This is a genomic window from Nonomuraea sp. NPDC046570 (assembly GCF_040645915.1).
Lineage (GTDB): Bacteria > Actinomycetota > Actinomycetes > Streptosporangiales > Streptosporangiaceae > Nonomuraea.
In genome coordinates this window covers 1-52,038 of sequence record NZ_JBEYZF010000041.1, presented here as the reverse complement: position 1 = coordinate 52,038, position 52,038 = coordinate 1, and the positions used below count along the sequence as shown (strand labels likewise).

Annotated in this window: 46 protein-coding genes and 2 pseudogenes; 26 read left to right on the top strand and 22 right to left on the bottom strand. The window is 68.6% G+C overall.

Translation table 11 applies throughout. From position 1 onward, the window contains the following. The 4 genes and pseudogenes from ABZ911_RS37470 to ABZ911_RS37455 form a co-directional block, all read left to right on the top strand. Positions 1-222, top strand: a 222-nt coding sequence (locus ABZ911_RS37470; RefSeq protein WP_358067418.1) for a cytochrome P450, incomplete at its 5' end; no start/stop codon positions are given. A gap of 430 nt (positions 223-652) precedes the next feature. Continuing rightward, positions 653-811, top strand: a pseudogene (locus ABZ911_RS37465) (transposase family protein); the annotation flags it as partial. 86 nt (positions 812-897) lie between these two features. Then, entirely contained in the window at positions 898-1,401 is a 504-nt protein-coding gene (locus ABZ911_RS37460; RefSeq protein WP_358067415.1) for a hypothetical protein, read from the top strand. Between the two features lie 199 nt (positions 1,402-1,600). Next, the gene (locus tag ABZ911_RS37455; RefSeq protein WP_358067412.1) at positions 1,601-1,741 is read left to right on the top strand and encodes a hypothetical protein; all 141 of its coding nucleotides are present in this window, start codon (positions 1,601-1,603) and stop codon (positions 1,739-1,741) included. Between the two features lie 305 nt (positions 1,742-2,046). On the opposite strand, the gene ABZ911_RS37450 is transcribed toward ABZ911_RS37455, so the two are convergent. After that, positions 2,047-3,486 carry an ankyrin repeat domain-containing protein gene (locus ABZ911_RS37450; protein WP_358067409.1) on the bottom strand — a complete coding sequence of 480 codons (1,440 nt, stop codon included), beginning with the start codon at positions 3,484-3,486 and terminating at the stop codon, positions 2,047-2,049. A gap of 231 nt (positions 3,487-3,717) precedes the next feature. Next, complete coding sequence (locus ABZ911_RS37445; protein WP_358067406.1) at positions 3,718-4,401, bottom strand: helix-turn-helix domain-containing protein; 684 nt, start codon at positions 4,399-4,401, stop codon at positions 3,718-3,720. Positions 4,402-4,488: 87 nt separating this feature from the next. Between ABZ911_RS37445 and ABZ911_RS37440 the strand changes: the two genes are divergently transcribed. Genes ABZ911_RS37440 through ABZ911_RS37430 form a run of 3 tightly spaced genes read left to right on the top strand, consistent with a single transcriptional unit; the run spans position 4,489 to position 7,687 of the window. Continuing rightward, entirely contained in the window at positions 4,489-5,472 is a 984-nt protein-coding gene (locus ABZ911_RS37440; protein ID WP_358067403.1) for a zinc-binding dehydrogenase, read from the top strand. Then, entirely contained in the window at positions 5,459-7,036 is a 1,578-nt protein-coding gene (locus tag ABZ911_RS37435) for an MFS transporter (RefSeq protein WP_358067400.1), read from the top strand. The genes ABZ911_RS37440 and ABZ911_RS37435 overlap by 14 nt, the downstream gene beginning before the upstream one ends. Before the next feature lie 15 nt (positions 7,037-7,051). Further along, on the top strand, positions 7,052-7,687 hold the full coding sequence (locus ABZ911_RS37430) for a DsbA family oxidoreductase (RefSeq protein WP_358067397.1): 636 nt from the start codon (positions 7,052-7,054) through the stop codon (positions 7,685-7,687). Positions 7,688-7,897: 210 nt separating this feature from the next. Here the strand turns inward: ABZ911_RS37430 and ABZ911_RS37425 are convergent, their stop codons facing one another. The 12 genes from ABZ911_RS37425 to ABZ911_RS37370 form a co-directional block, all read right to left on the bottom strand. Continuing rightward, complete coding sequence (locus tag ABZ911_RS37425) at positions 7,898-9,376, bottom strand: hypothetical protein (protein ID WP_358067395.1); 1,479 nt, start codon at positions 9,374-9,376, stop codon at positions 7,898-7,900. A gap of 207 nt (positions 9,377-9,583) precedes the next feature. Beyond that, positions 9,584-10,507 (bottom strand): carbohydrate ABC transporter permease, encoded by a 924-nt coding sequence (locus tag ABZ911_RS37420; protein ID WP_358067392.1) that lies wholly within the window; start codon positions 10,505-10,507, stop codon positions 9,584-9,586. Continuing rightward, positions 10,504-11,523 carry an ABC transporter permease subunit gene (locus ABZ911_RS37415; protein ID WP_358067389.1) on the bottom strand — a complete coding sequence of 340 codons (1,020 nt, stop codon included), beginning with the start codon at positions 11,521-11,523 and terminating at the stop codon, positions 10,504-10,506. Before ABZ911_RS37415 ends, ABZ911_RS37420 begins: the two co-directional genes overlap by 4 nt. A 324-nt stretch (positions 11,524-11,847) precedes the next feature. After that, positions 11,848-13,002: a substrate-binding domain-containing protein gene (locus ABZ911_RS37410; protein WP_358067386.1), complete on the bottom strand. Its 1,155-nt coding sequence runs from the start codon at positions 13,000-13,002 to the stop codon at positions 11,848-11,850. A gap of 105 nt (positions 13,003-13,107) precedes the next feature. Then, entirely contained in the window at positions 13,108-14,772 is a 1,665-nt protein-coding gene (locus ABZ911_RS37405) for a hypothetical protein (RefSeq protein ID WP_358067383.1), read from the bottom strand. A gap of 17 nt (positions 14,773-14,789) precedes the next feature. After that, entirely contained in the window at positions 14,790-17,900 is a 3,111-nt protein-coding gene (locus ABZ911_RS37400; RefSeq protein WP_358067380.1) for a glycoside hydrolase family 99-like domain-containing protein, read from the bottom strand. Between the two features lie 83 nt (positions 17,901-17,983). After that, complete coding sequence (locus ABZ911_RS37395) at positions 17,984-19,333, bottom strand: BNR repeat-containing protein (protein WP_358067377.1); 1,350 nt, start codon at positions 19,331-19,333, stop codon at positions 17,984-17,986. Positions 19,334-19,335: 2 nt separating this feature from the next. Continuing rightward, positions 19,336-20,292: a mannonate dehydratase gene (locus ABZ911_RS37390; protein WP_358067374.1), complete on the bottom strand. Its 957-nt coding sequence runs from the start codon at positions 20,290-20,292 to the stop codon at positions 19,336-19,338. Next, a complete protein-coding gene (locus ABZ911_RS37385) occupies positions 20,292-20,993 on the bottom strand; it encodes an RraA family protein (protein WP_358067371.1) in 702 nt (233 codons plus the stop codon). Before ABZ911_RS37385 ends, ABZ911_RS37390 begins: the two co-directional genes overlap by 1 nt. Before the next feature lie 31 nt (positions 20,994-21,024). Further along, a complete protein-coding gene (locus ABZ911_RS37380; protein WP_358067368.1) occupies positions 21,025-21,747 on the bottom strand; it encodes an SDR family oxidoreductase in 723 nt (240 codons plus the stop codon). Further along, a complete protein-coding gene (locus ABZ911_RS37375) occupies positions 21,744-24,515 on the bottom strand; it encodes a hypothetical protein (protein ID WP_358067365.1) in 2,772 nt (923 codons plus the stop codon). The genes ABZ911_RS37380 and ABZ911_RS37375 overlap by 4 nt, the downstream gene beginning before the upstream one ends. 552 nt (positions 24,516-25,067) lie before the next feature. Next, on the bottom strand, positions 25,068-27,506 hold the full coding sequence (locus ABZ911_RS37370) for a cellulase family glycosylhydrolase (RefSeq protein ID WP_358067362.1): 2,439 nt from the start codon (positions 27,504-27,506) through the stop codon (positions 25,068-25,070). Between the two features lie 341 nt (positions 27,507-27,847). On the opposite strand from ABZ911_RS37370, the gene ABZ911_RS37365 reads away from it, so the two are divergent. The 4 genes from ABZ911_RS37365 (at position 27,848) to ABZ911_RS37350 (ending at position 31,880) form a co-directional block, all read left to right on the top strand. Then, positions 27,848-29,125, top strand: a complete 1,278-nt coding sequence (locus tag ABZ911_RS37365; protein ID WP_358067359.1) for a sensor histidine kinase — start codon at positions 27,848-27,850, stop codon at positions 29,123-29,125. Between the two features lie 5 nt (positions 29,126-29,130). Further along, the gene (locus tag ABZ911_RS37360; RefSeq protein ID WP_358067427.1) at positions 29,131-29,793 is read left to right on the top strand and encodes a response regulator transcription factor; all 663 of its coding nucleotides are present in this window, start codon (positions 29,131-29,133) and stop codon (positions 29,791-29,793) included. Positions 29,794-29,977: 184 nt separating this feature from the next. Further along, complete coding sequence (locus tag ABZ911_RS37355; RefSeq protein ID WP_358067356.1) at positions 29,978-30,760, top strand: alpha/beta hydrolase; 783 nt, start codon at positions 29,978-29,980, stop codon at positions 30,758-30,760. After that, positions 30,753-31,880 (top strand): acyltransferase, encoded by a 1,128-nt coding sequence (locus ABZ911_RS37350; RefSeq protein WP_358067353.1) that lies wholly within the window; start codon positions 30,753-30,755, stop codon positions 31,878-31,880. Before ABZ911_RS37355 ends, ABZ911_RS37350 begins: the two co-directional genes overlap by 8 nt. A 62-nt stretch (positions 31,881-31,942) precedes the next feature. On the opposite strand, the gene ABZ911_RS37345 is transcribed toward ABZ911_RS37350, so the two are convergent. Together ABZ911_RS37345 and ABZ911_RS37340 are read right to left on the bottom strand one after the other, a co-directional pair. Further along, entirely contained in the window at positions 31,943-32,545 is a 603-nt protein-coding gene (locus tag ABZ911_RS37345) for an RICIN domain-containing protein (protein ID WP_358067350.1), read from the bottom strand. 167 nt (positions 32,546-32,712) lie between these two features. Further along, a complete protein-coding gene (locus ABZ911_RS37340; RefSeq protein ID WP_358067347.1) occupies positions 32,713-33,588 on the bottom strand; it encodes a phosphotransferase in 876 nt (291 codons plus the stop codon). A 425-nt stretch (positions 33,589-34,013) separates the two neighbouring features. Here ABZ911_RS37340 and ABZ911_RS37335 point away from each other — a divergent pair, with 425 nt between their 5' ends. Beyond that, positions 34,014-34,235 (top strand): hypothetical protein, encoded by a 222-nt coding sequence (locus tag ABZ911_RS37335; RefSeq protein WP_358067344.1) that lies wholly within the window; start codon positions 34,014-34,016, stop codon positions 34,233-34,235. Between the two features lie 315 nt (positions 34,236-34,550). Here the strand turns inward: ABZ911_RS37335 and ABZ911_RS37330 are convergent, their stop codons facing one another. After that, the gene (locus ABZ911_RS37330; protein WP_358067341.1) at positions 34,551-34,766 is read right to left on the bottom strand and encodes a hypothetical protein; all 216 of its coding nucleotides are present in this window, start codon (positions 34,764-34,766) and stop codon (positions 34,551-34,553) included. A 150-nt stretch (positions 34,767-34,916) separates the two neighbouring features. Here ABZ911_RS37330 and ABZ911_RS37325 point away from each other — a divergent pair, with 150 nt between their 5' ends. Continuing rightward, the gene (locus tag ABZ911_RS37325; RefSeq protein ID WP_358067338.1) at positions 34,917-35,120 is read left to right on the top strand and encodes a hypothetical protein; all 204 of its coding nucleotides are present in this window, start codon (positions 34,917-34,919) and stop codon (positions 35,118-35,120) included. Between the two features lie 503 nt (positions 35,121-35,623). Here the strand turns inward: ABZ911_RS37325 and ABZ911_RS37320 are convergent. Both ABZ911_RS37320 and ABZ911_RS37315 read right to left on the bottom strand, forming a co-directional pair. After that, positions 35,624-36,094: an SRPBCC domain-containing protein gene (locus ABZ911_RS37320; RefSeq protein ID WP_358067335.1), complete on the bottom strand. Its 471-nt coding sequence runs from the start codon at positions 36,092-36,094 to the stop codon at positions 35,624-35,626. Continuing rightward, positions 36,094-36,372 carry a helix-turn-helix domain-containing protein gene (locus ABZ911_RS37315; RefSeq protein ID WP_358067333.1) on the bottom strand — a complete coding sequence of 93 codons (279 nt, stop codon included), beginning with the start codon at positions 36,370-36,372 and terminating at the stop codon, positions 36,094-36,096. The genes ABZ911_RS37320 and ABZ911_RS37315 overlap by 1 nt, the downstream gene beginning before the upstream one ends. A 400-nt stretch (positions 36,373-36,772) precedes the next feature. On the opposite strand from ABZ911_RS37315, the gene ABZ911_RS37310 reads away from it, so the two are divergent. The 6 genes from ABZ911_RS37310 to ABZ911_RS37285 all read left to right on the top strand — a co-directional run bounded on the left by ABZ911_RS37310 (position 36,773) and on the right by ABZ911_RS37285 (position 43,157). Continuing rightward, positions 36,773-38,476 (top strand): ABC transporter substrate-binding protein, encoded by a 1,704-nt coding sequence (locus ABZ911_RS37310; RefSeq protein WP_358067330.1) that lies wholly within the window; start codon positions 36,773-36,775, stop codon positions 38,474-38,476. Next, positions 38,463-39,392 carry an ABC transporter permease gene (locus ABZ911_RS37305; protein WP_358067327.1) on the top strand — a complete coding sequence of 310 codons (930 nt, stop codon included), beginning with the start codon at positions 38,463-38,465 and terminating at the stop codon, positions 39,390-39,392. Before ABZ911_RS37310 ends, ABZ911_RS37305 begins: the two co-directional genes overlap by 14 nt. Continuing rightward, positions 39,389-40,375, top strand: coding sequence for an ABC transporter permease (locus tag ABZ911_RS37300; RefSeq protein WP_358067324.1), 987 nt, complete (start codon positions 39,389-39,391; stop codon positions 40,373-40,375). The genes ABZ911_RS37305 and ABZ911_RS37300 overlap by 4 nt, the downstream gene beginning before the upstream one ends. After that, entirely contained in the window at positions 40,368-41,402 is a 1,035-nt protein-coding gene (locus tag ABZ911_RS37295) for an ABC transporter ATP-binding protein (protein WP_358067321.1), read from the top strand. The genes ABZ911_RS37300 and ABZ911_RS37295 overlap by 8 nt, the downstream gene beginning before the upstream one ends. Continuing rightward, positions 41,399-42,187: an ATP-binding cassette domain-containing protein gene (locus ABZ911_RS37290; protein ID WP_358067318.1), complete on the top strand. Its 789-nt coding sequence runs from the start codon at positions 41,399-41,401 to the stop codon at positions 42,185-42,187. Before ABZ911_RS37295 ends, ABZ911_RS37290 begins: the two co-directional genes overlap by 4 nt. 121 nt (positions 42,188-42,308) lie before the next feature. Further along, on the top strand, positions 42,309-43,157 hold the full coding sequence (locus ABZ911_RS37285; protein WP_358067315.1) for an alpha/beta fold hydrolase: 849 nt from the start codon (positions 42,309-42,311) through the stop codon (positions 43,155-43,157). Here the strand turns inward: ABZ911_RS37285 and ABZ911_RS37280 are convergent. Next, on the bottom strand, positions 43,144-44,106 hold the full coding sequence (locus ABZ911_RS37280; protein WP_358067312.1) for a LysR family transcriptional regulator: 963 nt from the start codon (positions 44,104-44,106) through the stop codon (positions 43,144-43,146). The genes ABZ911_RS37285 and ABZ911_RS37280 overlap by 14 nt on opposite strands. Before the next feature lie 487 nt (positions 44,107-44,593). Then, on the bottom strand, positions 44,594-47,482 hold the full coding sequence (locus tag ABZ911_RS37275; RefSeq protein WP_358067309.1) for a BTAD domain-containing putative transcriptional regulator: 2,889 nt from the start codon (positions 47,480-47,482) through the stop codon (positions 44,594-44,596). Between the two features lie 212 nt (positions 47,483-47,694). Here ABZ911_RS37275 and ABZ911_RS37270 point away from each other — a divergent pair, with 212 nt between their 5' ends. The 7 genes and pseudogenes from ABZ911_RS37270 (at position 47,695) to ABZ911_RS37240 (ending at position 51,742) form a co-directional block, all read left to right on the top strand. Further along, positions 47,695-48,003, top strand: a complete 309-nt coding sequence (locus ABZ911_RS37270) for a hypothetical protein (protein WP_358067306.1) — start codon at positions 47,695-47,697, stop codon at positions 48,001-48,003. Positions 48,004-48,010: 7 nt separating this feature from the next. After that, positions 48,011-48,229: a hypothetical protein gene (locus ABZ911_RS37265; protein WP_358067303.1), complete on the top strand. Its 219-nt coding sequence runs from the start codon at positions 48,011-48,013 to the stop codon at positions 48,227-48,229. Positions 48,230-48,792: 563 nt separating this feature from the next. Then, positions 48,793-49,530: a VOC family protein gene (locus ABZ911_RS37260; RefSeq protein WP_358067424.1), complete on the top strand. Its 738-nt coding sequence runs from the start codon at positions 48,793-48,795 to the stop codon at positions 49,528-49,530. Positions 49,531-49,624: 94 nt separating this feature from the next. Then, a complete protein-coding gene (locus ABZ911_RS37255; RefSeq protein WP_358067421.1) occupies positions 49,625-49,861 on the top strand; it encodes an integrase core domain-containing protein in 237 nt (78 codons plus the stop codon). A gap of 102 nt (positions 49,862-49,963) precedes the next feature. Further along, positions 49,964-50,142 (top strand): annotated as a pseudogene (locus ABZ911_RS37250) (site-specific integrase); the annotation flags it as partial. Between the two features lie 135 nt (positions 50,143-50,277). Then, entirely contained in the window at positions 50,278-50,796 is a 519-nt protein-coding gene (locus ABZ911_RS37245; RefSeq protein WP_358067300.1) for a hypothetical protein, read from the top strand. A 517-nt stretch (positions 50,797-51,313) separates the two neighbouring features. Further along, a complete protein-coding gene (locus ABZ911_RS37240) occupies positions 51,314-51,742 on the top strand; it encodes a hypothetical protein (RefSeq protein WP_358067298.1) in 429 nt (142 codons plus the stop codon). A 22-nt stretch (positions 51,743-51,764) separates the two neighbouring features. On the opposite strand, the gene ABZ911_RS37235 is transcribed toward ABZ911_RS37240, so the two are convergent. Further along, on the bottom strand, positions 51,765-52,038 hold a 274-nt coding region (locus ABZ911_RS37235; RefSeq protein WP_358067295.1), incomplete at its 5' end, for a hypothetical protein.

Here is a 52,038-nt window from a genome sequence, read left to right as displayed (position 1 = left end):
GACCTGCGCAGGCAGGACGGCGGGCACCTGGCCTTCGGCCACGGCATCCACCAGTGCCTGGGCCAGCAACTGGCCCGCGTCGAAATGCGCGTCGCGCTCCCCGCACTGATCAACCGCTTCCCCACGCTACGGCTGGCCGTACCTGCCGATGAGGTCGCCCTGCGCCCGGAGACCGCGGACATCTACGGGGTCAAGAGCCTCCCGGTCACCTGGGACGCCTGACCGCCAGCCGGTGACGGGCGAGGGCGCGTACGGCCCACCGCTGTGGTCGCTCGCCTGCGACGATCGCGTCCGCGGCCCGTTTCTTCCCGCAGCCGCCCGGACCCACCGGGGCGTGCCCAGTTCCCCTGGTGGACATGATCCGCAAGATCACTGCAGCCCTCGACGCCGCTTGACGGCAAGCCGACCCGCAGTTACCGCTTGTCAGGCAGAGCGCGAACCAGGCCACACCGAGCGGACGAGCAGGGAACCGGCCAGAGCAGGCCGAGCTCACCCCCGACCCCCGTGCGTCGCTCATCAAGCCATGAGCGCCACGTCGGAGCGGGGAACCACGCTCTACCAGGTAGTCGACGACTGACAGCGAACCGAACCGTCTTGGCCCTGTTCGCCTGAGTGACCCAGATACCCAGGGCACCAACGAGACCGCATTCCAGATCCGGCCCGGCAAGCGCTGCTGGCCCACCTGCGCAATGGCGATGCCTACGCGCGACTGGCCACTGGCTTCGCCATCGGCACCACCACCGCCTGTCGCTATGTCCGTGAAAGCGTTGACCTTCTGGCTGTCCTGGCCGACGACGTGCATGCCGCCGTGGCCTGCTTTTCGACGCGATCATGAAGTGTCAGCGAAGATCTCTATGATCGCGACTCATGACGCACCCGAATGCTGCCATGGCAACCATGACCATCACCCTCGGTGTCGACTACGGCCAGGCCTATCTCTTCGATGACTCCGGCGAAGCCGTGATTCCCGATCACCTGGCCGATGACGACCCGGCGTGCCCTCTTGGGATCATTCACGTGGCAGACGGCGTCGCCCTGCTGACCATCGGCACGCACTACGGCAAGGTCCCCTTCGACGTTCAGGTGGCGCAGTCCGAGCCTGCCCCGGACCTCGGCGCGTACGAAGACATCGTGGAGATCAGCTTCGCGTCGGAGGCGGGGAGCGTTTCCCTGCACGAGTGGGGAGACGAGAACATCCATGTACTACCGCCACTTCCGGCCGGACCGGGTTGGTACCGCCTGCGACACCACGCTCACGGCTTGGACGAGGGTCACGCAGACCATTACGAGGAGCATGCGCCGGATCGATACCTTCTGCAGATCTGGCCGGCGCACGAGAGCGGCCCGCGTGTCGTGAAGAGCACGAGCTGCCGACACCGGTCATGGACACAAGCCGACTGAGGAGGGCTCCCACTCAGGTTTCGGATTTTGGCGGACCACCGTCTACCCGGCAGCCCTGCGCCATCTTGACCGGGCATCTCATACACACCGTGACCAGGGCCAGCAGGTTGAAATGCACTCAGTATTACGGCCTGCTGGGGCTGGGCGCGCTGCTCGTGCACTGTTTCGTTCGAGATCAGATCCGGGCAGGATGGGCGACATGCAGGACTGGATGCTTGATTTCGCCGAGTACGTTCGGGAGCTGTTACCCGAGGAGTTCGCTGAGCCGTTCGTTGCCCTGGTTCGTCCTGCCATCCGGCTGCTGAGTCGCCGAGGCGGGTTCCCGGCTCAGTGGTTTTGATGTTTGCCAGGTCACCAGGGCATGTCGGCATCAGAATCGCTCGGTCAGGACAGTTCGCGTCTCGACGAGTGGCGGAGGCCCCACAGCGCCGATCGCCCCCAGCCACTGCCCTGCACAACCACCGCCAGGCGATCGTGAGGCTGCGGCCGTCCCGCATCCCTGCCTGTAGTGATTCGTAACTCATCGCGCGGTGCTTGATCCGCGGTTTTGACCTGGCCACTGCCAATGGCGGGACGCAGCCCGACATGGCGCTCGTCCGGGTGGCCCCGCGCTCACCGTTGCTTGCTCGTGAGTAAGTCGGCGCGCTACTGGCTCAAGAACTCCGCCACCTCGGCCTGGCCGGCGAACTGTGCCCACTCCAGCGGCGTGGCATCGTAATCGAACTCCCGTAGTGACCGGTCAGCTCCCAGCTCCAACAGCGCTCGCACCATCGGCAGGTCGCCTGCCCGCGCCGCCTTGTGCAACGCCGTCGACGGGAGGCGTGCGTTCACGTCGAAGCCCAGCGCGCAGGCCAGCCGTACGGCCGGCACGCGTCCGTACTCGGCGGCCTTGATGAGCAGGTCCCGACGTTTTGTCAGCAGGCGCCGGGCCAGTGCGCGGTCGCCGCCAATCAGGCGTTCGAGCTCCCCGCGATCCCCTCGCATGATCGCCGCTTCCACGGACTCCAGCCCGCGTAGCGTGCTGGAGGTGCCAGCGTCGGCAAGGAGCCGCGCGACCTGCGTATGCCCGCCGAGCAGAGCCAGCTCCAGCGCCGTGTGCTCGCCGAAGAACGGATGCCCGTCGCCCTTGGCATCTGCGGGCGCGCCGTGTGCCAGCAGGCACCGCATCCGGCGTGCCTGGCCACGCAACGCAGCTGTCAGCACCGTGTTCGCCAGCATGCGGGCCGGCGGGTCCTGCACGCGTCCCAGCCTGGCTTTCCATGGCCCGCCGTCCCCGCGGCCGAGGCCGAACTCCAGTAGCAACTCCAGGTAGCCGGTGTCGTCACCCCCGACTCCGCGGTTGTACAGGGCCTGGCCGTCGTTGGCGTCCGCCCCGGCCTCCAGGAGCACTCGGGCCAGCTCCAGCTCCCGCGGGTGCGGCGGTTGCCTCAGTTCTCCCCCGCCCAGTGCCCCGGTCAATGCGGTGAGCGGCGGCCCCAGCCCTTCAGGCAGGTAGCCGGCGTTCGGATCGGCTCCCGCCGCCAGCAGCACCCGCGCCGCCCCCACCGCGTCGGCCTGCGCCACTCGTGAATAGGCCAGATACAGCAGAGGCTCCCAGCCGAGGGGGCCGCCGTATGCCCGGGCCGATGCGGGGTCGACCGCGACAGTGCGGGCTATCCCCGCGGCGTCGCCGACCGCCGCCATCGTCCACACCGACGCGTCGGCTATCTCGGGATGGGTGACCAGCAGCCGCGCCGCGGCCTCGGTGCTCGCGGGTCCGCAATAGGTCAGGCAGGCCAGCCGTAGGAACTCGGTTGCGGGGTCGGCCGACGGGCCTACCTCTTGTGGTCGGCGCGCGAACGTGCTCACCATCTTCAGGTGGGCCCGCAGCTGCGGCCAGCTCGTGAAGCCGTACTTGCGAGCCACGACCAGTTGCGCGTCGGCCAACCGCAGGTCCGACGGCGATTCCGGCAGCGGTACCGGACGCAGCCACCCTCCGGCCGTCGCGAGCGCGCGGATCTCGCCCGCACGCACGCCGCGCAGCAGTTGCTTGGCCTCGTTCTTCAGGTGGTCAAGGCTGGGGTTTTCGGGCAGACGGTTCGCCACGAAAGCCTCCCTTTCGGATACTGCCCGACGTCCGCATCTTCGGGCCGAAAAGGAGGAATGGCACCATGACTAACATGTTGAGGCTCGGGTGGGCTGAGCCCTTTCCGCGGACCGGTTGCGTCCCGAGACGCTAATCGGGAGCGTACCCCATCATCCTGTTCCGGGATGTGAGGCTGGGTGTTCTCATAAATGTGATTGCGGGCCCCTTTTGCGTCGGCTTGCTTCCTTGGTCTACGACCGCCCTGGCGACCTCGTCGAGTTTGTGGGGGCGGGCTCCCAGCGTTCGGCGAGGAGGGCGGGAGTGGGCGCGGTCCCGGGCAGTTGGGGGTGGCCGGAGCGCAGGCCGTCGAGAGCGATGGCGACCGTACGCTTTCGGGCGTTGTGGGCTGCGTCGGTCAGGTCGGTGCGACCCTGCCGGTCGAGTTGTTCGATCAGGGGGGACTTGCCGAGTTGTTCGATCAGTAGCGAGATGTCCATGGCCGTGGCGTCCGGTCTGAGCACTCCGGCGGCGTGGGCGTGGGCCACCAGGTCTCGCATCAGCTCATCGGACCTGGTGAACTTGGCCGCCATCTCGTCGGTGATGGCGATCGTGCCGGCCAGCGGCCCGAGGGAGCCGCCGCTGAACTCGATGCAGGCGCTGATGTAGTGAGTGAGTCCTTCCCAGGGGTCGTCGTGCTGCAGGCCGCGTTCGGCGGCCTCGATCCACTGGTCGAGTGACAGCGCGCACAGGTGCTGGAAGAGCTCGTCCTTGGAGCGGTAGCGGCGGTAGAGGCTGGCGATGCCGACTCCGGCGCGTGCGGCGATCGTCGCCACCGATGCATGCGCTCCGTCCACGGCCAGGACCTTCTTGGCGGCCTCCAGGAGGGCCTGGTCGTTGCGTTCGGCTTCTGCGTGCCGGGGAGCTCTGCGGGCCATGCGCTCACTGTAGCCGCTTTGCGAAGCGATTCACTCCGTTATAGGTTGCCTTCAAACGAAGCGAATTTATCCGTTTGAAGGAGTGTCATGCGGGCCGTGGTGATGGAAGAGTTCGGAGGGCCGGAGGTCCTGCGGATACGGCAGGTCGAAGATCCCGTGCCGGGGCCGGGGCAGGTGCTCGTCGCGGTGGCGTACGCGAGTATCACGTTCGTCGAGACGCAGGTGCGCTCGGGCGACGGGCCGTTCGGCAGGCCCGCGCTACCCCGCATACCCGGCAATGGCGTGGGCGGTCGCATCGTCGCCGTCGGAGCAGACGCGGACCCGGCCTTGATGGGAACAGTCGTGGTCACCACCACCGGTGGCGAGGGCGGCTATGCCGAGCTGGCGCTGGCTCGGGCACAGGACGTGGTTCCGGTTCCCGCGGGTCTGGAGCTCAAGGACGCGGTCGCGCTGCTGGCCGATGGGCGTACGGCGCTGCTGCTGTACCGGCAGGCGGAGATCAAGCCGTCGGAGCGGGTCCTCGTGGAGGCCGCAGGAGGGGGTGTCGGCAGCCTGCTGGTGCAACTCGCCGCCGCGGCGGATGCCCACGTGATCGGCGCCGCCCGAGGCGTCGGCAAGGCCGAACTGGTCACCTCGCTGGGCGCGGCCACCTATGTCGACTACTCCCGGCCTGACTGGCTGGATCAGTTGGCGGAGGCGACCGGCGGCGCCGGACTCGATCTCGTCTTCGACGGGGTCGGCGGCCGGATCGGCACCGAGGCGATCGGGGCGCTACGCGAAGGCGGACGCGTGAGCGTCTACGGAATGGCCAGCGGCGCTGACGCCGAACTCGACGAAGGCGAACTCCGGGCACGCTCCATCGGCGTCATCGGCCTCACCGCCGCACCGAACCCCGCCCAGACCCGCGCTCTCATCGTCGATGCGCTGAACCTCGCGGCCGACGGGAAGCTGCGGCCGGTCATCGGCCAGACCTTCCCGCTCGAGGCGGCAGCCGCCGCGCACCGAGCGATCGAGTCCCGGACCACCACCGGCAAGACCCTGCTCATCCCCGCCGGCCATGTCCGCGGCTGAGATCAGAGCCCACAAGCCCCCTGCCAGAGCCGGAGTCCGGGAGTGGACCGCCTTGGCGATCCTGGGTGTTCCCGCCGTACTGGTCATGATGAACATGTCCGTGCTCTATCTGGCACTACCAAGTCTGAGCGCCGGTCTGGAGCCCGACGGCCCCCAACTGCTGTGGATCACCGACATCTACGGCTTCATGGTCGCCGGATCACTGGTCACGATGGGTACGCTCGGCGACCGTTTCGGGCACCGCCGGATCCTGCTGGTCGGCGCCGTCGCGTTCACCGGCGCATCCGTTATCGCCGCATACGCTCCCAGCGCCGGCATGCTCATCGCAGCACGGGCGGTCCAGGGAGTCGCCGCCGCCGCGCTGGCGCCGTCCTCGCTGGCGCTGATCCGCGCCCTGTTCGTCGACGTCCGGCAGCGCACCCTGGCCATCACGATCTGGATGATGGCTTTCATGAGTGGCGGTGCGCTCGGCCCGCTGGTCGGCGGTGTGCTGCTGCAGTACTTCTGGTGGGGGGCGGTGTTCCTGCTCGCCATTCCGACCATGGCCCTGCTGCTGGTCACCGGCCCCTTCCTGATCCCTCAATCCCGCGCTTCGGCTTCCGGTCGGCTGGACGCGGTCAGTGTGGTCCTGTCGCTGCTGACTCCTGTGACGATCGTGTTCGGCATCAAGGATCTCGCCGTCCACGGCTTTGCCCTGCCGTCCGTCGGTGTCCTGGTCGCGGGCCTGGTGATCGGCGCGGTCTTCGTACGCCGCCAGCGATGGCTGTCCAACCCGCTCTTGGACCTGGGATTGTTCCGTATCCCCGCCTTCGCCGTACCCGTCACAGGCATGGTGCTGGTCGGGATCGTGCTGTTCGGGACCAGTCTGCTCACCTCGCAATACCTGCAACTGGTACTCGGCCTCTCTCCGCTGGAGGCCGGCCTGTGGCAGCTGCCCACCGCGGTCACCGGTACCGTCGTGGCCCTGGTGGTCTCCAGCCTCACCGGCCGAATCCGCCCAGTCGTCCTCATGAGTGCCGGAGCCGCGTTCGCCGTCATCGGTCCCATCCTGCTCACACAGGTGGACAGAAACCCCGTCATCCTGGTGTCCGGCTCCGTTCTTCTCTTCGCCGGGCTGACCCCGTTCATGGCGCTGGGAACCAACCTGGTCGTCGGCGCGGCACCGCCCGAACGCGCTGGGGCCGCCTCAGCGATCTCCGAGACCGGCGCCGAACTCGGCGGCGCGCTCGGCATCGCCGTGCTCGGCAGCATCGCCACCGGTGTCTACGGCAGCTACATGATCAGCCATACACCAGACGGCGTCCCTGCCAAGGTCGCCGAGGCCGCCCGCGAGACGTTGCCCGCCGCACTCCAGGCAGCCCAGCGACTCCCCGAAAGCCTCGGCACCCCGTTGGCCCAGACCGCCCGGGACGCGTTCGCCCACAGCCTTCACGTGCACGCGCTCATCACGATCCCCCTGCTCATCGCGCTCGCTCTGCTGACCCTGACCCTGCGGCGCGCAACCCCGCCACAACCACCGAGCCGGCCCGAACAGGCCACGACGCCCACCCCGGCGTTTGACTGAAAGGACCGACCGATCATGCAAGTCGAGGTCTACTTCGACGTCCTGTGCCCCTGGTGCTACATCGGCAAGAGACGACTGGCCGCCGCCCTGAAGGGCCGAAACGATGTGCACGTCGTCTGGCGCAGTTTCGAACTCGATCCGGACGGAAGCCCCATCCCCGGCCAGACGGCGGCGCAGGTGATCGCCACCTACCAGAACGACCCAGCCCGAGCGAGCGCCCGGGTGGCCCACATCCAAGCGCTTGGCGCAGCCGAGGGAGTGGAACTCAACCTGCACCAGGCCCGGCCCGTCAACTCCTTCGATGCTCACCGCCTGATCCACCTGGCCGCCACCCGCGGCCTGGCCGACGCCGTTCTGGAACGTCTCCTTCACGGCTACCACGCCAAAGGCCGCAACATCGCCGACCCGGACGTTCTCCAAGCGCTCAGCGTCGAGGCCGGACTTGATCTCGCCCAGGTAGGTGAACTCTTGACCGGCGACGCGTTCACCGCTGAAGTCCGAGCCGACGAACGCCGCGCCACCCAGAGGGGAATCCGGGGCGTACCTGCACTCGTCATTGACGGAGCCCCTCCAGTCTCGGCCGTTCAGGAACCTGCCGCTCTGGCAAGCCTCCTCGAACGCGCGCGCAGCCTGCCGTCTTCGCCACTTTGACCGGGCCACCTCCAGACCATCGAGATCCGCGTCTGGTTCATCGAGGCCCGCGACGACGCCCTCGATCGTTGTCTTGGGTTCTTGGCCTCTTCTCGCAGGTCAGAGCGAGATGATCTTTTCAGGCAAGTACGGCACGTTGACCGACCTTCAAGGAAGGCCAGCCCATTCCGGAGGCACGAACTGACTCTTCCTCACGACTGGAATCCCGGCTCAGGAACCACTCGTCCTGTGGTTCGCGTCCGCGGCCTTCTGCAGTTCCGCGGCGATGGCCTTGCCGCCGTTGTTCAGATACGTCTGGACGCCGGCCTCCCAGGCCGAGACCGGCTTACGGCCCAGCACGATGTCCAGCTCCAGGTTCTTGATCGCGGTGTCGAGGGCGACGCCACGCCGCGACTGGGTATTGGAGTAGAGACCGGTCGCCGCATTGCCGACCGCATTCGCGGTGACCGCGAACTCGAACTTCTGATTGGCCAGCAGCACTTCCTTGAGCGGGGCGAAGTTCACCCGCGGCGGCGCACTCAGATAGGCGAGTCCCAACGAACGCTCCGGGCTCTTCTCCGCGATCGGCGTCGGGGTGCCGTCGGCCATCGTGTAGTGCACGCCTTCCACGCCGTAGTTGCGGAACAGGTACTCCTCGGTGCCGAAAGGGGTGGCCAGCCAGTCGGCCATCTTCAAGATCGTTTTCACCCGGTCCTTGTTGGCCTTGGCGATCCCGACGATGCTGTGGTTCGGATCGCCGAGCCAGGCGCGGCCGACATCGCCATCAGCGAAGCCGGGCACCGTCGTGCCGCGGGCGTCGTACGCACCGGAACCCTCGGTCTTGAGCGTCGGCCAGGCGCTGAGGGTGAACCAGCCGAAGGCCGACGAACCGGCCAGCAGCCAGGTCTTCTGACGCTCGTTCGGTGAGGTGGCGGCATCGGGATTGATGTAGCCGGCCTCGACGATCTTGCGTGTCGCCTCCAGGGCCTCCTGCTGCGCGGCATGGGACAGCGCGCTGGTCAGCGTGCCGCCCTCGGCGCTCCACCGGTTCGGGATGCCGAGCATCTGCCGGACGTAGTCGAGCGGAATCGAGGCCAGCGCCCACCGGTTACGGCTCGGGTCCGTGAGCGCCTTCAGCTGGGCCTCGAAGTCGGCGAAATCCTTCGGATCGGCGGTGATACCGGCGGCCGCCAGCAGGTCCTTGCGGCCGTACATCACCCAGGTGTTCTGGATGCCGCGAGTGATCGGCAGGGCATAGATGCGGCCGTTGAAAACCGTGCCCCGCCAGGATTCCGTCGGGATGTTCGCCAGCGACGGATAGTCCTTGATCGCATCGCCTGCCAGGTACTCGGACAGGTCGAGCGCGGTCGCGGCGAACAGCTCGGTCTGCGACGGGGTGTCCGGCAGCACGGTGAAGAAGTCGGGCATCGCTCCACCGGCCGAGACGGTGGCGAACTTGGCCGGATAGTCCGCGCCAGGGGCGAAGCTCGGCTGGTACGGCGAACCGATCCGCTCGTTGACCTGCTGCCAGAACTGATTCGCCCCCAGTGCGGGCGGCGCGACGTCGGCGATGGTCAGCGCGGTGAACGGCTTGCCGTCGCCCGGGATCGCCGAGATCGCGCGGGCCGGGGAGGCCGGGTAGCGGAAGAAGACGTCGGAGGCGCGTCCCGCAGCGCCGGGGCTGTCCGGGGCGACCCCGTTGAACGGCACGTACGTCGGCAGGGTGCCCGCGCCGGGGGGCGTCGGACCGGTCGGGCCGCCGCCAGGACTGCAGGCGGCGAGGGTCGACGTACCGGCGACGGCGAGGACCGCGGCGGAAGCGGTGCCGCCGAGGAATGAGCGGCGGGAGAGGGCAGCGTCCACGAAGGGCTCCTGGTGTTCGGTGAGGGGTGAGGAGCGAGGGGTGAGCGGAGGGGGTCAGCCTTTGACAGCCCCGGTGAGCACACCCTTGGCGAAGTGCTTTTGCAGGAAGGGATAGACGCAGACGATCGGGATGATCGAAATGACCAGGATGGCCATCTGCAGCGCCGGTTGCGGCGGCAGTACCTCGGGGTTGCCGAGCTCGGCCGGACTGAGCTGGCTGCCGCCGACGACGTAGGAGCGGACCACCATCTGTAGCGGCCACAGGCTCGAGTCGTCGAGGTAGAGCAGCGAGGTGAAGAACGAGTTCCAGTAGCCGACGCCGTAGAACAGACCGACCACGGCGAAGATCGCCTTCGACAACGGCAGCACGATCTTGATCATGATCTGCCACTCTGAGGCGCCGTCGATCTTGGCGCTGTTGAACAGCTCCTGGGGCAGGCTCTTGAAGAACGAATGCATGACGATCACGTTGAAGGCATTCACCATGGTCGGGATGATCAAGGCCCACAGGCTGTTCAGCAGGCCGAGCTGCTTGACCGCGAGATAGGTCGGCAGCATGCCGGGTGTGAACAGCAGGCTGAACAGCACCAGCATCATCACCAGCCGGCGGCCGACCAGGGTCGGCCGGGACAGTGCGTACGCCAGCGGCGCGGTGGTGATCAAGGACAAGGCGGTGCCGACCGTGGTGACGAAGACGGAGATGCCGAGCGCCCGGCTGACCACACCGCCGGTGAACACCGCGGTGTAGGCGTCGAAGGTGGACTGCTCCGGCCACAGCACCAGGCCGCCGGCCCGGGTGATCTGGTCGTTGTCGGCGAGCGAGGTGGAGACGATGGCGACGAACGGCATCACGACCAGGGCGCAGGCGATCAACAGGGTCAGGCCCTTGATCACCCGCATCACCGGATGGGCCGGCGACTGCCCGTTGCGGAGCTGGGTCCGGCGGGCGGGAGCGGGCCGGCGAGTGAGCGCGGTCATTTCTGGTAAACCCCCGACTCGCCGAAGAGATGGGCGACCTTGTTGGCGCCGAGCACCAAGACGACGCTGATCACACCCTTGACCAGCCCGACCGCGGCGGCGACGCCCCAATTGCCGCCGACGATGCCGTTGTTGTAGACGTAGGTGTCGATCACCTCCGACGCGTCGATGCCGACCGCGTCCTGCTGCAGAATGATCTGTTCGAAGCCGACGGTCAGCGAGTCGCCGAGCTTCAAGATCAACAGCAGGATGATGATGCCGCGCATGCTGGGCAGGGTGACGTGCCAGAGCTGGCGCCAGCGGGAGGCGCCATCGACGTTGGATGCTTCGTACAGGTCGGTGTTGATCTGGGACAGCACGGCCAGGAACAAGATCGTCGCCCAGCCGGTGTCTTTCCACATCACCTGCGAGGTGAGCAAGGCGATGAAGTCGTCTGGATTGCCGATGATCTGGAGCGCATCGCCGCCGTGCTGGCGGATCCAGTTGTTGAGCAGGCCGCTGCCGCCCAGCAGTTGCTGGAACACCGACACCACGATCACCCAGGAGAGGAAGTGCGGCAGATACATGATCGATTGCACGGTCCGCTTGATCCGCTCCGAAACCAGGCCGTTCAGCACCAGCGCGAGCACGATCGGTGCCGGGAACACGAAGACGGTCTGCACCAAGGTGATCACCAGCGTGTTCCGGACCGCGGCGATGAAGGCCGGATCGCCATTGAACAAGATCGCGAAGTTGCTGAAGCCCACCCACTCCGACCCGCCGATCCCGAGGAAGGGCAGGTAGTCCTGGAAGGCGATCACATTGCCGAGCAACGGGTAGTAGTGGAACAAAATGATGATCAACAACGCCGGGGCCGCGAACAGCGAGAGGATCCAGTTCTCCCGGAGCCGGGCTCCGAGGGATCGCTTCGCCGAGCGCCGCCGGACTGGGGCGGACTGAGCGGAGCTGGGCGGCGGAGCGGCGAGCGGATCGGTCGTCGTCGCGGTGACGGCGTGCTGATCACGGCGGACGTCCATGTCGACTCCCTCTCGAAAGGTGAGCAGCCGTTAACCGCACCAAAATGTTTGCTATTGAACATGGTACGTTCAGGAATGTGCATTTTGTCAAGGGTGCGTGTGCCTGATGAGAAATGCCTAGCTCACCTAGAGCGATGATCACCGTGTGATCCATGGGGCTGACGATGAGCCAGCGTAAGGCAGTGGCCAAGACGGCGGCCAAGCGGCATCGGGCGGCGTCCAAGAGCGGCAAAGCCAGGTTGTGTGCTGGAGCGCTGCAGCGAGGGACAGGTCCGCGCCCGGCCGCCGGGACGGCATAGGGAGACAGGAAAGCCGGTGCCAGTCTCAGTGGGTGGGCGCGTCGCCGACCGAGTCGCGCAGCACCAGCACCGGCTCGACCTGGACGTGGGTGGCGGCGGCCTCGTCGCCGCGCTCGATCCGTTCGAGCAGCAGCTTGGCCGCCAGGCTGCCGACGTAGCGGCGCGACGGCGCCACCGAGGTCAGCGGCGGATCGAACATGCCGGCGTAGTCGTCGTCGTAGCCGATGATCGAGAAGTCCCGGGGGATCGAGATCCCCCGCGACTTGCAGGCCACGAGCAAGGCGTACGCGTTGTTGTCGTTGTGGCAGAGCAGGCCGGTGACGTCGGCGGCCAGCAGGTCGTCCAGGAAGGCCGAGACGACGGCAGGGGCAGGCCAGCCGGGCAGGTCGGCGATGGAATGGATCGGCGCCGACAGCCGCCGGTCCTTGATCGCCGCCTGCCAGCCCTCCCGGATCCAGCTCGCGGTCTGCGACGGCGGGTGGACCAGCAGCGCGATCCGCTGGTGACCGTGCGCGCGCAGCTCATCGATCGCCGCGCCGACGCCGAGCCCGTGGGCGGAGCGGACCGACGAGACGTTCGGCGAGGCCGTCTTCAGCGGAAGTTCGCGCTCCATCAGCACCACTGGGACGGGCAGCGCCTGCAGCCACTCCAGGTACTCTCTGGCGCCCTGGCCGATGTGCGCATTGGGGGTCAGCAGGATGCCGTCGACCTGGGCGGCGAGCTCTTCGACGATCCGGCGTTCCTCGGCGGCCTCGTCGACCGGGGCCTCCTCGCCCGAGCCCGGCTTGCTGAGCAACATCAGCGTGGCCCGTGCGCCGGCGCTCTCGATCTCCTGCCGGGCGCCGGCCAGCACCCGGCCGAAGTAGTAGACCAGGCTGGAGCCACCGGCCGTCGGGCCCGTCTCCGTGGCGGCGTCGAAGGACATGTCCGGCACCACGATCCCGACCCGCCGGCTGGCCGGTCCGGGGACCGGGGCCGGGCCGGCCGAGCCGCCGGTCACCGTGGACGGGACGGCGCCGCCGCGGATCCGGCGCAGCAGCCCTCGCTCGACCAGATCGTCCAGATCTCGTCGGATCGTCATGCCGGTGACCCCGAGCTCGGCCGCCAGCTCGGTGACCCGGGCGAATCCTCGCTCGCGGGCCCGGGCGACGATGAGCTCGTGGCGATTGGCTACCGACATCGATCTGACTCTCCCTGGCTGGCACGGTCTCGTGTGCACATGGCGTGCGATTAATAGCATATTGAACATTCCCGCCGAGTCCGAGACCGAACGCCCAGCGCCGCGTCACGGCAGCTGCATCCAGCCGTCTGCGATGGCCACCCCGACCTGCCGGGTACCGCTCATGCTGAACCGCCCGGCGACCGTGTCGGAGAGGTAGAGCGGCTGGCCGTTGAGCACGGTGGCCGTCGCGATCCCGAGCAGCTGATTGGGGCGGAGGATGCCGGCGGCGAGGACCCGGCCGGACCGTCCGGGCCCGAGTTGTTCGATCGCCACCCCTGCCAGTGCCGCCGCCGGATCGGTCGCCGTCATCAGCCGGACGCCGGTGCCGGTGGCGACCACCGCCGCCCACCGCGCGATGCCCGCGGTGCCGGTGTTCGCCTGTACGGACTCCCGCTCGGTGAACGTCGGATAGGTCTCGCCGGCGGTGACCGCGTACTCGGCCGCGACCAACTGGCCGGAGACCTGGATGTTGATCAAGTTCAGGATGTACGCGTTGGGTTGGCCGGTCAGGTCCTCGGTGAAGTCGATCACCCGGGTGGTGCCGCCGATCATGATGATCAACTGCCGCGGGGTGGTGGCGCAGTTGCCGAGCCGCCGCCCGAGGGTGTTGTCCACCGTGACATTGCCGGCCGAGCCGACCAGAATGCCTGAGATATCCCATTGTCCGTAGGTATAGGAGGCGATTCCGCCGCCGCCGTGCCGGAACGTCGGCGTACCCATCAGCAACGGTGCCGCGTCACCCGCGACGTCGATCGAGATGTCATGGGCGGTGTCGACCGCGGTCAGCTTGAGTGCGAGGCCGCGATGCGCGGCCCGGTAGCCGACCGGCGTGCAGTCGGTCAGGGTGATCGAGGTTTCGGACTTGTCGGCGACCTGCCGGTCGGCTTTGACGGAGATCCAGGGCCGGTCCTCGTCGTAGATGAATCGGCCGGTCAGCGTGCAACCCGTCAGGGTGACCGAGTCGGCCTGGCCAGAACCGAGCGATTGCACGGTCAGCATCGGCGCCGTGAACGGACCGGTCTGGATCAGCTCGCAGTTCACCAGCTCGTTGACGGTCGGGGCCGTGAAGTCCTTGTTGGTATGGATGTACCAGGGTTCGCGGGTGCCGACGAAGGTGCAGTCCTCGAACCGTTCATACACTCCTGAGGCCGAGCCGTAGCCCCACGGGCGCTCGCTCACCCAGACCGTCGACGGTGACATCCCCGACCCGGGGTTGGCGGTCCGCCAGGCCCGTGCTCCCTGGTTGCCGAGGTGCTCGATCCGGCAGTTCTTGATCAGGTGTACGGCGTCGGCGTTGCCGCCGGAACTCTCCGAGTGCACCGCGTACCGCATGTTGACGGCGGTGACGGTCAGGTTCTCCAGGCCGGCCGTCTCTTTCAACCACAGTGTGGAATTCCCGGAGATCTGGGCATCGGTGGCCGAGTCGGGCAGGGCGCCGGCGAGGATGCAATCGGTCCTGGAGGTGCCGCGGATCGTGGTGTACGGGGCCACCGTCCACTCCCGCTCGGTGTAGACGCCGGGCTGGACCATGATCAGGTACGGGTTGGTCGCGGAGGAGGACGTGATCGAGGCGTTGGCCAGCCGCGGAGAGAGGAAGTCGGCGGTGCCGTCCGGGCTGACGGTGATCACCGTCGGTTCGACCGCGGCCCAGGCCGAGCGGGCCTTCCAGTCCAGCGCCCCGGTCGCCGCGAGGCCGAGCGCCCCGGCCAGTACGGTCCGGCGGCTCATGACCCAACCCGTCGGCCTCATGGCAGGTCCAGGACGAGGTCGGTGCCGTTCCAGCTGGTCGTGGCGCCGAGGCCGCCGGAGAAGAAGCTGAGCGGCAGCAGCACTTCGCCGTAGCCGCCGAGCTTCGGGGCCGCGTCCAGGGTGAAGGCGACGCCGTCTCGGGTGGCCGTGGTGCTGCCGATGATCGCCTCGATCAACGAGCTGCCCTGCCGGACCAGGCAGCGGCCATTCGCCGATCGGAACTCGGCCTTGAGGCCGTGCCGCCGGAAGACGAAGTCCGCAGGCACGAAGGCGACGGCGCCGACGGTATGGACAGGTAGGTCCGGATAGAGCGCACCGTTCAGGCGGGCCCGCGGACCGGGCAGCGGCACGTACATCACCCGGACCGATTCGATCGCGAAGTCGCCGGTCAGCGTCAGCGGGTCGATCCGGAACTGGCGGATGGTTCCGCGCCACTTCGGCATCCGCCAGACCGCGATGTCGTACTCGTCGGTGGTGCCCGGCACCGGGTTCGCGCAGAAGTCCATGCCCTTGTCGGTGGCGTACGTCGCCTCGGTCGGGGTGACGAAGAAGAACTCCTGCTGGCTCGGCACGCTGGTGCTGAGCTTGACCCGGATGTAGGGATGGTCGGCGGCCTCGAAGTCGAGGCCGCTTGGCGTCTGCACCACCGGGTCGGTGGTGGTGGCGGTGCCGCGCAGGGCGCCGGCTTCGACCCGCATCCCGGTGATGGTGCCGTGCAGATCGGACCAGCCTTCAAGATCACCGTCGGTGTCGAACGTCCACTCGTGATCAAAGACGCTCGACTTCGCCGGTACCGTCGCATTGATCGGTGGAAACCGCCGATCGGCCGGATACAGCCTGGTCACCCGGCTGATCTGGGCTGGCGTCGGCGTCGTGTGCGCCACCCCGGCCGACGTGCCGAAGGCGGTGCGGATCGCTTCCAGATAGGCGAACCCGGCAAGCTCGGCGGGGAACAGGAAGTGCCCCTCGCCGTACTCGTTCCAGTTGTCCAAGATCACCATCCGGCGAGACAAGGCGCCGACCGGTGCGGCCGGCATGAACGTGTCCCGGGCCCACACGGCAAGATCGCCGAAGGTGGCCGGGCCGGCATAGTCGCCGGGCACGCCGTTCCAGGCCAGGTCGTCGCGGCCGATCGAGACGGTCGGCAGCACGTCCACGGTGCTGACTGCGCGGCGCTCCAGCATGGCCGCGGTCTGCGGCCCGAAGTAGCCCTTGCGGCTGTAGGCGTACTCGGCGTCGAAACCGAGCGCGGCGGTCGCGGTCGTTCCGGTACCCAGCACGATCAATCCGGCGAAGCCGGCCGCGACCGCCCGCGACCGCAGGTAGTCGATTTCGGCCTTGACGCCGGCGGTCGAGCCGAAGCTGGTGATCAGGGCGGCGATCTTGTAGATGGAGATCACCGGCTTGTTGTCTATCTTGAGATAGCGCGGGTCCTTGAAGTAGTACTCCAGCCAGAACGGCACGATGTACTTGCGGAAGTCGGCGCTGTCGGTCGGCTCGCCGGCGTTCTCCCACATGATCATGAAGTCGACGGCGCTGCTGTAGCGGGACTCGAGGAAGCCCTCATGCAGGTGCATGCCGAGCCGCGGCATCTTGATCGCCGTGCCCTTGCCGGCTTGCGGGCGATACCAGCAGTAGATCTGGAAGGAGATCCCGTTCTCGGCCAGCCACTTGGTCTCCCAGTCGGCGACCTCGGGCGAACCCTCGTCGTAGAAGCCCAGGTAAGGCTTGCGCTCCGGGTGAGGATTGATCACGTCCCAGCCGCGGTGGTAGCCCTCCCGCCAGAGTGAGCAGGACTGGACGCCGACCAGATAGCTGCCGGTGCCGACCGGTGCCGGTGCCGGTACGTAGTCGCTCGGAAAGGGGATGGTGTCGGTGATCTTGACGTCGTCGAAGTACGCGGTCGCGCCGGCCGCCACCGTCAAGGTGAGCTTCGCCGGCGCCGACGGGGCAGCCGCCGCGAGGGTGACCTGGGTCGCCTTCTGCTTGCTGTTGTGAAAGATGTCGGCGGTCGTGCCGTCCAGCACGACCGCCACGTGATGCCAGATCTCGGCCGCGAAGTTGAGCGAGGAGAAGGCCACGTCGGCGCCGGTGGCATCGCGGTAGTGCAGCTTCGCGTTGGCCACCGAGAGCCGCAGGTGACGGCCGTTGCCGAGCCAGAGTTCGATCACCAGCCCGTTGGAGTTGACCGGCAGGAAGAAGGACAGGTCGAACCGGCTCGCGGCCGTCGAGGCGACCAGTGTGGTCGTCGCGGTGGCCGGTCCGGTCGTCGCGATCAGCCGCAGGGTGTGGTTGTCGGCATGCCGCGACGCGTTGAGTTTGATCACCGACAGCGAACCGGTGCCGCCCAGCGCCCAGCCGCCAAGCGTGTTGCCGGGGTTCACCGAGACGAAGTCCTCCAGCAGCCGGTAGCCGACGGCGATCCGGAGCGGGCCGAGATAGAGATCGGAGGTGGCGGCGGTGTCGACGGCGATCGTGTCCAAACCGGTGACGGCCTGGGTGAAGGCGGCGCCGGCGAGCAGCCGCCGGCCGTTGACGTCGATGGCCACCGTGTCCGTCGCCAGATCGGCGATCACCCGGACGCCGTACGCGGTACCGTCGGCGACCGAGGTCAGGGCGACCGCACCGGTCGGGGCCAGGTAGCGGAGTTGCCCCCCGCTGATCGTCAGCCCGATGCCGACGGTTGCTTGATCATCGAGCAGCGAGAAGGTCGCGCCCTCGACGCCCGCGATCGGCTGGAACCGGAACTCCCAGGTGAGCGAGCCGGTGGTCACCCGGCGAAATCGCTTGCTCATCCCGACGGTGGGGGCGCCGGCGGCATCGGTCAGCCGGAACCAGTTGCCGAACGAGTAGCTGATACCGCCGCCGAGGCCGCGCAGCTCCCAGCCCGAGGCGGTCAGCTGGCGCGGATCGAAGTCGACCAGGAAGGCGAAGGTCTCATCGAGCAGTAAGGCGGGCGTGGTCGGTGCGGCTGGTTGCGGCGCCGCGTACGCCGGCGCTCCGGACAGCAGCTCGGTACTGGCCACCAGCCCGGCGCCGGCGGACAGGGCTGCCACGAGCTGAAGGAAGCTGCGGCGGCCGAATGAGGTGGGCAGATCAGATTCCATCGACCATTCTCCCTTGTTGAACGTGATTGTTCCTTTTTGAACATCAAGCGCCGTAGCGAACGTGCGTCAAGGTGTGCGGGCGGTCAACGGGAGAAGTGATAGAGCTCCAGCGGCTGCGGTTCTGGCCAGGCGACGCGCGGCTGGTCGCGATGAGGCGCGAGGGTCTCCCAGCGCAGCACGTAGCGGTCGTCGCCGGCCGCGCCGCGGTCGGTGGCGGTCCGGACCGTGATGTCGGGGTAGTCGAGCCGGGCCGGTCCGGCGATGCCGGCCGGGTAGGCCGGCGGCACCGGCACCTCGGCGTGCGGGGCCAGGGTCTCGGCGTCGAGGATCAAGGCGCCGCCGGCGCCCCGGCATTCGCCGCTGGTGTCCCGGTACTCATAGTCGAGCCGCAGCCGACCGTCGGGCAGCAGGACCGTATGGCCGAGCCGGATGCCCCCGGCCAGGGACCCGCCGCCGCCGAACTGCCAACGGCCCTGCCAATCGGTCACCCGTCGGATCCGCCAGCCGCTCGCTTCGCCGCGGGCCACGTACAGCTGGCTGCCGCCGGCCTCGTCATAGCGGTGATAGGCGACGGTGGGCAGCCCGGTGGCGTCGAAGCCGATCTTGTGCAACCCGTTCAGCAGGCCGCCGCGGATCGGGACGTCCTCGATCACCACCCCGGGCAGGTCGTAGGTGACCGGCAGCACGACCTGTCGCCCGTCCAGGGTCTGCCAGTCGAGCAGGTTCGGGCTGCGCATGTAGCTGAGCCGGCTGTTGGTCGAGGCATCCGGGGTGTCCCGCCAGACCCAGGAGACGTGGTACCAGCCGTCGGGCCCGAGCTTCGGCTCCTCGGCATAGGCGTTGCGCTGCCCTTCGCCGTCGAACAGGGGAGCGCTGAGCAGCGGCCGCCAAGTCCGCGCTTCGTGGTCGTAGCGGCAGAAGTAGTTGACCCCGTCGCCGCTGGAGCCGTCGCGGAAGGTGAACACCAACGCGCCGTCATGGCCGGTCAGGAAGGCGGGGTAGGTCACCCGGCGCTCCATGTCCGGATCGATCAGGTACGGCAACCGCTCGAGCGTCGAGGCGTCGCCGGCCACGGCTTGCCGGAAGTACACCAGCGGATCGACGTGCATGTTGCCGGAGACATGCAACCGGCCGCTACCGTCGACCGCCATCACCACGTAGTTGTGGCTGTCCCAGCCGAGCCGGCTGTCCAGCCGGAACCGCTGCCACTTGGGCGATCCCAGCCGGCGGTGGGCGATCGTCAGCCAGCGGTCGGCGTCGTAGTAGGCCACATATTGGTCATCACCGTGCGTGAGCAGCGCCTGACCGACCGCATGGCCGGACCAGGTCCGATCGATCGTATGCACCGCGACCACCTGCCCGGCCTCGGCCGCCAAGGTGTAGTCGGCGTTCGGGTGTGGTCGGCAGACCAGCGGTTCCGTGGCCGTGGTCATGATCAACTTCCTTTCGCGTGCACCGCGGACTCCCACAGTCCGCGCATGTAGCCGACGGCATTCAGCCGGCCGAGCACCTCGTAGCCGGGGAAGGTGTTGTCCTCCCCGTCCAGGGTCGGTACATGATCAGAACGCATCGGCCCGGCGAAGCCGATCTCGGCATAGGCTGCCATCGCGGCCGCCATGTCGGTCTGACCCTCGTCGTGGAAGGTCTCGGTGAACCGGGTCGGGGTGCCGATCACATCGCGGAAGTGGACGAACCGGATCCGGTCGGCGAACCGGCGGATCGTGCTCGGGATGTCCGCACCCATGGTGGCGAAGGTTCCCTGGCAGAACGCGAGCCCCTGGGCTGGGCTGTCACTCAGCGCCATCGCCCGTTCGAGGGCGTCGGGCGTGATCATGATCCGGGCGACGCCGCGATAGGACGGGATCGGCGGATCGTCGGGGTGCAAGGCGAGCTGCACCCCGTACTCTTCGGCCACCGGGACCACCGCCGCGACGAAGTAGGCGTAGTTGGCCCACAGCTGGTCGGCGCTGATGGTCTCGGCGTGCTCGCCGAGATCATCGATGTCGAACGCGGTCACCAGGGCGCCGCCCCGGCCGGGTTCGGCCCATCGGGTCCGGCCCCAGCCGTGCTTGGCCATGAAGTTGTGGCAGAGCACCGGAATCCCCAGCTCGGCCATGACCTTGATCAACCGGTGGATCCGGTCGATCTCCTCGTCCCGGCCGGGCAGGCCCTGCTTGATCCGTTCGAACGGCGGTAGCGGCTCGATCACCTCGACGGAGAAGCCGGCCGCCCGTACCTCGGCGACAGCGGCCCGGACCGCCTCCGGATGGTCGGGCATCGTGCCGTCGGCCAGCTCCGGCAGCCGGAGCACCGCATGATCGACTCCGCACTGCCGCAGCAGCCGCATCAGCCGGGGCTGGTCAAGCCGGACATACTCGGCGATCTTGATCATCAAAGGCGCCCGTACTTGCGGTAGACCTCGACCGGGTCCTGCCCGCTCTCGAAGTCCTGGCGGGCCTCGTTCTCGGTCGCCACCAGTTTCTCGGTCTTCTCCAGCACCTCGATCACCAGACTCTTGGGGATCACCACGGCGCCGTCGAGATCGCCCATCAGGAAGTCGCCGGGTTGGACCGGGACCACGCTGGAGAGGGCGCCGCGGAGCGCGATCGGCCGCTGCCATTCGTAGTAGCTCCACCGTTGGTAGGCCTCGACCGGCGTCAGGTAGCGGGCCATCACCGGGAAGTCGCGCCTCAGCAGGAAGGCGGTGTCGCGGCAGCCGCCGTCGACGATGGCGCCGATCACGCCGCTGGCCGCACCGACGGTCGCATTCATCTCCCCGTAGTGGGCGACCTGGGTGTCGAAGCTGCAATCGCGGACATCCAGCAGCGGTACGCCGGTCGCCCGCATGTCGTTGAACAGGTGGATCCGCCGGTCACGCATGTCCACGTTCCCGGCGGCATCCGAAATGCCCTTCACAGTGAAGGCCGGCCCGGCGATGATCATGTCCTGGCGGATCGGCTTGATGTCGGTGGCCAGGGCTTGATGGGGCAGGCCGAGTCCGTCGAGTACGTCGTAGATCGCACCGGAGTAGAGGGCTCGGTAGCGGTCGACCAGGGTCTGCACATCGACGCCGTAGCTGTAGGGGTCGTTCAAGAGCCTTCCGTTCCGTCGTGGGTATGTGAGGTCAGCCCCGGATCGATTGCCCGCCGTCGACGACGAGGGTCGAACCGGTGACGAAGCCGGCAACATCACTGCCGAGATAGAGTGCCGCCCCGACCACGTCGTCGACGCTGCCGAACCGGCCGAGGGGGATCAGTCCGAGCGCCTGATCGCGGTACGCCGGGTCGGCGAGCACGGCGCGGTTCAGCTCGGTGGCGATGGCACCGGGCGCGATCGCGTTGACCCGGATGCCCCGGGGCGCCAGCTCCACCGCGAGCGCCTTGGTCAGTGTTTCCAGCCCGCCCTTGCTGGCCTGGTAGACCGAATCGCACGCGAAGCCGCGGAGGGCACGGATCGAGGTGATGTTGATGATCGATCCGCCCGTCATCAGTGGGACCAGCTCGCGGGAGAGCAGCTGCGGAGCGCGCAGGTTCACGTTCATGATCAACTGCCACTGCTCGGCGGTCACCTCGGCGAGTCGGCGCTGATCGCTGACGGCGGCATTGTTGATCACGATGTCGGGCGAGACGCCGAGCCCGACCAGCCAGTCCCGGGCCTGGGCGGCGGCTTCGGCCTCGGCCAGGTCGATCCGCAGGGTGTGGGCGAAGCCGGCCTCGGGCACCGGGGCGCGATCGAGGGCGAGGACGGTGGCGCCGGCGGCCAAGCAGCCGCGGCCGAGCGCGAGACCGATGCCGCGGCCCGCTCCGGTCAGCAGCACGGTCTTGCCGGCGAGCAGACCGGGGATCACCGCGTACCGTCGGAGTTCCAGGCCGCGACCCGGAGTCGGTCGAGATCGGGCGGGTCGCTGTCGGCGGGTGGGGGGGCGAAGGAGGAGGTCCGATGGGCCGGGGTCAGTGTCACCGTCAGTCGGCGACTCTCACCGGGCTCCAGCCAGAAGTAGTCGTCCTCGGCGTCCATGATCCAGTCGGGATCCGGCCAGCACCAGCGGACGTACGGGGCCGGCAGCTGACCGGAGTTGATCACCGTGGCGGCACCGGCATAGGTCGGCCCGGCGGCATCGGCGGCGAGCGGTTGGGTGATCTTGAGGTCCAGGGTCGTCGCGGTACGGGCGATCAGCGGCCGCAGGCCGTGCCGGTGGTGCAAGGCGGTCGGCTGCGGGGCCCGCCGGTAACCGGCGCGGATCGAGGGATCGGCGAGCTGCTCGATCACCCGCAGGAACCGGACCGCCCGCGCCCGGCGTACCCCATCGCCGTCGATCAAGTCGGCGACGATGATCAGGTAGCCGGGCCGGTCGGGCACGGCGACATCGAGGGCCACGAAGTCGTGCCGGCCGATCGTGTCCTCGTCGGATCGCTGCAGGGTGAGGGAGTCGTCGTAGATCCGGACCCGGACCTGGCCGGCCGCCAGCACCGCCTCGTCGGCATCGCGGTTGACCGCGACCTGCACCGGCACCCGTTCGCCGGGGGCGAGCGCCTCGTGCGGGCAGCGGATCGCCAGGGCGATGGGGGCGTAGCTGCGACGGATCGCGGCATAGGCAGGCGTCGGCCGGCCGGAGTGATCGATGACCTGCATGCCGACCGACGGCCAGGGCCGGCTGAACACCCACGGCATCACCATCGTCGCGGCGACGTCGCCGGCCCGGAAGTCGGTGCCGACCGTCTCGTAGATCTCGGCCGCGCCCAGCTGGACGGCCTCGACGAAACGCTCGTTCTCGGCCGTATCCAGGTCGTCGAAGATCCGGGCCCGGTCGAGCATCCGCGGGATCCGGGTCGGGTTGAACTCGGCCCAGTGCTGCCGCAGCGTCGGGTGACTGTCCTCGAATCGGGCCGGGTCCGGGGCGTCCAAGATCGCCAATGGCTGGGCGAGTTCGGCCTCGGGCATGAACTCGCGAAGGCTGTCGTACGCCGGCAGGCTGTGCCCGCCCCATTCGGTGATCGCGGGTGCCTGCCGATAGAGCGGGAGATACCAGCTGGTGTCGAAATCGAGGTAGGGATGGACATCGCCGGCATCGGAGCAGGCGCGGACGAACGGCCGGCTGCCGTCGAGGTCGGTGACGGAACGCTCCATGATCCCGACCGCGGCCGCGTTCACGTCGAGGTAGGGATCGAACTCGTTGCCGCCACACCAGATGACCAGGCTCGGATGATTGCGCAGGCGGGCGATGCTCCAGACCACCTGCTGCTCCCAGACGTCGAGCGGGAGCCCGCCGCAGCGGTAGTCGGTGTTCAGCGGGAAGTCCTGCCAGACCAGCAATCCGAGCTCGTCGCAGAGCGAGAAGAATTCATCGGTCTCGATCAGGCCGCCGCCCCAGACGCGCAGCAGTTGGACACCGGATTCGCGGGCCAGTCGCAGAAAGTGCTCGTACTTGGTGCTGCTCAGCCGCAGCAGGTCGAGCGGCATCCAGTTCATCCCGCGCAGGAAGACGTCGTGACCGTTGATCTTGGGCTGCCAGCCGAGCCAGTGCTCTGCGGTGCGCGGCGCGTCGGAGCGGGTCAGCTCGAAGGTCCGGATGCCGACCGAGGTGATCAACTCGTCGCAGACCGCCTCGCCTTGTTCCAGGGCGATCGTGAGCCGGTAGAGGTGCGGGTCGCCGAGGCCGTTCGGCCACCAGAGCTCGGGCTCGGCCAGCTCGAGGGTGCTGCGCAACCATTGCCGGCCCCGAACGGGCTCGAACTCGACCGCGTCCTGGGCGACGATCGTACCGGCGGCGTCGTGCAGGGTGAGGCGCAGCCGGCTGGCCGGGGCAGCCCGCTGGGCGAAGCGCGGATCGTCCAGCGGCGGGGCCTGTCCGTACCGCGTGACGAAGGCGAGATCGGGTGTGACATCGGCCCGCAGCACCTCCACCTCGACGTCGATCCGAGCGGAACCGTCCGCAGCGAGCCGGGTGTCGACCTGCGGCCGTTCGAGCCGGTAGCCCCCGGTCGCAATGAGCCGGACCGGCCGCCAGATGCCAGCGGTCATCAGGTCGGGGTTGTTGATCCAGCGGCTGTACGTCTCGGCTTTGACCAGTCGGCCGGTTTCGCCGGCCGCCTTGCCTCGCCCGGTGCCGGCGGGGGAGATGGCGACGAGAACCTCGTGCCGCCCGGCGCTGCCGGTGAGCAGGCTGCTGACGTCGAGCGCCGGGCCGCCGAAGGCGCCGAAATGGTCAGCTGTGCGGACCCGATCGATCCAGATGGTCGCATCGTGATCGAGGCCGTCGAAGACCAGGTCGAGCCGGTCGATCTCGTCCGACCACGCCTCGGGGAGGTCGACTGCCGTCCGGAACCACCAGGTGCGTTCTTCCATCCAGCGATAGTCCGAGCTGTTGCGGCCGAGGTAGGGATGAGGGCCTTGCCCGGCTGCGAACCACTGCCACTGGATCATGGCGCCCGGTTTGACGTCGTGCCATTCGCCGGCGTCGAGGTCGGCCGGCTCGGCGCCGGGGTCGGCGTGGGTCACCTGCCAGCGGTCGAGGATGAGTTGCCGGCGAACGTCGCGCGGCCAGATGTAGAGCGACCGTCCGGCCGGCGCCTCGACCGGAGGCGGTGGGGGGGCTGCCGTGAATCCTGACCTCACGTCGTTCTCCGCTCTGGCATCAAGGCGTCGACAGGCCCGCGAGTCGCGCCTCGTCGAGCTGTGCGATTTGTATCGTTATGAACATGGACGTTAGCAATATGTTGGGAATTGAACAAGTGAGGGTTGGAGCGGGCTGTGAATGGTCACGACGGACCAGAGCTTCCGACTGAATGCCTTCCCGGGGTGCTCGCCGACCTGGACCGCCGGGCTCCGCCGTACCCCCGGTCTCGCCGACCCGGCGGGGAGACAGGGGGGTGGGGTCTGGTGGTCGGTGGGGCGCCGGTATTCGGCAACGACCGTCATCTCCGCCGGGTCATGCAGAGCCCATATCCGGGTTTTCAGGAGCCCGACGTGCCCCCTGCCGTGGCTCGGACCCGCCATACGCGGTAATTCCACCTGACGGCCGATCAGCCGGCGCCTACGCTCATAGTCTGAAGTCGTCCCATCTGAGGGGGCTCCGAACCATGGATGCGTTCGGCGAGATGGAACGGCGCCTGCTTAACGACGATGATGGGCAGGTTGCCACATTCACGCCTCGTGGCCGCCACTGTCCTAGCGGCGTGCGGTCAGGGTGTAGGCGCCTCGGGTGCAGCCGGTGATGCGCCAGCCGCCCGGTGCCTGCCGGGCGGTGACGCCCGTGAGTCCGGTGCTACGGACGACCGGCCGGGCGCTGCCGGGGAACCAGACGTCGAGGCCGCACCCGCTGCCTTCGCCCTGGGCCGTGAGGCTCGCCTGGTCCGAGGTGAGGCCGGTCAGGCGGCCGGGGGCGGAGCGGGGGTAGGGGCGCGAGAGCTCGGCAAGGTATTCGGGGGGCGGGGGGAGGTCCTTCCCGGTGGCACAGTCCTCGATCATGAGGTTGCCGCCGGTCTTGGACTCGGCTCCGGCGTGGGCATCGCCGCAGGACTGCTTCCAGACCCAGAATGCGCCGCCGATGCGGTGCCGATCCTCTTGGTCGGTGTATTTCGCGATCGGGGCCGAGGTGGGGTCGCCGAACCAACCCCACTCTCCCGACCAGAGCCCGGCGCCGTAGTACTCCGCCGCCCGGCTCGCCAGGTCGAAGCCGCGCTCGATGCTCGTGATGGTGAGGCCGGTGCCCTGGTCGATGGTGATCGACTCGTTGTAGAGGTGGGGAGCGAAGACGAGCAGCCGGTCGTCGGTGAAGTCCTTGGGCACCGAGACCTCGAAGCCGAGACCCGACCAGAGCACGGACGGCTCGAAGAAGACCAGGTGTGGGAAGCCGCGCTTCTCGCCCGCCCTGATGGCCTTGATCGCTCGGTCGTAGTAGCGGCCGAGCAGGACGCCGGAGGTGATCGGCGGGGCCTCCCCGAAGCCTGGCTCGTTCAGCAGGTCGTATCCGGCGACCATCGGCTCGTTCGCGAACCGCTCCGCCAGCATGCCCCAGGCGGCGACCAGGCGGGTCTGGATGCCATCCCTGTCCTGGTAGAAGTTGGTGAAGGCGCGGGCGACGGCCGGCGAGATATCGCGTCCGGTGAACTCGCACTTGGGGGTGCCGTCGAAGCGGTCGGCCCAGGTGGGGGCGCCGTCCCAGCCGTGCATCGGGGAACCGTTCTTGCAGGTGGTGCCGGGGGCGGCGGCGACGCCCTTGCCCCAGGCGTCCTGGTGCATGTCGATGACCGTGCGCAGGCCGTGCTTGGCCGCGGTCTCGACGGCCCAGGAGATCCTGGCGAGGTAGGCCGGGTCGTAGTGGCCGGGCTGGGGTTCCAGGGCTGACCAGGACAGGGCGAGGCGGATGACGTTGAAGCCCATCTGCTCCATACCGGCGAAATCGGCCTCGGTGAGCGGTCGCGTCACCGCCTTGTCCGGAAATTTCTGGAAGTAGTCTTCGAGCTGGTTGACGTTCACGCCGCGCAGCAGCACCTCGTTGCCGTCGGCGTCGATGATCCTGCGGTCGGCTGAGAGCGCCAGGCCCTTGGTGCGTGGTGGCTGCGCAGCGGTGGTGCCGGGCTGCAGGAGCGGTACGGCGAGCGCCGCCGCGGCCACGACAACCGCCATCCGTATCGGCGCAGAAAAGGCGACGCCCTTACGCGCCGGGAGAAGGGCGGTTCTTTGCGCCGGGAGGAGGGCCGGGAGGAGGGCGACGAGGGCTGCCGTTGCGAGGGCGAGGAGGGCGCCGAGGGAGAGCGCGGGGGCGAGGCGGAGCATGATCGCCGGTGCCCAGAACGTGTCGCCGCCCGCCAGGTCGCCGGGGAGCCCGACGGCCACCTCGACCAGGCCCAGCGTCGCGGCCGCTCCCAGCGCGGAGATCCCGGCCACGACGGCCCGCGGCGAGGTGGTGGCACTGAGCCAGCGGTTCAGTGCCCAGGTCGTCACGCCCAGCAGGGTGACGGCGGCGAGGCAGCCCAGCGGTCCCGCCTCGGGCGCCGGGGCCAGCGGGGAGTCGCCGATGGCGTACCCGATGGGTGAGCCGCCCCACCACACCCCACCGACCGACGCACCCAAGACCATGGCCACCCCCGCCGCCACCCACCCCGGCCCCGAAGCCCGCGGGAAGAACGCCCCCGAGGCCGCAGCGGGTCCAGCACCCGACCCTGGGGAGGCCGAGCTCGAAGGGGGTGGGGTGGGGCGGCGGCGTAGGAGCTGGGTGAGCCAGGCGGCTGCCAGGACCGGCAGGCCGAAGACCGCCGCCTTGACGCCGGTGAAGCCGGTCGACCACGCCAGGTAGACCACATCACCGAAGGCCATCACCAGCGACATCACCAGCTTCGCCGCCATCGCCGACCACACCACCGCACCCCACACCAGCAGTGCCGTACGCAGCGGGGCACGCCCGCGAGCGACCACCCACGCCAGCACCCCCACCCCCGCCAGCAGCAGCGGTACGTAGACGGCCAGCGCGGCCACCTGCCAGAGCCCGGCGACGGGTAACAGGTCGGCGCCCGTCCAGGTGTACGGCGCGGCCAGCCCCGACGGGTCGAACACCGCCCCCAGCACGATGACGGCGGCCAGCACCACGACAGCGATCGGCGACAACCAGCGGTTCCTCATAGTGTCGGCGACCATACATGAGCATTGTTCACAAATGAAGAGCCAGATCCACAACAGCCCGGAAGATCAGCCGAACCTGTGGGGCTCAAGAACTCGAATCACTTGCAGCGCATAGGCCTTCGTCTCGGGGGGGTAGGGCTGAGGCGATCCTTTTGTGATCTTGTCCACGGTGTACGCCGTCACCCCTGCTGTCTTTGCCCGCACTTCTGCTACGCGGAGATGTCTCCAAGGAGGCGGAACTGCTGGTGCTTCGACGTAAGTAGTCCTTGGGAGTGACCCTCTCAGGGGTGATGCGATGCAGGTCAGGCAGCTCGTAGGCTGGTCCGGTGATCTCGGCCGTCTTGAACGCCCTCTGGGACACGCTGGCCCGGGGCGACGCGGACCCGCCGACTCCCCGTTCCCCCCGCCTGCGCCGGCCCATGCCCCGGTGGGCGGGACCGCTGCCCTTCCGGACGATCGACGTGGTCCAGGTCGGGGACCTCGTCCTGGCCTATCTCTTCTTCGGCTCGACGCTCTCGGAGTTCCTCAACGCCAACGAGCTGCTCTGGGCCACCCGCTCGCTGGTGGGGGTGCCCGTCCTGTTGGTCTACGTGGCCGCTCTGGCCTGCTCCGTGCCGCTGGCCCTGCGCGACCGATGGCCGCTGGCGGCCTGGCGGACCGCCGCACTGTCCTACCCGTTCGCGATCTACGTCACGACGCGGCTCAACCCCGACGATCTGCCGTACTCCACCCCGGCGGCGATCACCTATCTGCTCGTGCTCTACGCCGTGGGCCTCCGCGCGAAACCCGCGGTCTCCCTGGTCGTGTGGTTCCTCACCGTCCTCACCCTGTGGGTGGGCAACCCCGACACGGGCGTGGTGATCGAGATGATCGTCGTGACCGTCGCACTCCTGTTCGGCTACAACGTGCGCGTACGGCGCAGCGCCACGGCCAAGCTGGTGGAGGAGGAGCGGCGCACCGAGCTCGCCGAGGGGGCGCAGGCCGTGCTCGCCGAGCGGACGCGCATCGCCCGTGAGCTGCACGACGTGGTCGCCCACCACATGTCGGTGATCGCGATCCAGGCCGAGGCCGTCCCGCTGGAGGCGCGGGGTGACCCCGAGCTGCTGGAGAAGGGCCTGGCGCAGATCCGCGGGCTGTCACTGGAGGCGATGGCGGAGCTGCGGCAGGTGCTGGGCGTCCTGCGTGATGAGGAGGGCCGTACCGACACCGCGCCGCAACCCGGCCTGGACCGGGTGGAGGAGCTGGTCGCGACCACCCGCGCGGCCGGGATCGCGGTCACGGTCAAGCGCTCGGGCCCGCTGGAGGGACTGCCCTCGGCGGTGGAGCTGGCGGTCTACCGGATCACCCAGGAGTCGCTGAGCAACGCGATGCGGCACGCGCCGGGCTCGGCCGTGGCGGTGGAGATCACGCGGACCGCCCAGGAGGTACGGCTGCGCGTCGTGAACGGGCCGGGCGGCGCGTCCCCGGGACCCACGGGGGCCGGGCACGGCCTGCTCGGCATGCGCGAACGCGCCACCCTGTTGGGCGGCACGCTGGAGGCGAGACCGCCGGCGGGCGGCGGGTTCGAGGTGCGGGCGGTCCTGCCCGTGCCGGACGAGGGATAGGTGCGATCGTGATCCGGGTGCTCATCGCGGACGATCAGGGGATGGTGCGGACCGGGTTCACGGTGTTCCTGAGCAGCCAGCCGGACATCGAGGTGATCGGGGAGGCGGCGAACGGACGGGAGGCCGTCGAGCGGGCGGCGCTGCTGAAGCCGGACGTGATCCTCATGGACGTGCGGATGCCGGAGATGGACGGCCTGCAAGCGACCCGCCAGATCCTGACTTCTGGCGATTTTTTACCAAAAATCTTGATCTTGACCACTTTCGATCTGGACGACTACGTCTACGAGGCGTTGCGGGCCGGGGCGAGCGGGTTCCTGCTCAAGGACGCCTCCGCCCTGCAGCTCGCCGAAGCCGTCCGGGTGGTCGCGGCGGGTGAGGCGTTGATCGCCCCGGCGATCACCAAGCGGCTGATCACCGAGTTCGCCCGGCTGGGCGGCCCCCGTGCGCCGACGGTGCGGCGGCTGGCCGAGCTGACCGAGCGGGAGACCGAGGTGCTGACGCTGATCGCGCAGGGCCTGTCCAACCAGGAGATCGCCACCCGCCTCATCGTCTCGGAGCAGACCGTCAAGACGCACGTGGGCCGGGTGCTGGGCAAACTCGACCTGCGCGACCGCGCCCAGGCGATCGTCTACGCCTACGAGACCGGACTGGTGCGGCCGGGTGAGTGAATCCCGCTGGCACCCCCGCGCGGCCGGTCCCACACCCGAGGGCGGCTTCGCGGTCACCGCCCCCCTGCCTGACCGCCGTACCCCCTGAGAGTGACGCGCGAAGACCACTCCATACGGCGACGCGGACGACCAGGCCTGATTCGTAGCTTCAGGTCCCTCATCTACAGAGGGACAGGAGGGTCCGATGATCAGGCAACTCATCGCGGCGGGCGTGGTGGTCCTGGGGGCGACGGGAGCGGCGCAGCCCCCGGCGGGCGAACGGCTCGTCAAGGTGTACGGCGATCTCGCCACTGCCGAGCGGGTGGCGATCATCGTGCCCGGCTCGGACACCACGGCCGCCACGTTCGAGAACAGCACCCGCCGTCCGGGCGGCGCCGCGCGGGCCCTGCTCGCCGAGGCCCGCCGCCTGGACCCCGGCGCCCGCGTGGCGGTGGTGGCGTGGCTGGGCTACGACAGCCCGGCCACGTGGAGCACCGACGTCCTGACCGAGGGCGCGGCCGACGACGGCGCGCGGGCCCTGCGGCAGGAGGTCACCGGCCTGCGCGCCCGCACGAGTGCCCCGATCAGCCTGCTGTGCCACAGCTACGGCTCGGTGGTCTGCGCGAAGGCCGCCCCCGGCCTGCCCCTCGCCGACGTGGCGCTCTTCGGCAGCCCCGGCACCACCCGGCCCACCGCCGCCGCCCTGACCTCCGGACCCGCCGACGCCTCCGGCGGCTCCTGCTCCTCCGGCGGTGAGGCGCCCCGGGTGTGGGCGGGGCGGGGGGACCGCGACTGGGTGTCGTACGTGCCCGATCTGAAGCTCGGCCCCTTCGGCTTCGGCGGCGACCCGATGGACCCGGCCTTCGGCGCCCGCCTCTTCGCCACCGGCCCCGGCGGGCACAGCGACTACTTCACCCCCGGCACCGCCTCCCTGCGCAACCTGGCCCTCATCACCCTCGGCAGGGCGGCGGAGGTGTCGCATGGCTGATCCGCTCGCGCGCGCCGGCCGCTGGGCCCGGCACGTGGAGAGGATCGAGCAGGCCACCCCGCCCGGCCGTGACCGGGCGCTGGACGCGTTGCGGGCGTTCGCGATCCTCGGCGTCGTCCTGGGCCACTGGCTGGGCGCGGCCTGGGAGCTGAACCCCCACCTGGTCATCACCAGCCCCCTGGTCCACCTACCCGGTCTCGGCGCCCTGTCCTGGATCTTCCAGGCGCTGGCCCTGTTCTTCTTCGTGGGCGGCCACGTCGCCGCCGGGAGCGCCCGCCGGCCGTACGGGAAGTGGGTGTCGGCGCGGATGCGCCGCCTGCTGCTGCCCGCCGTGCCGATGATCGTCCTCTGGGCGGTCCTCGCGACGCTGCTGTCGACGCTGGGCGGCCTGCCCTACCGCGAGCTGCGGGCCGTGGTCCTGCCCGCGGTGGCCCCGCTCTGGTTCCTGGCCGTGTTCGCGCTGCTGACCGCGTGCACCCCTCTCCTCCTGCGGGTACGGCCCGGCGTCGCCGTCGCCGCGATGGTGGCCACGGTGGCGGTCGTCGACGTGGCGCGCTTCGTCCTCGGCGCTCCCGAGCAGGTCGGTTGGCTGAACCTGCTCGCCGGGTGGCTGGTGCCGTACCTGCTGGGGATCCTGAGCGCGAACGGCGGGCTGCGGGCGCGCGGGACGGCCGCCTGGCTGCCGGCCGGCGGCGCGGCCGGGGCGGTGGCGCTGGTCGGCTGGTTCGGCTACCCGGCGAGCATGGTCGGCGTCACCGGTGAGCGGGTCTCCAACCTGAGCCCGCCCTCTCTGGCGGCGGTGAGCTTCGGCATCGCGCAGGTGGGGCTGGCCCTGCTGCTGCGCGAGCCGCTGGCCGCCCTGATGCGGCGGCCCCGGCTCTGGGCGGTGGTGGCGACGGCGAATCTGTCGGCGATGCGGGTCTTCGTGTGGCACATGACGGCGCTGGTGCTGACTGTGCTGGTCTTCGGGCTCTACCAGCGGCCCGACACCATGATGTGGGTGGCCGGAAGAGTGGCGTTGCTGCCGGTGTTCGGCTTGGTCCTGGCGGGCATCTTTGGTTTTATGACATGGTGTCGTCATCAGCTTGACGAGCGACATGGGTGCCGCTGGGGGCGCTGACCATTTCAGCGCCGCGCAGGAGCGCAGTACAGCGGGGTCTGGCTGGCTGCAGGTTCGCCTGGTCAGTACCAGAGCTGGTTGTAGTTGGTGCCGGAGGAGCAACTCCAGATCTGGATCTTGTTGCCGAGGGCCGTGCCGCCGGCGGTGTTGTCCAGGCACTTCCCGGTGGCGATGTTCACGAAACGGTAGTAGCTCTTGTCGTCGCCCGAGAACCTGAACTCCTGCCGCCACATTTGGCGCCTGTCGCCATAGTCGCAGGACATCTGGTTGATCGGCGTTCCGTTGGTGACGCCGGTTCCTTGCACGACCATGCACTTGCCGCTGTACTTGTTGCGTAGCAGCCGGGTGTTGCTCGACTGGCCCGTGACGCTGTCCAGATACCAGTACTGGCTCGCTCCTCCGTACCAGTCCCAAAGATGGACCTTCGCATAGTTCGCGGTGGAGGGACCCTCGACGTCTATCACCATCCGGTTCGACTCGCTGACAGCACCCGAAGCCCACCAGAAGGGCCCGGCAGTGGTAGCGGGGGCAGTGACATCGAGGGCCTTGGCATCGGGGACAGGGGTGTTGGGGACAGGGGTAGCAGCGGCAGGAGCGGGGATCAGGGTCAACGTCGGCAGAGCGACGCCAACGACAGCCGCGGTGAGAAATCTACGAAGCTTCATGGTTCTCCTTGATCGCCAATACAAGCCTGACAAGCCCCACGTCCTCGGGGTGATGGCCTGATGGGGGAACCGTATTCATGCCTGTATAGCGGCTGTATATTTCCTGCCCAGGCGAGCGCGCCCCCGTCTCTTCACGAGGCGGGGGCGCTCTTTTGTGCGCGCCTATCTCAGGCGAGGCGGTAGTCCACCCAGGCGCGGCCTGCGGATGCTGCTCGAAGCCGCTTCTCCCGCAGATGTGGCGGACCTACCTCGGCCATTCGAGCGGAGAACAGGAAACGGACGGAAGCCAGCGCGGTCACGGCATCGGGTGGCGCCGACTCCCATGCCGGAAACCGTGCCGCGAACTCCTCGGCCTGCTCAGGGGTGTGGCCGGCGTCTATCAGGCGAGGAACGAGTAGAGCGGCGTCAATCCAGGCGGCTCCCGTACAAGCCATGGACCAGTCGATGATTTGTGCCTGCCCACCGTTGACGAGCAGGTTGTCGGCGTGAAGGTCTGCCTGCAGCAGCGTCGGCCCGGTCAGCTCGCCCGGGTCCAGACGTTTGACGAGCGGCTGGTAGTGGGCGAGGCCGGCCGGTGACTCGGCGAGGAGTTCCTCGGCTGCTCGCAGCAGTCCGGCCGCCTTCGCCGTCACCGAGGGGGCGTTTGGGAGTGGGCACGGGATGGAGACGGCGGCCACTGCGTCCGCCACGGCGGCCAGGTCCGGCGAGCTGGGGGAGAGGTCGGCGGGGCTGCCTGGGGCGTGCTCGAACAACAGGGTGATCCATCCGCCGGTGTCGGCCGTCCAAAGCAGTCGCGGCGCCGGGATGGGCGCCGGGAGTACCTGGTTGATGGCGCGTTCGCGCAGCAGGTGAGGGGCGACGGGCGCGGCGGCGGGGGCCGCCTTCACGAAGAAGGCGGCCCCCTCGGTGGTGATGCTCGCTGCGACCCCGGACGTCAGGCCCACCTCAGCCGACCGGGCAGCGGTGACCGCGCCGACCTGAGCCTGGATCGCCTCGCGGGCAGGCTGGGGCAGGTCAGCCCACTGCCTTCTGAGGACTGTCATAGCACCCCGCGTGACACTGGTGCACTTCTGGCTACAGTCGGCGGCCTTCGGCCACAGCGCGGGGTCGACCCAGTACCCGGCGGCCTGCATGGCGTCGATCGTAGCCGCGAGGCTGCCGCCCGTCCCGGATTCGCCGGGGACGTCGTCGGGGGCGTGGTGGATTTTGGTGAAGCTCGGGCGAGCAGCCATCTACGCCCAGGTGCTGTGCACGGGCGCCTGCAACGTGGCTCAGGCAGGCGACTGCGGCCGGGCCGTGGAGTTGATCGGCGAAGCCTCACGCGCCGCTGGCAGGCTACCGGTCTCAGGCACTAGCCAGGTCATCACGCCCGCGCAGGTGAGGCTGTATGGGTGGGCGTCCACTGGGCGCTCGGTGATGCGGGTGCCGCGCTGCTACCGGCCGTGATCTGCGTGCTGACCAGTTCCCCATGCCGGAGCGGCGAGGACGCCTGCACACTGATCTGGCTCGGGCCTGGTGGCAGTGGGGCAAGCCGGAGCAGACGACCCTGGCACTGCTGGAGGCGTACCGGTACGCGCCCGGCGAGGTGAGGGACAGGCCCGCGATCCGAGCCATCGCCGCCGCTCTGGTCGAGCGGCATCAGCGGGTGATCGGCGTGAAGGCGCTGGCCGCCACAGTTGGCCGCCGCTGACGGTCGACCCGTAGCTCCGGTGGAGCGATGACTACGGGGCTACCGCCCGGGGAGTTTGATCACCTCGACCAGGTCCGCAAGATCAACATGTTGCTCCACCTCGCGGACGCTGGAGCAGTAGGCGATGCGGTACCGCGCTCAGCGGACGAAGCGGCTGATCCGCAGGCGGGGGTGGTGGTCGAGGACGTCTATGCGCCCAGGGGATCGGGCACATGGCTCGCGCCAGTGGATCCACCACTTGCCCCGATCTGTCCGGCATGGCAGTGCCCCGCCTCTCGGGAGGCAGGGCGCTGCGCGGGGTACAGGTAGGGCCTTCTACTCGGGACGGGCCACCGAGGTGCACGCGGCCACTATCCGGGGCCCTAGCAGGTCGAGCGGGGTCGCGGCAACGTCGACCTTATCGCCGCAGGTGCTGGCCTGGTTGAGGCCGAAGCCGGGTGGGCCGGCCTGGGCGACGGCCGGGGTGGTCGCGGCCAGCAGGCCCGCCGCGACCAGGGCTCCAAGGGTGAGTAGAGAGATGGGAGTGGGCATACGATCACCATTTCAGTTACTTAGTGCGGTTGATGAGTAACTGTCGGTAGATGCCCGGATTGTTCGCGCCGAAACGAGAGTCCGCCTGTCAGGCGCACACCGTGTTCATGGGCCGTGCCCCTCCTCGGAGGTGGGGGTGCATCTAGGCCATTGATCGACATTCAGGCGCTCGAAGGAACGGACGGCGACACCGGCAAGGCGATAGGCATGCCGGCTGTCGCGCGCATGACCGCCGAGCGGCTGGAGAGCGCGGGGATTGCGGTCAAAGCCCTGGTGCTGCCGCCCAACCTCTTTTCGGGCGCGACCACGGCGTACGGCTATGCACACGTCCCCCAACCAGGTGTGCTGGCCTGAACCCAGTCGGGGGTGTGCGCCCTGCGAGGGCGAGTACTCACATGCCGCTTGACCTGGATGGAGGAGTTTCGGCAGGCGCAGGGTTCGCCGAATGGCGGCCCCGCGACAGGCGTCCGCGCTCCTTGTCGACCAGGTGCGGGCAGAGTCGTCTCGGCGATAGGTGGATGCGCGGCGGCCTGTTCATGGCGATGCCTGCGCAGTGTCAGTAGTCCGGCGACGGTCACGGGCACGAGTGCGACATGGCACAACGCCAACGTGATCGCGCTGGTGTCGTCGAAGTCGGCGGGAATCGTCATGACAAGGATGGTCCCGAGCGCGATCGCCGGGGCGACGACCATCGCCGCGGGCACCCCGGCGGCGCCCAAGCCCATAGATGGCGAGATTGAGGAACAGTGCGGCCGCCGCAGTTGCGCCGACGGTGATGATGAGTCTGCCGTAACCGTTGTTCGGGGCCCGATCGTGCGGGTCCTCCGGTACGTTCACGTGGCTCTTCGTGCTTTCTGTCAAGGCCGCTGCTGCCCGCGGCGCAAGTATGCTTCGATCCGATCGAACGCTCCGACCCAGACCTCCTGCACGAAGAGGTCACGGATCTCGGGTGTCGGGAACCCGGTCTGCACCACTGTGAGGAGCGTTCCGTCGTCGTGCTCTTCAAACGTGACCTCGATCGTGGTCGTCATGGTCATGCCGTCCGGGCTGCTGCCGGTGGATTCGGTGACCAGGCGATGCGGACGGTCGATGACCGAGAAGGTCTGCGTCTCTCGGAACAGAGTGTCGCAATCCGGTCCCCACACCGCGGTCTGCCGGCCTCCGACGCGCAGGTCGACGTCGATCTCGACGACGCCGGGCTTGTCGTCGAGGATGCTGAACCAGATCTTCTGCTTCTCGGCGTCGGTATAGGCGTCGAAGACTTCTTCTGGACTCGCGGGCAGGACGCGGGTCATACGTAGCTGAACGGTCTCGCTGTTCTGGGTCATTAATCGATTTCCTTATTGAGAGTGAAGTAGGCATCGAGGCCATCGAGTCGACGTTCCCAGAGCCGTTGGTAGAACCTGATCCAGGACATGGCGTCCTCCAATCGTTCGGTTCCCAGACGACATTGCCGCGATCGCCCGACCTTCTCCGTGGCGACCAGCCCGGCATTCTCCAGGACGTGCACGTGCTTCTTCATGCCGGTGAGTGACATGCCGAACGGTTCGGCCAGCTCGCCGATCGAGGCAGGACCTTGGCCGAGCCGGAGGAGAGTATGGAGCATTTTGATCTCTATAACTGTTTCGTCCCGCGAATGTGAGTGTCGCGGGCATGACAATGGCCCGCATGTCGCTACGGGTGGGCGTGGTTCCAAGGCTGGGGCGGTGGGGACGACCCTCCTCTGTACAGGGCGTTGATGCGGGTGTTGTTGGCGGGGGAGATCGGCGTCATGGGGCGAACGCCAGGTCCCGCCCGCGGGTGTGCGCCGCGGTCTTCCAGTCACCGGGACCGCCGGGCTATCGTGGACGCCGCGCGCGCAGATCTTCGCGATCTGTAAGATTTTCTGAAATGTCCCCTGCAGAACTCCTCGATGGACGCGCGCTCTCGCCCGCCAACAGACTCCCTTCCTGAGATCCAAGCAGCGGACCCGACCGATCGGGACCGCCTCACAGGAAGCACGATCTATGGCGAATCGATCCCGGAGAGTGGTGCCCGCAGGGCTCGCGCTCGTCCTGGCCCTCGTGATGGCGGGCTGCAACGCGAACTCGCAGGCCACTGAGCCGACGAAGGACAAGAACACGACGGCGCTCGAGTCCGTGCCCCAGGGCGGGACCCTGCACTACCTCTCGCGGCGCGCGACCGAGTCCTTCGAGACCGCCAACGCGCAGATGGTGCCGACCAGCCGGCTGCGGTGGGTGCACCGCGGGCTGACGTCGTGGCGGACGCTCCCGGACAAGGACACGATCCTCGTGCCGGACCTCGCCACCGACACCGGTACGACGGACGACGGCGGCAAGACGTGGACCTTCACGCTGAAGGAGGGCCTGAAGTTCTCCGACGGCAGCCCGATCACCGCGCAGGACGTGAAGTACGGCATCGAGCGGTCGTTCGCGCCGATGTTCCAGGGTGGCCTTGGCTACCACAAGACGCTGCTGGTCGGCGGCACCGACTACGACGGCCCGTACGACGGCAAGAAGCTCGACTCCATCGAGGTCGTCGACGACCGCAAGATCGTCTTCCGCCTGACGCGTCCGTTCGGCAACTGGCCGTGGATCGTCAGCATGCCGGCCTTCGCGCCGGTGCCGGCTGCGGCCGACACCAAGCCGGAGACGTACGGCGAGCACCCGGTCGCCAGCGGCCCGTACCAGGTGACGAGCTTCCGCAAGGGCTCGCAGGCGGTGCTGGAGCGCAACCCGAACTGGAAGGCCGACACCGACCAGGTACGGTTCGCCGGCCCGGACAAGATCGTCCTCGACATGGGCCTGAACAACGACACGATCGTGCAGCGCCTCATCGACGACAAGGGCGAGGACGAGACCGCGATCAGCAACGCGCTCATCTCGCCGTCGCAGTTCCAGCGGATCGAGTCCGACCCGTCGATCTCCGCCCGCATGGCCAACAGCCCGTCGGGCTACTTCCGCTACCTCGCCATGAACGTCAAGCGCCCGGGCCTCTCCGACGTCCGCGTGCGGCAGGCGATCAACTACGCGATCAACAAGGCCGAGGTGCAGAGCGTGTACGGCGGCCCGAAGTTCGGCGGCCAGATCACCTCGACCATCATGACGCCCGGCATCCCCGGCTACACCAAGTACAACCTGTACGACGGCGGTGACACCGGCAACGTCGACAAGGCGAAGGAACTGCTCGCCGACGCCGGCGTCTCCGACCTGAAGCTCACGCTGACCTACCCGACCGACGTGAGCGCGATCGAGGAGAAGGAAGCCCAGAGCATCAAGAACTCGCTGGCGCGGGTCGGCATCAAGGTCGAGCTCAAGGGCCTCGACGGCGACAGCTGGTACGAGCTCGTCTCGTCCGCCGACGGCGACTACGACATGACGACGAACGGCTGGGGAGCGGACTTCCCGAGCGGCATGAGCACCATCCAGCCGCTGTTCGCGTCGAGCGAGATCGACAACGGCGGCGGCAACAACTCGAAGTTCTCCAACCCCGAGGTGGACGCCGCGATCGACGCCGCGATGGCGGAGCCGGACCTCGACAAGGCCGCCAAGATGTGGGCCGCGATCGACAAGCAGATCATGAAGGACGCCCCGGTCGTGCCGATCCTCGTGCAGCGCACGCAGGCCCTGGCCGGTTCGAAGATCCAGAACTACTTCATCCCCGCCTACCCGCCGTTCGCGAATGAGCTGGTCGTCGGTGTCGATCGCTGAGATCCAGCAGGCCGAGGGCCGGGGTACGTCGGTCCTCGGCCGCCTCCTCCGGAAGCGGTCCGGCGTCGCCGGCCTGGTCATGCTGGTCGTGCCGCTCGTCGCGGGGCTCTGCGCCCCGCTGCTCGTGTGGATCGAGGGACAGGACCCGAGCACCTTGCACACCGACCTGCTAGACCCGGACGGCGGCCGTCCGCTGGGCGCCTTCGGTGGCGTCAGCGCCGACCACTGGCTCGGCGTCGTCCCGGTGACGGGCGTCGACCTGTTCGCCCAGATCGTCTACGGCATCCGCTCGTCGCTGTTCATCGCGTTCGGGGCGAGCATCCTGTCGATCGCCTTCGCCGCCGTCCTCGGTACGGCGATCGGGTACTTCGGCGGCTGGCTCAACGCCGTCGCGGGGCGGGTGATCGACTTCATGTTCGGCTTCCCGGGCCTGATGTTCGTCATCGCGATCATGGCGATCGTGCCGCCGGAGATGCCGCGGGGCCTGGTCCTCGTGCTGGTACTGGCCTTCTTCGGCTGGACCGTCCCGGCCCGGATCATCGGCGCCCAGGCCGGCGCCATCAACGCCCGCGCCTTCGTCGAGGCGGCGCGCGCGACCGGGGCTCCGCCCTGGCAGATCATCCGCCGCGAGATGCTGCCGCACCTCTTCGGCCTGGTCGTCGTCCTGTTCGCGATGTCACTGCCCGGCAACGTCAGCGTCGTCGCGGGACTGTCGTTCCTCGGCGTCGGCCTGCGTGGCGACGTCCCCGACCTCGGCAAGCTGCTCTCGGACTCGCTGCCGTGGATCTACAGCGGCGCGGACGTCTGGTACATGCTCTTCCCGGGCGCCGTGGTGTTCCTGATCGTATTCGGCGCCACGCTCGCCGGTGACGCGCTCCGCGACGTCCTCGACGTGCGCACGGAGGATGCTGCATGATCGTCTACATTGCCCGCCGCATGGTCACCGCGGTGTTCATGCTCCTCGCGATCGCCTTTGTGACGATAGCCCTCTTCTTCGGGGCCTCGAAGGACCCGGCCCGCGCCATGTGCGGCAAGCCGTGCCCGCCCGAGACCCGGGCCAAGGTCAGCGCCTACATGCAGACCGACCAGAGCGCGGTGTGGCAGTACACCGAGTTCGTGAAGGGCCTCTTCGTCGGCCGTACGTACGGCGAGGGCGCCCAGCAGGTGCACTGCCAGGCACCCTGCTTCGGCTACTCATTCCCGAACCGCAGCGACGTCACGACGCTCATCGCCGAGCGGCTGCCCGTCACGTTGTCGCTCGCGCTCGGCGCGGCCGTCCTGTGCCTCGTCGTGGGCATCGGTTTCGGCGCGTTGTCGGCGATACGCAAGGGCGGGATCGTCGACCGGTTCTCGACCGGCTTCGCGATGTTCGGGCTGTCGGTGCCGACCTTCCTCGTCGGCCTGCTCGTCGTCCAGGTCTTCGGCTTCATGCTCAACGCGCTGCCGTACTCCGGCTTCGTGTCGTTCTCGGAGTCACCGACGGACTGGGCCTGGCACCTGATCGGCCCGTGGATGGTGCTGTCGTTCATCCTCGCCGCCGGCTACATCCGGGTCACCCGCACCCAGCTCCTCAACGAGCTCTCGGCCGACCACCTCGTCGCGATGACCGCGCGCGGCGCGTCGACCCGGCAGGTGAACCGGCACGCCGTCCGCGGCGTGATGGTGCCGGTCGTGGCGATGTTCGCGCTCGACGTCACCGCGCTCCTGGGCGGGTCGGTGATCGCGGAGAAGGTGTTCAGCCTGCACGGGCTCGGCGACCTGCTGCTGTCCGGCGTGAACGAGTCCGACCTGAGCATCGTCGTCGGGGTGACGCTCTTCTCCGCCTTCCTCATCATCATCGGCAACCTGATCGCCGACCTGCTGATGCCGCTTCTCGATCCGAGGATCCGCCGTGCCTGACCCCGTACTCCAGGTCGAGGACCTGTGCGTCTCGTTCACCAGCGGCGGCGTCACCGCCGATGTCGTCCGGGACCTCTCCGTGAGGCTGGACGGCGGCCGCACGCTCGCCGTGGTCGGCGAGTCGGGGTCGGGCAAGACGATCACCGGCCGGGCGATCATGCGGCTGCTGCCGCGCGGGGCGAGCGCCCGGGGCCGGATCGTCGTCGCCGGCCGGGAGATGCTCTCCGCCGACGAGCGCGAGCTGCGCCGGGCCCGCGGCTCCGACGTGGCCATGGTGTTCCAGGACTCGATGTCCGCGCTCAGCCCGTACCTCGACATCGGCGCGCACATCGCCCAGGCGGTCCGCCTGCACGACCCGTCGGTCACCCGCCGCGCTGCGCGGGCCCGTGCGGTCGAGATGCTCGACCGGGTCGGCATCCCCGAGCCCGCGGACGCCGTACGCCGCTTCCCGCACGAGTTCTCCGGCGGCATGCGGCAACGCGCGGTGATCGCGATGGCCCTGGTGAACCGGCCGGCGCTCCTCATCGCCGACGAGCCGACCACCGCGCTCGACGTGACGGTGCAGGCGCAGATCCTGGCCCTGCTCCGCGAGCTCCAGCAGGAGTACGGCATGGCGATGCTCCTGATCAGCCACGACTTCGGGGTGGTGGGAAGAGTGGCGGACGACGTCCTCGTGCTGTACGCCGGCCGCCAGGCCGAGTACGGCAGCCTCCGCGACATCTTCGAGCAGCCCGCCCACCCGTACACCGCCGGTCTCCGCGCGGCCACGCCGCGGCTGGACGCCCGACTCGACACTGGAGGGGAGCGGACCCGGCTCCGCGCCATCCCCGGCGCGCCCACGTCGCTGCGCGACGCCGGACCGGGTTGCGCCTTCGCGCCGCGCTGCGGCCTCGCGGACCAGGTCGGCGAGCGCTGTGTCGTCGAGGCACCGCTGCCCACCGTCCGCCCGACCAGCGAGGTCGGCGGCCTGCACCTTGCGGCCTGCCACCTCGATCGTCTCCCCGCACTGCAGGAGGTCACCCGGTGAGCGAGCCGATCCTGGAGATGACCGACGTCAGCAAGCGCTACCGCACCGCCGGTGGCTTCGGCCGCCGGCGCAAGGGCTTCCTCGCCGTCGACGGCGTCTCGCTCCACGTCGAGCGGGGCGAGGCGCTCGGCCTGGTCGGCGAGTCCGGCTCGGGCAAGTCCACGCTGGCGCGGATGGCCAACGGCCTGGTGGTGCCGACGTCCGGCACCGTCCGTACGGACGGGCAGGACGTCGCCTGCCTCAGTCGGCGAGGACTGCGGCGGCTGCGGCGCAACGTCGCCATGGTCTTCCAGGACCCGTTGGCGTCGCTGAACCCGCTGCAGACCGTGCGGCAGACGCTGGAGAACGTCTTCCGTGCGCACGGCGAGACGACGTCGACCGCCGAGCTGGTCGCGCTACTGGAGTCGGTCGGCCTCGGCGCCGACTACCTGGGGCGCTACCCGCACGAGGCGTCCGGCGGGCAGCTCCAGCGCGTCGCCGTGGCGCGCGCGCTCGCCCTCAAGCCGGACCTGATCATCGCGGACGAGCCGACCTCGGCGCTCGACGTGTCGGTGCGTGCCCAGATCCTCAACCTGCTGGCCGACCTGCAGCGCGACCAGGGGATCTCGTTCCTCCACGTCAGCCACGACCTGGCGGTGATCCGGCTCTACAGCGACCGCGTCGCCGTCATGCAGCGCGGCCGCATCGTCGAGACCGGCCCGTCCGACGAGATCTTCCGCTCCCCGCAGCACCCCTGCACGCGCGCGCTGGTCGAGGCGACACCGGAGGCGGAGCTGCCAGCCTGACCTGCGGGAGCGTTGCGCGACGCCGACCAGGCGTGCCATGATCATGATCATGACTCACCGAACGACCACCCCGTCGTGAGCCGGCCGGAGGCCGGCGCGACAGAGTACTGAATGAGGACACGTGGGAACCGACCTGTTCGTCCGAGAGTACGGGCGTGACGCAGCAGATGCGCCCGCCATTCTCATCCTGCACGGCGCCGTGGAGTCCGGCGCGTGCTACGGCGACGCCGTCGACCGCTGGTGCGGCGACTACCACATCGTGGCGCCGGACGCACGGGGCCATGGGAAGTCGCCCAGCCGCCTGCCCGAGCACGAGGGCGTTCCGTCCACCGACGTGATGGTGCAGGACGCGATCGACATCCTCAAGGACATGCTCGATGAGACCGGGCGCAAGACGCTCGTCGTCGGGCACTCCATGGGCGCGCGGATCGCCGCCTTCGTCGCCGCCGACGCCCCGCACCTCGTGGCCGGCGTCGTGCTCGAGGACCCGCCGTGGTGGGTGCCGGAGGCCGGTCCCAACCCGTGGCTCAGCGTCGAGCAGACCGTCAAGGACCCCTTCGACTACGCCGACACGGCGTCGGTCGAGGAGCTCATGGACATGCAGCGCGAGCTCAAGCCCCACTGGGCGGAGCAGGAGCTGCGCCCGCTCGCCGAGGCGATGAAGGCCGTCGACATCGACTACATGGAGCAGCGGGTCCACGAGAAGCGCCGGATCTGGACGCCGACCGCGCGGCAGATCACGGTCGGCCCGGCCGGCGTACCGGCGCTGCTCGTCACCGGCACCGGCGACGTCATCGTCGACAAGCACTCCCGTGAGCGCCTCACGGCCGTCGCGCCCGGCTTCGACGTCGTCGTGATCGAGGGCGCCCACCACTGCGTGCGCCGCGACAAGCCGGACGAGTACCACCGGCACGTCGACGCCTTCCTCCGCGAGTACGCGCCGTCGGCCGGAGCCGTCACTCGACACTGAAGGTATCGGACCGCGCGAGCGGGCCGTAGACCTCCGAGTCCGGCTCGGCGACAGCGGCCCGCATCGCCTCCAGCCCCGCGCGTACGACGGGGTGGCCCTGGTTGTCGCGCCGCGTCGTCATGATCACCTTGCGCAGCGGCGCGATGCCGCGCGTCGGCAGGATCGTCACCCAGTCGGCGTCGCGGGCGGAGAGCGCGGACTCCGGCACCAGGCAGATCCCCGCCTCGGCGGCGACCAGCGCCAGCGCGGCGCGGTAGTCGTCCGAGACGTGGCTGATCGGCGGGTGGAAGCCGAGCTCGGCGCACGCCTGCAGCACCATCGTGCGGCATGGGTTACCGGGCGAGGGCATGATCCAGCCCTCCTCGGTGAGCTGGGTGAGCCCGATGCCCTCCTCGCCGGCCAGCGGGTGCGCGTGGGGGAGGACGGCCTTGAACCGCTCGATGTAGAGCGGGAACTTCACGATGTCGGGGGAGTCGCGCTCGGGGTCGGACTCGTACTCCAGGCTGACGGTCACGTCGATGTCGCCGCGCATCAGCATCCGGTGGCTCATGTGCGCCTCCGCGTCGACGACCGTGACGTCGACGCCCGGCGCCTGGCGGCGCAGCTCGACGATGGCGGGTGCCACCAACCAGCTGATCGCCGTGGGGAAGGCGCCGATCCGGAGTTGCCCGAGGACACCGCCCGCGTGTGCGGCCAGGTCGGCCTCGGCGATCTTCAGCCGGGAGCTGATCTCCTCGGCGTGCCCGGCGAGGATGCGCCCGGCCGGCGTGAGCGCCAGCTTGCGCCCCGTGCGTACGACGAGCGCGTGGCCGACCTCGCGCTCGAGCGCCGCGAGCTGCTGCGACACCGCGGACGGCGTCAGGTGCAGCGCCGCCGCGGTCGCGGTGACCGAGTCGGACAGCACGAAGGCACGGAGGACGAGGAGACGTCGGGGGTCGATCGTGGGCACGCGGGCTCCGTCGCGAGTCGGCCGGGCGTCCGTCGCGGTGGGGGCATCCGCGAGGCAGGACCGGGGGACCCCGATGCTAGCGGGCGCTTCCGGACGCGGGTGCTCCGGCATGGGGTGTCCTGCCGCCCGCGAGTGTTCTCCGGGGAAGTCGGTGCGAGTCCGAATAAGCGGCAGGAGAGATATCGTATCTTCCCTGCTTTAGCTCAGAAGAAGCAGGTTGTCCTTATTGGATGCTATTTGAGCCCCGAGCCCCTCCGCGACTGGGCCACCCTCCGCTGACCGGGCCTGCTCCGCCCATGGCTCACGGCACGCGGCCGAGCATCCCAGTTTCTTCTGCGACCCCGGTCAAGACGAGAGGTCCAGCGTCCAGCGCACCGAACGATCATAACGTCGTTGAGCCTCTCCACCATGCGTCATCATGGGGCCGCCCAGGGGACAGAACGGTCTGTCCGATGTCGATGAGCCGACATTCCGGAGATGCTGGTTCTCAAATGAGGTGGCGACACCGGCGGCGGCGGGAAGCGTCGGCTGCGGTGAGCTCGGCGAGGTTGCTGAGGGTGTCGAGAGCCGCAAGCCATTCATCGAGTATGTCGCCGATTCGGTGACCGAGCTCCCGGTAGATACGCCGCGCCTCACGCCACTGAGTCCGGGCGGCGGCCGGATCCTCGTGGGCGAGGGCTGAGGCGAGACTGTCGTGAGCGGAGGCCCTCCGCAGAGGATCGCCGATCTCTTCGGCGAGTCGCAGTTGGTGCTCAGCGTGTCGACGAGCCGTGACCCGATCTCCCGCACGTAATGCGATTTCGGCCAGGTTGTGATGGGCATAGCACGCTTGCTGCGCGTCGTCGACGGTGTCGGCGAACGTGAGCGCCCGCTGGAGCGCGTCGGCCGCTGCTGGATACTGCTCCGAGTCGATCAGAGCGCAGCCCAGGTTGATGTAGGCCGCGACGGCGTACTGAGGACTCTGCCCGTATTCCGGAATGGACAGGGCGGTCCGCAGGTGGCGCAGGCCGGCCTCGAGATCGCCCTCGTTGATGGCGAGCCCACCCAGATTCGCGTTGAACGCGGCGACCATGCGCATGTTGCCGGCCTCCGCCGCCAGCTCGATCGCCCTTCCATAGTGTTCGCGTGCCGCGGCGTACCTGCCCATCTGCTTGTGGACCACTCCCAGGGCGTTCTGCATGTGCGCCATGGCCTCAGGCTGGCCGCTTCGCTCGGCCGACAGCAGGCCTGTCCGCAGCACCGACAGCCACTCCGGCCAGCGTCGCCGGATGATGAAGTAGGCGAGCAGATCGGCGGTCAACTGCCACGCGCGGCGATGCCAGCCGTGTGCGCCGGTGATAGTGACGACACCGACCAGGTTCTCGAGCTCCTGGTCGTGCCAGTCCAGCGCGGACGCCCTGTCGGTGAAACGCAGGCGCTCACGCGGGGGATAGATCACATCCCGGTCGCCCGTCAGTCGGCGAGGTTGCAACAACGGGTAGGCGTCGAAGACGGTCTCGGCGTAAAAGTCGACCAGGCGCCGAGCCGCCACCGCTCGGTCGGCCTCCGGCTCGTCTTCCTCGAAGGTGCCGACAGCATAGCTGCGCAGCAGGTCGTGCATCGTGTACCGGCCGGGACGATGTTCACTGATCAGGTGGCCGATGCACAGCTCTTCGAGCCGGGGGCGCACCTCGGCGAACGTGACACCGAGCAGGGCGGCCGCTGCGACAGGCGCGAAATCCTGCCCGGGCAACAGGCTCAGCAGCCGGAACAGGCGTTGCGTCACGGGAGGAAGGGCCTGGTACGAGAGACGGAACGCGGTGCTGACGGCGCCGTCCAGGTCGCCGTGTTCGTCGAGCACGGTCAGTGTGTCGCCGCTCGTCAACTGCCGGGCGTAGTCGGCGACCGTCAGGTGTCGCTGGCCGGTCAGCTGCGCCGCGGCCAATCGCAGTGCCAGCGGCAGGTACGCGCACCGCAGGGCCACCTGCCTGGTGGCGACGTCACTGTCCTCGTCCTTTCCTCTACGCAGGCCTTCTCCGGCCAGGGCGACTCTTTCGGCCAGCGCGACGCGGAGCAGATCACTGGCCTCGTCCTCGGTGAGCGGGCCGAGCGGGAGCATGCGGGCACCTTCGCGGACCACCAGTGCGCGTAACCGGTTGCGGCTGGTCACCAGGACGGCGCAGTCCGCCGAGCCGGGCAGCAGCGGCCGTACCTGGTCGGCGCTGCGGGCGTTGTCCAGCACGATCAGAACACGGCGTTGGGAAAGCAGCGATCGGAACAGGGCTGCGGCCTCGTCCACGTCCTCGGGAACGGCGCTGGGCTCCACTCCCAACGAGGACAGGAAGCGCCGCAGGATGTCGCAGGGCTCCAGCGGAGCCCGATCCTGATCGAATCCCCGCATGTTCACATAGAGTTGCCCGTCTGAAAACCGTTTGCGGTGACGATGGGCCCAGCGGACGGCCAGCGCGGTCTTCCCGACTCCAGGGGTGCCCACGATCAGCACCACAGGTGGTGTGTCCCGTACGTCAGCCAAAAGATCCAGTTCGGCGAGCTCACGATCACGGCCGGTGAACCCCCACGCGTCCAGGGGCAACTGGGCCGGCGTGGTGTCGACAGACGGCGCGGAGATTGTCACGGCTCTGGGAGCGAGGTCAAGTGCCGGATCAGCGTGGAGAATGGCGTTCTCCAGCGCCGAGAACCGGGTGCTGGGATCGAGTCCTTGCTCCTCGACCAGCCGGGTGCGCAGGCGCCTGGCCGTCAGCAGCGCTTCGGCCTGCATGCCGGCCCGATATTGGGCGAGCATCAGATGGCAGACCATGCGCTCTCGCAACGGGTGTTCCTCGACGAGTTTGCCCAGTTCCGGGAGCAAGGCGTCGTGGTGACCGAGCGTGAGCTCGGCCTCGGCCAGCGACTCATGCGCGCTCAGCCGGTACTCGTGCAGTGCCTGCCGTGCCGACTGCGCGTACGCCGCCCTGATGTCGGCCAGGGCGTAACCGCGCCACAGCCCGAGTGCCGCCCGCAACCTCCGGACGGATTCCTCGAGTTCGTTGCGTTTCCGAAGGTCCCGCGCCGCCTCGACGTGGCGCCCGAACGCTTCGGCGTCCAGTTCGTCGTCGCCCAGAGCAAGCAGGTATCCACCGGGTCTGGTGGCGATGACATCGTCCAGCCCCTGCTCCCGCATGGCTCGCCGCAGTTCGGACAACGCCACGTGTATTTGGGAACGCGCGGAACTCGGCTCGGCGCCACCCCAGATCGCCTCGATGAGCTGGCCAGGCGCTATCACCTGGTTGGGGTGGAGCAACAGGTAAGCGAGCAGCGCCCGATGTCTGGGCCGGGCGATTGATGCCGGTCCGTCATCCGTTGCCACCTCGACCGGACCGAGAATGCCGAACCGCAACGCCTGCCCTCCGCAGCGTCAGCAAGATCTTGATCTTTGATAAGTGTATCGGTAGCCGATCACAAGCCGCTGTATAAAGTGCCCAGTTTATTCTTCGGGCAGGCAAACCTAAACCCCGTTGAACAGGCCGAAAGCTCTTTATTGGAGCATGTTCGGCCAATCTATGTGGGTTTGGGGCGGACCCGGACGGGGCCGCCCGTGAGAGGAGAGTCATGGGTTCGAAGGTGAAACGGGTGCTACAGGCGGCCGCGGTCGGCGCGGTCATGGCGGGCGCCATGGTCCTGCCCACGACGGCCGCGCACGCCGCGCCCAGCAACTGCAGTAGCGCCCCCTATGGCAATGGCTGGTGGGCATTCTGCGGCAAGGGCGATGGCCAGTACCAGGTGTGGGCCAGATGCTACAAGCTCGGTACGAGCAATTACACGATCAGGTGGGGCCCCTGGCGGTCGCCCGGTGGCCAGCCGTCCATCGTCGCCTGCCAGAGCACCGAAGAGGTGGGCGGGGGCGGCGTCTTCCCGTAGTCCGAGCGTGATCGGCATGTCGCTCCGGCCGGAGCGACATGCCGATCACGTAGGCGGCGACGGGGTGCGGCGCGTGCCGGGCCGCGCTCTGTCGTCAACTCCACCCGATGGCTGGAAGATCACCGGCCTCGATGAGGCTGAGATCGCCAAGCTGCCCGAGACCGCCTGGCAGGCCGCCGTCCGACAGGACGGCAAGATGCATGAACACGCGCAGGCTCCGAGCTGACGCACCTGGAGGAGCGCAAGGGGCCTGGTCAGCGCGATGAACAGCGCGGCCGTCGCTTCCAGGAGTCCCGCCCGTTCGAGACCGCCACCGGCCACGGGCTCACAGCCCACGGCCCGCACCAACTCGCGTACGCGCGCGAGGGCCGTCTCGTCGTCCCCGCAGACCGGCACGGCCAGTGGTCGCCCGTCGAAGACGGGCGACCACACCGCGCGCCAGTTCTGAGACGGCGGCGGGGCTCAGGGCCGCTCACCGCAGGCAGCGCCCGCCGTACCAAGCCGCACCCGCCTGTTGAGCGTCAGGAGGACGACAGTGGTCGGCGTCAAGTTCTGTCAGTAGCTCACCGTAGTACTATGCCGCCCTCGTCGACGGCGGTCTGGTCAATGGCGCTCTGCAGGGAATGATGAGCGCCGAAGGGGCCTGGCAGGCAGTGACGACCGACTACGGTAAGGCCTTCCTGGCGTTCGTGCGCGACCCGCGGTAAGTCCGTCCTCGTGGGCGCCGTCGTGTTGCTTGTCGTATGCGTGATTCATCTGGTTCATCCGTTGGGCATAGGGTTTGGCGGCATGGCGCTGCAACTTCTTCAGGTGAATTTCAAGGCTCGGGATGACTCGGCGCTGGGCCGGTTCTGGGCGGAGGCGCTCGGTTGGGGTGTTTCCAGCGAGGGATCCGGTGCGACCAGCGTTCAACCCGTGGGTTTCGTCTGGCAGGACCCCGTCGGCGTATGCGTCGATGTCATCGCCGTCCCGGACCCCGAAACGGTGAAAGACCGCGCGCACCTCGATCTCGCCACTACCTCTGCGGCCCATCAGGCGGAGTTGGTCGCGCGCCTGAAGGAGCTCGGTGCGACGCCCGCCGATGTGGGCCAGGGCGATGTGCCGTGGACGGTTCTGGCCGACCCGGAGGGCAACGTGTTCTGCGTGCTGGAGCCTCGGGAGATCTACCGGGATACCGGACCGATCGCCGCGGTGGTGGTCGACTGCGCTGACCCGCGGGCCATGGCCCTGTTCTGGGGCGAGGCGATGGACTGGACCCTGCACGAGGTAAGCGACGATCACGCGCGGCTGCGCTCCGCCAAGGGTGTCGGGCCATATCTGGAGTTCCTCCGCACGCCCGACGTGAAGACCGTGTGGAACCGCGTCCATCTCGACCTGCTGCCGTACCGCGGCGACGATCAAGTGGAGGAGGTGGCCCGGCTGCAGGCCCTCGGCGCGACGCTCGCCGACGTCGGCCAGGGCGACGTCCCGTGGAAGGTTCTGGCCGACCCGGAGGGCAACGAGTTCTGCGTCCTCGCTCCGGCCTGACGCGGAGCCTCCCCCCGCCTTCCTCATTCGTGACCGGGACGCCAAGTTCACCGCCGCCTTTGACGAGATCTTCGCCGGCGAGGGCGTCACGGTGATGAAGACGCCGCCGCGAACGCCACGAGCCAACTGCTACGCCGAACGCTGGGTGCGCACCGTCCGAGCTGAATGCACGGACCGGATGCTGATCTACGATGATCGGCACCTTCGATCGGTCCTCGGGGAGTATGTCGAGCACTACAACGGTCATCGACCGCACCAGTCCCGCCGACAACGCCCACTGATCAAGATGAGCGGGTTGTCGTGCCGATGGAAGGCCGGATCGAGCGTCTAAGAGTCCTCAAACGGAACGATCAACGAGTACTGTCGAGCCGCCTAGCTCACCCGAAGAACACCAGCTCAGACCGTGTGTACGAGTTTTGAATCGGTACAGGGCAGGCCGTACGACCTGCGCCACGCTGCGGTGTCGCGCTGACTCAACGCGGGCGTGCACGCACCGGAAGCGGCGAGCGTGCCGGACACGGTGTGGACGTCCTGCTCCGGGTCTACGCCAAGTGCATCGACGGACAACGCGAGGTCGCCAATGGGCGCATCCTCAAGGCTCTAGCCGCGTGATCGACCAGCTTCCGAGGACCCCGGTAATCCCGGGTCCTTTGTCGTTCACCCTTTGGAACCTGCGTCCAAAGCTCCGCGCCGACCTGCGGAAACGCGCCAGCGCCATTCCGTGTATGTTCCGCCGCGACGGGTGGCATGCTCGATGAGCTGCTGAGGCTGGCCGAGGTGGCCACCGCCGGTGAGCGGACCCCGGCGGTACGGCTGGAGAGGTTGATCAGGGCGCACGTGGCCATCCAGGCGACCAATCCGCGCACGGCGTTGGTGGTGGACGGCGAGCTGCGCTTCGTGCCCGCGGAACATCGCTCTGCCATAGTGAGCAAGCGGGACGCCTACGAGCGCTACTGGACAGAGACCCTGGCGGCAGGGGTCGAGACCGGCGATTTCGCGGTCGTCGAACCGTCGATCACGCGGCTGTCCCTGCTGGAGATGGGCAACGGAGTCGCGCACTGGTACCAGCCGGACGGTCCGCTCGATCTCGGCCGGATCCTGGACGTCTTCGTGCGCCTGGGTTTCAATCTGGTCGGCCACCCTGGGCCGGTACGCGGGGCCGACTCGGACCTGTCCCCGCGCCGGCTCGACTGCGAGCCGGACGACCGCGTGCGTCCGGGCGAGACGACGGAGCCCACCCAGGTGGCCACCAACGCCGGAACGTGACAGCCATCCCGCTGGCTGTACCGCTTCAGAATTCATCGCGTGATGCTTGATCTGCGGTTTTGGCCTCCAGCCGTCGTGCGGGCAAGATCGCGGTCGGTGTCGGTTCGTCTGCTGTATCTGAGCCTGATTCGGGTGTTCGGCTGGCTGGTGCTGCTGGGACGTGGACAGGCGTCCAAGGATGTCGAGGTCATGGTGCTCCGGCATGAGGTGGCCGTGTTGAAGCGTCAGTCGCCCGGCCGAAGCCGGACTGGGCCGATCGGGCGGTCCTGTCGGCGTTGGCCCATTCCTGCCGACGGTGATGCGAGCTCATCGGCTGGTCACCGCGGGCACCCTGTTGGCCTGGCGTCGCCGTTTGATCAAACGCGCGTGGACCTATCCTCACCGTCCTGGCCGTCCCGGAACGAGTAAGGGGCTCCGGGACCTGGTCCTGCGTCTGGCACGCGAGAATCCGAGGTGGGGGTATCGCCGGGTACACGGTGAGCCGGCTCGGCTCGGCTTGCAGGTCAGCGAAGCGACGGTGCGACGGATCCTGCGCTCGCGCCGAGACAGGCCGGCTCCCCGAAGCCTCGATACCTCTTGGCGGACGTTTCTACGTCTGCAGGCCAAAGGGTTGTTGGCCTGCGACTTCTTCCACGTCGACGCGGTCTTCTTGGAGCGCCTGTACGTGTTGTTCGTGATGGAGGTGGCGACGCGGCGCGTCCACGTCCTGGGCGTGACCGCCAACCCCACCGGCGCGTGGACGACCCAGCACGCTCGTAATCTGCTCATGGATCTCGGGCGGAGGGCCGGCTCGTTTCGGTTCCTCATTCGTGACCGGGATGCCAGGTTCACCGCCGCCTTCGACGAGATCTTCGCCGGCGAGGGCGTCACGGTGACGCACCGACCGGATCTTGGTCTACAACGACCGCCATCTCCGCCGGGTCCTGCAGGCATACCAGTGGCATGACAACCGGCACCGTCCCCATCGCTCACGAGACCGTCAACCACCTCAACCACCACATGCCCCGGCTACACCCGTCGATCTCGATCAAATCCGCCTGCAACGCCGACAGGTACTCGACGGCCTGATCAACCAGTACCAGCGGGCCGCATAGACGGGGCGGATAGCCGCAGACCAGAGACCACATCCGGGTTCTCGCACCCCACAAGGTCTTGCCCTGCGCGCCGCGCGCCTGGCCGCGCGCCTGGTCCACGCCCAGGAGACCGAGCGCCGTAGGATCGAGCGGAACATCCACGACGGCG

Excerpts from the sequence above, each read along its gene's own strand:
- ABZ911_RS37460 (WP_358067415.1), top strand. The coding sequence starts at position 898 with ATGACCATCACCCTCGGTGTCGACTACGGCCAGGCCTATCTCTTCGAT.
- ABZ911_RS37455 (WP_358067412.1), top strand. The coding sequence starts at position 1,601 with ATGCAGGACTGGATGCTTGATTTCGCCGAGTACGTTCGGGAGCTGTTA.
- ABZ911_RS37445 (WP_358067406.1), bottom strand. The coding sequence starts at position 4,401 with ATGGCCCGCAGAGCTCCCCGGCACGCAGAAGCCGAACGCAACGACCAG.
- ABZ911_RS37440 (WP_358067403.1), top strand. The coding sequence starts at position 4,489 with ATGCGGGCCGTGGTGATGGAAGAGTTCGGAGGGCCGGAGGTCCTGCGG.
- ABZ911_RS37435 (WP_358067400.1), top strand. The coding sequence starts at position 5,459 with ATGTCCGCGGCTGAGATCAGAGCCCACAAGCCCCCTGCCAGAGCCGGA.
- ABZ911_RS37430 (WP_358067397.1), top strand. The coding sequence starts at position 7,052 with ATGCAAGTCGAGGTCTACTTCGACGTCCTGTGCCCCTGGTGCTACATC.
- ABZ911_RS37420 (WP_358067392.1), bottom strand. The coding sequence starts at position 10,507 with ATGACCGCGCTCACTCGCCGGCCCGCTCCCGCCCGCCGGACCCAGCTC.
- ABZ911_RS37415 (WP_358067389.1), bottom strand. The coding sequence starts at position 11,523 with ATGGACGTCCGCCGTGATCAGCACGCCGTCACCGCGACGACGACCGAT.
- ABZ911_RS37410 (WP_358067386.1), bottom strand. The coding sequence starts at position 13,002 with ATGTCGGTAGCCAATCGCCACGAGCTCATCGTCGCCCGGGCCCGCGAG.
- ABZ911_RS37405 (WP_358067383.1), bottom strand. The coding sequence starts at position 14,772 with ATGAGCCGCCGGACCGTACTGGCCGGGGCGCTCGGCCTCGCGGCGACC.
- ABZ911_RS37400 (WP_358067380.1), bottom strand. The coding sequence starts at position 17,900 with ATGGAATCTGATCTGCCCACCTCATTCGGCCGCCGCAGCTTCCTTCAG.
- ABZ911_RS37395 (WP_358067377.1), bottom strand. The coding sequence starts at position 19,333 with ATGACCACGGCCACGGAACCGCTGGTCTGCCGACCACACCCGAACGCC.
- ABZ911_RS37390 (WP_358067374.1), bottom strand. The coding sequence starts at position 20,292 with ATGATCAAGATCGCCGAGTATGTCCGGCTTGACCAGCCCCGGCTGATG.
- ABZ911_RS37355 (WP_358067356.1), top strand. The coding sequence starts at position 29,978 with ATGATCAGGCAACTCATCGCGGCGGGCGTGGTGGTCCTGGGGGCGACG.
- ABZ911_RS37350 (WP_358067353.1), top strand. The coding sequence starts at position 30,753 with ATGGCTGATCCGCTCGCGCGCGCCGGCCGCTGGGCCCGGCACGTGGAG.
- ABZ911_RS37345 (WP_358067350.1), bottom strand. The coding sequence starts at position 32,545 with ATGAAGCTTCGTAGATTTCTCACCGCGGCTGTCGTTGGCGTCGCTCTG.
- ABZ911_RS37340 (WP_358067347.1), bottom strand. The coding sequence starts at position 33,588 with ATGACAGTCCTCAGAAGGCAGTGGGCTGACCTGCCCCAGCCTGCCCGC.
- ABZ911_RS37335 (WP_358067344.1), top strand. The coding sequence starts at position 34,014 with ATGCCGGAGCGGCGAGGACGCCTGCACACTGATCTGGCTCGGGCCTGG.
- ABZ911_RS37330 (WP_358067341.1), bottom strand. The coding sequence starts at position 34,766 with ATGCCCACTCCCATCTCTCTACTCACCCTTGGAGCCCTGGTCGCGGCG.
- ABZ911_RS37320 (WP_358067335.1), bottom strand. The coding sequence starts at position 36,094 with ATGACCCAGAACAGCGAGACCGTTCAGCTACGTATGACCCGCGTCCTG.
- ABZ911_RS37315 (WP_358067333.1), bottom strand. The coding sequence starts at position 36,372 with ATGCTCCATACTCTCCTCCGGCTCGGCCAAGGTCCTGCCTCGATCGGC.
- ABZ911_RS37310 (WP_358067330.1), top strand. The coding sequence starts at position 36,773 with ATGGCGAATCGATCCCGGAGAGTGGTGCCCGCAGGGCTCGCGCTCGTC.
- ABZ911_RS37300 (WP_358067324.1), top strand. The coding sequence starts at position 39,389 with ATGATCGTCTACATTGCCCGCCGCATGGTCACCGCGGTGTTCATGCTC.
- ABZ911_RS37270 (WP_358067306.1), top strand. The coding sequence starts at position 47,695 with ATGGGTTCGAAGGTGAAACGGGTGCTACAGGCGGCCGCGGTCGGCGCG.
- ABZ911_RS37260 (WP_358067424.1), top strand. The coding sequence starts at position 48,793 with ATGGCGCTGCAACTTCTTCAGGTGAATTTCAAGGCTCGGGATGACTCG.
- ABZ911_RS37255 (WP_358067421.1), top strand. The coding sequence starts at position 49,625 with ATGAAGACGCCGCCGCGAACGCCACGAGCCAACTGCTACGCCGAACGC.
- ABZ911_RS37245 (WP_358067300.1), top strand. The coding sequence starts at position 50,278 with ATGCTCGATGAGCTGCTGAGGCTGGCCGAGGTGGCCACCGCCGGTGAG.